We start from the raw sequence: 56,988 nt of genomic DNA, 5'->3' as shown, positions 1-56,988 counted from the left end.
TTCGGCGCGCTCGCCGCGACGGCGGCCTACCTCGTCATTTCGGGCGCAGGCATTGCAGCGCAGCGCAGCTTCACCATGCTTGCGGTGATGCTGCTTGCCGTCATGGTCGACCGCGCGGCGCTCACGATGCGCAACCTTGCCATATCGGCCGTCATCATCCTGCTGATCGCCCCGCATGAGGTGATGGGGCCGAGCTTCCACATGTCGTTTGCTGCAACCGCCGCGCTCGTGGCGGCCTACGCGGCCTGGGCCTCGTACCGCGAAAGGCGGACGCCGCGCCGACAGGCGTCAAAGTACGGTCCCGTGCGGCTGGCCTTCACAACGGGCATGAAATACGTCTCGGGACTGTCGCTGACGTCAGTCGTTGCCGGTCTCGCGACGGCGCTTTTCACAGCATGGCATTTCCAGCAGGTCTCGCCGCTCGGCCTCGTCGCCAACCTTGCGGCCATGCCATTCGTTTCCGCCATCGTCATGCCGGCAGCGGTTTTCGCATGCCTGTTGATGCCCTTCGGCCTGGAAGGGCCGGCGTTGTACGCGATGGGGATGGGCATATCCGCGATGAATTCGATAGCCCTGTGGCTCGCGGAGCGATCGGCATTCGATGCCACCGGGGCGATCCCGCTTTCGGCGGTGCTTGTACTGACAGCGGCATTGGCGATCATGACCATGGCCGGCAGCGCACTACGCTGGGCAGCACTTCCGATGCTCGTCGCCGGCGCGTTGCTGATCGCGACACGCCAGCTGCCTCACGTCTACGTCTCCGAGGACGCGCGGCTTGTTGCGGTCGATCTCGGTGACGGCAGACTCGCCGTAAACCGCCAACGACCAAGCACCTTCACCTTCCAGAACTGGCAGCGGGCTGCGAATGCGGGCGATGTTGCACGGCCTGTGGAAGGTGACGCCGGGCCGCCTCGGCCACCCCGGCCGATGATCAGGGTGCGTTGCCATTCCAGTGCCGGGAAGGGCTTTGCGTAGCGCGCCATGGCGGCGGCGGCATAGTCGTTCACGCCGACGGCGAACGAACGGCTTCGACTGCGTGTTCTTATGCGAGCCTCATCGTCATCGACGACGCAACGGCGAACAGTCCCTGTCGCGGCAGCAGCGTCACCGTCATCACCAAGCGCGATTTGGCCCGCCGCGGGAGCGCCGAGATCGTTTTCGAGAAAGACATCGCCGGCGAAACACGCGGAACCGAAGCAAGCAGTGGCACAGACGCCGGTGTCAGGAATCGCACTTCCGCGAGACCGGCTTTTTACCCAAACATTCGTTTCGCGATCCGCGAACCCTATCGGCCCTGGCACGCGCACCGGCAGTATTCGCGTGAGGCGAGGGGACTTCCACCCTGGCAGAAATCGCAAGGTGAGTAACAGCCAGCCGGCTGCCGCGATGCCTTTGCAGCGAAAGCACTGATCGGTGCGTCCTTCGAGGCTCGCGGAGCCTGTCCTCGGGCTCGCCGAAGGCAAGACCCGGGGGCTCGCACCCCCAGCATGAGGGAGGGTCTGCATCGCTCGGGAATCCTGCTGCCCGACGGGCTATTCCTTGACGTGCATCGAGCCCAATAGGTTGGATTCGATCAATCCACCCCTCATGCTCATGCTCATCCTCAGTCGAGCATGACCTTGTCTAATGGCCGATCAATAACGCCGGATGAGCCCGACGAGCCTACCTTGTACCTTCACGCGATCAGGGCCGAAGATGCGGGTTTCGTAGGCGGGGTTGGCAGCCTCCAGCGCGATCGAGGCGCCCTTGCGGCGGAACCGCTTGAGGGTTGCTTCCTCATCGTCGACGAGAGCCACCACGATGTCGCCGGGATTGGCGGTCTGGCCGTCGCGGATGATGACGGTGTCGCCGTCGAAGATGCCCGCCTCGATCATCGAGTCACCCTTGACCTCGAGCGCGTAGTGCTCGCCGCCCGAAAGCATTTCCGGCGGAACGCTGATCGAGTGCGTCTTGTGCTGGATCGCCTCGATCGGCACGCCGGCGGCAATCCGGCCCATCACCGGAATGGCAACGGCCGCACCGGCATCATCGTCATTGCTGGCAGACTGGATGCGCGAGGGTTCCGGCGCCCGGCCAAGGCTGCCTTGAATGACGCTGGGCGAGAACTTTTTGGCCGCATTGAGCCCCGGCGCGATCGAGTCTGGCAGCCGCAGCACTTCCAGCGCACGTGCCCTGTTGGGCAGGCGTCGAATGAAGCCGCGCTCCTCGAGCGCAGTAATCAGGCGGTGGATACCGGACTTGGAAGCGAGGTCGAGCGCCTCCTTCATCTCGTCGAAGGAAGGGGGAATGCCAGTTTCTTTCAGCCTTTCATGGATGAAGAGAAGCAGTTCGTGTTGCTTGCGCGTCAGCATTCTGTTGCCCCTTTTGGGAATCAGTCCATAAACAAAACCAGAACAAACACTATCTGTTCCAGTTGTGTTCCGCAACGGCTTAAATTATCGTGAATGCGTAGGAGGCTCCGAGACAGTGGCGCGGGAAAAAATGACTGTAGAGCTCGAGCGGCTGGTTTGAAGCCAGGCTGGGCGCGATCTACATCTGCGCCGCTCCGACAAGGAGCTTGCTGCTGCAATCGAGCGGTTGAAGGACATCCAGTCCAGAACCGACCGGATGGGTCACATTGCGGCGACCGGCCACGATCTTCGTCTCGTTGAACGCGACTAGAAAGCCGCTCGCTCAGCGCAGCATCAGCACGCGGCAGACATCTCCAGCCTCCGAAGCGGCCACGTTCGGTTCGCGGATGATGAGCGCGTTGGCGTGCGCCAGTGTCGTCAGCATCGAGGAATCCTGCACGGCGAACGGCCTTGCAACGAGGCGCCCGTCCTCATGCGTCGCTGCCGCGCGGACATAATCCTGCCGGTGATCATTGGCCTTCATGGCTTCGCCAAGGACGGCTTCCCTCATGTCGGCAACATGTGGGCGGCCGCCAAGGTTCGCGAGCAGCGGTTTCAGGAACAGATGCGCGCAGACAAGGCTTGAAACCGGATTTCCCGGCAAGCCAAGAACGCGGGTTTCTCCCAGCCTGCCGAACATCAGCGGCTTGCCGGGGCGCATGGCGATCTTCCAGAAGTCGAGCGCCATGCCTTCGCCAGTAAGCACCTCGCGGACGAGGTCGTGGTCGCCGACTGAGGCGCCCCCGAGCGTCACGATGACATCAGCACCGGCCGAGAGTGCGTCACGGACGCGCGCGGCAAGCATACCGCGATCGTCAGGTGCGATGCCCAGGTCGAGCACCCGAGCACGTGCGTCGCGCGCCAGCGCCGCGACCCCGTAGCCGTTCGATGCGATGATCTGGTCGGGCCCGGGTTCCGAACCGGGCGGCAGCAGCTCGCTGCCCGTCGCCAGGATCGCCACCAGCGGTGCGCGCACTACAGACAGGAGCGGGTGGTTGCCGGCTGCTGCGAGCGACAGCGCTGCCGCGTCGAGCACCCGGCCTTTGGCCAAAAGGACGTCGCCGGCCCGGAAATCGAGCCCGGCAGCCCTTACGTGACGGCCAGGGGTGACCGCTTCTCTGGCGCGGACGGTTCGCCCGTCTTCGTCCGGCTCGGCATCTTCCTGAAGCAGAACCGCATCCGCGCCTTCGGGGACAGGCGCGCCTGTGAAGATGCGTACGGCCTGGCCGGCGCCGACCGCGCCATCGAAGCGCTTGCCGGCTATCGATTGACCGATAACCTTCAAAGCAGTGGACGGGTCGGTGGTGTCCGCCGCGCGCACGGCATAACCATCCATCGCCGAAGCGGGGAAGGGAGGCTGCGTCCGCCGTGCCTCGACTGCAGCGGCCAGAACACGCCCCGCGGCCTCACCAATCGTGATATCTTCGTGAGGCAGGGCCGTCACATCGTCGAGCAGCCGGCGCAGCGCTTCGTCAACCGGCAGCAGGCCAGCCATGTCAGACGTCCTGCAGCCGGTAATCGCCGGACTTGCCGCCGGACTTTTCCACCACACGGATGTCGGAAATTATCATGGCACGGTCGGCTGCCTTGGCCATGTCGTAGATCGTCAGGCAGGCGACGGAAGCCGCCGTCAGCGCTTCCATTTCAACGCCGGTCTTGCCGGTAACGCGGGCGAGCGCCGTGACGCGCAGACCGGGCAGGTTCTCGTCGGGCTCGATCTCGACCGAAACCTTGGTGAGCAGGAGCGGGTGGCAGAGCGGAATCAGCTCGTGCGTCCGCTTGGCTGCCATGATGCCGGCAATGCGGGCCGTGCCGAGCACGTCCCCCTTCTTGGCATCGCCGGCGAGGATCGTGGCCAGCGTCGCGGGCTGCATCTTCACCGCGCCTTGCGCGATCGCAGTGCGCTGCGTCTCTTGCTTGCCGCCGACATCGACCATGTTGGCCTCGCCGGATGCACCGAGATGCGTAAGGCGGCTCACGGCGTCAGCCTGCGAGCCGTTGCGAGCTGAGCCCGAGCAGGGACCGCGTCGCGCCGGCAACATCGACCTGCCGCATCAGGCTTTCGCCGACGAGGAAGGTGGAGATGCCGGAGCGAGCCAGGCGCGCGCAGTCGGCATTGGTGAAGATGCCGCTCTCGCCGACGATGAGCTTGTCTTCGGGGATGCGCGCCGCCAGCCGCTCCGAGGTTTCGAGGCTTACCTCGAAGGTGCGCAGGTTGCGGTTGTTGATGCCAACCAGCGGCGAGGACAGGTGCCTGAGCGCGCGATCCAGTTCCGCCTCGTCATGCACCTCGACGAGCACGTCCATGCCGATTGCATGGGCCTCATCCTCGAGTGCTTTCGCTTCATCGTCGGACAGGCTCGCCATGATGACGAGGATCGCGTCGGCACCCCAGCTCCGCGCCTCGTGAACCTGATAGGTCTCGAACATGAAATCCTTGCGCAGCGCGGGCAGGGCGGTTGCGGCGCGCGCCTCGGTCAGGAATTCGGGCGCGCCCTGGAACGATGGCCGATCCGTCAGCACCGACAGACAGGCGGCACCTCCTTGCTCGTAGGCGTGCGCAAGCGCGGGCGGATCGAAGTCGGCACGGATGAGCCCCTTCGAGGGGCTCGCCTTCTTGATCTCGGCGATCAGCGCGAACTGCCCGGCTTTGTGCTTGGCCTCAAGCGCCTTGCGAAAGCCGCGCGGCGGGGTCTGGTCGGCCGCCCGCGCCTTGACCTCGGCAAGGGGAAGCGCGGCCTCGGCAGCAGCGATCTCCTCGCGCTTGTAGGCCTCGATCTTGCGCAGAATATCGGTCATGCCGCACCTGCCCGGTTGGAAACGTGCACCAGCAGCTCCAGCGCGGAGGCCGCCGACCCGTTATCGATTGAGCGGGTGGCAAGCTCCATGCCCTCGTCTAGCGTCCGGGCCTTGCCGGCCACGACAAGCGCGCCTGCCGCATTCAGGAGGGAGATGTCGCGATAAGCACCCTTGTCGCCGGCAAGCACGCCGCGAAGCGCCCTGGCGTTGTGAGCCGCATCGGCGCCCTTCAGGTCCTCGGGCTTGACGCGTGCCAGGCCGACCTCCTCGGGCTGGATCTCGAACGTACGGATCTTGCCGTTCTCCAGCGCCGCAACCATCGTCGTGCCTGCCGTCGTCATTTCGTCCAGCCCGTCGCCATGCACCACCCAGACAGCTTCCGAACCCTGTGCCTTGAGCACTTCGGCGATTGGCTCCACCCATTGCGGGGCAAACACACCGACGAGCTGGCGCTTGACGCCGGCAGGATTCGACAGAGGGCCGAGCAGGTTGAAGATCGTACGGGTGCCGAGTTCCACGCGCGAGGCGCCGACATGACGCATGGCCGAATGGTGGACCGGTGCGAACATGAAGCCGAGCCCGGCTTCCTCGATGCAGGCCGCGATGGTTTCGGCCCCGATCTCGATATTGACCCCAAGAGCGGCAAGCGCATCCGCCGCCCCCGACTTCGACGAGAGTGCGCGGTTGCCATGCTTGGCCACCGGCACCCCGGCGCCGGCAACGATGAAGGCGGCGCAGGTGGAGACGTTATAGGTGCCCGACGCATCGCCACCCGTGCCGACGATGTCGATGGCGTTGGCCGGCGCGCGGACGGGAAGCATCTTGGCCCGCATGGTGGCCACGGCGCCGGAAATCTCGTCCACCGTTTCACCGCGCGTACGAAGCGCCATCAGGAACCCGCCGATCTGGCTCGGCGTCGCTTCACCGGACATCATGATGCTGAACGCCTCGCGCGCCTCTTCGAAGGACAGCGGCGTGCCGTTCGCGACCTTGGCTATGTGAGACTTGAAGTCGTTCATCACGCCGCTCAGAAGCTCAGCGCCTGCTGCACGGCGCCGCGGTCGATCGTCACCGGATACTCGGTCTGAAGCCGTGCAACGAGCTGGTCCAGCAGGTCGTCGGAGATCGCAGATGCGAAACGATCGCGGGCTTCGGCGGGCAGGGCGTCGGGACCGGCACCGGCCGGCACCAGCACATCCGTCACGCGAAACACGACCTGGGCGTCACCATCCTGCGCCGGCGCAAGGCCAGTTTCGCCCCGCGCTACGGAGAAGACGGCGGCCACGCCTGCATCGCCGAGCTCGGCGTCGTTGGCGTCACGCTTCAGACCACGCCGGACCTGGACCTCGAGCTCCAGTTCCTCCGCGATCTCGGTCAGGGCCTTGCCGTCGGCAACCTGCTTCTCGATTTCCTCGGCGCGGGTGGCAAGCCTCGTTGCGACCTCGTTCTCCTTCCAGTCGGTAACGACCTGATCGCGAACTTCGTCAAGCGATCGGTCGCGGGCCTCCGTGACGTCGTCGACCTCGTAGAACAGATAACCCGACGATCCGGTGTTCAGCGGCGAATTCTCGACGCCGACTTCACTGTCGAATGCCTCCTGGAGCAGGGCGTTCGATTCGGGCAGGTCGGTCAGGATCGTGCCTTCGGGATTGCGGCCGCTGCGGTCGACCGCCTCGACCGTAACGACCTCGAGCCGGTTGCGGGCGGCGGCTTCCGCCATGGTTTCGCCACCGGCGCGCGCATCTTCATAGCCTTCGTAGACGTCGTCCAGAATGCGGGTTGCTTCGCCCAGCGCGATGTCGCTGCGAATCTGCTGTTCGACTTCGGCGAGCGGCTGCACCTTTGCCGGCTGGACTTCCGGAACTCTAACGAGCAGCGATCCGAATGCGCCGTCGACCACGTCGCTGACTTCGCCTTCGGCCAGCGCAAAAGCGGCCTCGGCGATTGCCGGGTCGGCCACGTCGGCCTTCGCGAAGGTGCCAAGCACGACGTCGCCCATCGTCTTGCCTTGCTCGGTCACGACCTCCTCAAACGTCGAGCCGCCACGAATCTTGTCCAGCGCAGCCTGCGCGGCTTCCGCATCGGCAAAGACGAGCTGTTCGATCTTGCGCTGCTCCGGCGACGTGAAGCGGGTGGCGTTGTCCTCGTAATAACGCTCGACCTCCTCCGCCTGGATAGCGGCCGGGTCGGCAATATCGGCAGGTTCCAGCTTGACGTAGGAGATGCGCCGGTATTCCGGCGCGGCGTAATTGGCCTTGTTCTCTTCGAAATACGCTTCGAGCACATCCTGCGCAGGCTCTTCGATGGGTTCGACCAGGGACCGCGACAGGACGATGTAGTCGACCGTGCGGTCTTCGCCCTGATAGAGCGACACGGCGCGCAGGAAAGCATCCGGCGCCGTCATGCCGTCCGACACCGCTTCGATGATCTGCTGACGCACCGCAGCCTGCTCGCGGTTCTTCAGGTAGTCTTCCGGCCGCATGCCGATCTGGCGCAGCACGAAATCGAACTGGTTGCGGTCGAACCGACCATCAGCCCCCTGGAAGGCGGGATCCTCGGCCGTCATCGCGGCCAGCCGGTCGCGCGAAAGCCCGAGCCGCATCTCGCGCGCCTGTTCGTCCAGCACGGCGCCGGCTGCAAGCTGCGAAAGCACGCGGTTGTCGACGCCGAACTGCTGCGCCTGTTCACGCGTCACCGGCACGCCGAATTGCTGCGACAGCAGCGAGAGCTGCCGATCGTAGGCGAGACGGTATTCGAGGATGGACACGCGTGTATCGCCGGCGGTCAGCACGTTGGAGCCGAGTCCACCGAAAATCTGTCCGGAAATGCCCCATACCGCGAAACTGAGCACCAGCATCACGAGAAGCAGCTTGGCGATCCAGGATCTGGCGGCGTTTCTGAGGGAATTGAGCATGTCTTCTTCCGGTTACCTGATGTGAGCCTCGGCAATACCGTCCTTCCCGGCCGGTGTCGATTGCTTTGTGCCCGGTTTTTGGTAGGAGAACCTAGCCTCGAGACCGAAGGAAGGGAACACGCGCGATGACACCAGGTATCCGCCCGCTGGTTGCCGGCAACTGGAAAATGAATGGCACGAGCGCATCGCTCAACGAGCTGGTCTCGATCGGCAACGGTTTCATGAAGGGGCTGGAAGCGGAAACCGACGCGCTCGTCTGCGTTCCCGCTACCCTGCTGTGGCGGGCGTCGGAAATTCTGCACCGCACGCCGGTAAAGTCTGGCGGACAGGATTGCCACGCAAAGGAGACGGGCGCGCATACCGGCGACATTTCGGCCGAAATGCTCAAGGACGCGGGCGCGTCGGCCGTCATCGTCGGCCACTCCGAGCGGCGCACCGACCATGGCGAAACCGACGCGGATGTGCGCGCGAAAGCGGAAGCGGCGTGGCGTGCGGGGATCGTCGCGATCATCTGCATCGGCGAGACGCAGGCCGAACGTGAAGCCGGACAGACCCTCGACGTACTGTCGCGCCAGATCGCCGGCTCCGTGCCGCATGGAGCGACCCACGCGACCGCCGTCATCGCCTACGAGCCGGTCTGGGCCATCGGAACGGGACTGACGCCTTCTGTGGACGACGTCGCGCAGGCGCATGCTCATATCAGGGCCGAACTGGCGAAGGTCGTCGGCGACGAGGCGGGCCGCATGCGCATTCTCTATGGCGGATCGGTCAAGCCCTCCAACGCCGGCGAGTTGCTGGCTGTGGCCAATGTCGACGGGGCACTGGTAGGCGGCGCCAGCCTCAAGGCTTCCGATTTCCTGGGCATCGCCGAGGCCTACCGGTCTTTCTAGCCCGCGCAATTTTGCCGATGCCGTCTTTTTTGCAGCGCCATTCCTTCCCATATGGGTTGGAATGCGCGGCAAAGGCGTGTAATGAGCCGCGTCCGCTGCGGCACAACTACAGTGCTGCGCGATAGAACAATCCGGATTGAATCATGCAGACAGTGCTCATCGTCATTCACCTGATGGTTGTCCTCGCCCTTGTCGGCGTGGTCCTCCTGCAGCGGTCCGAAGGTGGCGGGCTAGGCATCGGTGGCGGCTCCGGCTTCATGACGGCGCGCGGCGCGGCCAATACGCTGACCCGCGCGACGGCGATGTTGGCGACCGCGTTTTTCGCGACCTCGCTGGCCCTGTCGCTGCTGGCGCGCTACGGCGACCAGCCGACCGACATCTTCGACCGCATGCCTACGACCGAGCAAAGCGCGCCGTCGGGCGAGGGCGGCGTTCTCGACCAGCTTGGCGGCGAGGACACACCTCCAGCACAAGCCCCGGAACCCGCGCAGCCGCAGGTTCCAAGCGGGCAGTAAGCATCGCCACATAGGCGAAAAGAAAGGGCCGGCGGGTGCCGGCCCTTTTGTTTGGGCGAAGAAAAACCAATGCCCAGGCAAATTTTGACTGGTGGAATCACTCCTATCGGGTTAAGCGACGACTCCCATGGCGCGATACGTTTTCATCACCGGCGGCGTGGTTTCCTCACTCGGTAAAGGCATTGCCGCAGCAGCTCTCGGAGCCCTGCTTCAGGCGCGTGGCTACCGTGTGCGGATCCGCAAGCTAGATCCCTACCTCAACGTCGATCCGGGCACGATGTCGCCCTATCAGCACGGCGAGGTCTTCGTCACAGACGACGGCGCCGAGACCGATCTGGATCTCGGCCATTACGAGCGCTTCACCGGACGGTCCGCCAACCAGCAGGACAACATCACCACCGGGCGCATCTACAAGAACATCATCGAGCGCGAGCGGCGCGGCGACTATCTCGGCGCGACCGTGCAGGTGATCCCCCACGTCACCGACGAGATCAAGAATTTCGTCCTCGACGGCAACGACGACTACGACTTCGTCCTGTGCGAGATCGGCGGCACGGTCGGCGACATCGAGGCGATGCCGTTTCTCGAGGCGATCCGCCAGCTCGGCAACGATCTGCCGCGTGGGCAGGCGGTCTATATCCACCTGACGCTGATGCCGTGGATTCCGGCCGCTGGCGAACTCAAGACCAAGCCGACGCAGCATTCGGTGAAGGAACTGCGTTCCATCGGCATCGCGCCGGACATTCTGCTGGTGCGCGCCGACCGCGCAATCCCGAAGGAAGAGCGCCGTAAGCTGTCGCTGTTCTGCAACGTGCGCGAATCGGCTGTCATCCAGGCGCTCGACGTGGCGCATATCTATGACGTGCCGATGGCCTATCATCGCGAAGGGCTCGACAGCGAAGTGCTGGCCGCCTTCGGCATCGACCCGGCCCCCAAGCCGCGCATGGCGCCATGGGAAGGCGTGGCAGAGCGCATCCACAACCCGGAAGGCGAGGTCACGATCGCCATCGTCGGCAAATATACCGGTCTCAAGGACGCGTATAAATCGCTGATCGAGGCGCTCTCGCATGGCGGCATGGCCAACCGGGTGCGCGTGAAGCTCGACTGGATCGAGGCCGAGATCTTCGAGAAGGAAGACCCCGCACCATTCCTCGAGAAGGTACACGGCATCCTCGTGCCTGGCGGTTTCGGCGAGCGCGGGGCGGAAGGCAAGATTCTCGCGGCGAAGTTCGCCCGCGAACGCAAGGTTCCCTATTTCGGCATCTGCTTCGGCATGCAGATGGCCTGCATTGAGGCCGCCCGTTCGCTGGCCGGCATCGAAAAGGCCTCGTCGACCGAGTTCGGGGCGACGCCAGAGCCGGTCGTGGGCCTGATGACGGAATGGCTCAAGGGCAACATGCTCGAAAAGCGCGCGGCAAGCGGCGACCTTGGCGGCACCATGCGGCTGGGGGCCTACGCCGCGAAGCTGGGCGAGGGCACGAAGATCGCCGACATCTACGGCAATACGGATATTTCCGAGCGCCATCGCCACCGCTACGAGGTCAATGTCGACTATAAGGAGCGGCTGGAAGCGTGCGGGCTGGTCTTCGCCGGCATGTCGCCGGACGGCGTGCTGCCGGAAACGGTCGAATACCAGGATCATCCCTGGTTCATCGGCGTGCAGTATCACCCTGAGCTGAAGTCGCGTCCGCTGGAACCTCACCCGCTGTTTGCAAGCTTCATCGGCGCAGCCGTCGAGCAAAGCCGACTGGTCTGATCCGCCGATCTCGCGACCGCTGCGCATCTTGATGCCGGAAACGCGGCAGTAACTCGTTTTTGTTACAAACGATCTGGCGAAGCGCCTGCATGAGGCTATGCTGGATTTGCGGTGGCGCGTCGGACAGATGCCGCGGGGCGAATGGGGCTTGTTTGAGTATGCTTTTAGGCTTCTTTGCAAGCCATGGCCGGTTGATCCTGTCAGCGACCGTGGCGCTTGGCGCGGTGCTGGCGACGCTCTCCACAATGCCCGAAATCCTGCTTTTTAGGGAGCGGCTGGCGCTCAGCATCTTCGAGCTTGAGAGCGATGTGGAACTCCAGCCCGTCGACCTTGCGACCCATGACGGCCTCATGCTGCGCTCCTGGTATCATCCGCCTCGCGCAGGCAAGCCGGTCATCGTCTATTTTCCCGGTCGCGTTGGTGACGTGATCCGCAAACCACGCCACCTCTTCAGCCTCGCGGAGGAAGGCTACGGGCTGATGCTCGCCGGGTATCGCGGATACGGCGGCAATCCCGGACGGCCCAGCGAGCACAACCTTTACAAAGACGCCACTCGACTTCTGGAAAAGGTCGCCGACAACCGGCTGGCCCCGAACGGCATCATTCTTTACGGCTACTCGATGGGAACCGGTATCGCGAGCTACATTGCGGCGCACTCGAAGCCCGTGGGCGTGGTTCTGGAAGCGCCCTTCACATCGTTCCGCGACATCGTCGGCCACAATGCGCGCCAGATGCCCTTGTGGCTCGTCCGCTCGCGGTTCGACACGCGGTCGCGCTACTCGTCCATCGAGGCGCCGATCCTGCTGCTGGCCGGCGAACGCGATACCGTGACGCCAGCCTCCTTCGCGACCCTGCTCGCGGCAGCCAACGAGCACCTGTCGCAACTGCACATCTTTCCCGAAGCATCCCATGACGACATGTTCGACCATGGGGCGTGGGAGGCCGTATCGAGCTTTCTCGGCGGGCTTCAGGAACTGGCCGTCGTGCCCGCCGCGGCAATGGAAGGCTTCGAACCGCTTCTCGATTGACCGTCCAGCTGCTCGGCGAGGGCTCCCAATACGCATGTATCCGGGCGGTGGAGCGGCCGATGAGGCTGTGGTATCGTCACCGCGCGGAAACGGGTATCCGACGACGATGGCCACCCCTCTCGACCTGTTGTTCAAGACACCGGGCAACGCGCCGCTCGATGGCAACGTGCCGACCGGTGTCGTGGAGGAGATGCGCGCCTATTCGGCTTATCTCGACACCGTCGTGCCGCCGAAGCGCGACGTTGACCGCAATATCCTCATCGCCACCTGGAACATCGCGCATTTCCGCTCGCTGACACGCAAATGGTCGGTACCTGCCAGCTCGGACGACAGCCCCAAACGCGACTACCGCAGCCTGTGGGCAATCGCGGAGATCGTTTCGCGTTTCGATGTCGTCGCTGTTCAGGAGGTGGGCGCCGGCTTCGAGGCGTTGCGGACGCTGATGGACGTGCTCGGTCCGAAGTGGAGCTTCCTGATGACCGACCGCAACGAAGGGCAGGCCGGCAACAACGAGCACATGGCTTTCCTCTTCGATTCGTCGCGGGTCTCGCTTTCTGGACTGGCCGGCGAGCTGGTCATCCCCGACGATGCCTCCAAATACGGATTCACCGAAGGCAGCTTCAAAAGGCAGTTCGCCCGTAATCCCTATGCCGTTTCCTTCCGCACCCGCGACACGACCTTCATCCTGGTCACCGCCCATATCGACTACGGCAACGAGAACACGCAGCGCCTGCCGGAACTGCGCGCCATCGCCCGCTGGATGCAGGATTGGGCGGCACGCGAGAACCGCTGGCATCACAACCTGATCGCGCTCGGGGATTTCAATCTCGAGCGCATCGGCAACAAGCTCTACGAGGCCTTCGTCGAGACCGGGCTGGAAGTGCCGTTTGTGCTGCAAAGCCACCCGCGCACGATCTATGCCCGCGCGTCGGAGCCTGAAAAGGACAGCTACCATGACCAGATCGCGTGGTTCTCCAAGGGGAGGGCGAAGCTGATCGACCTGGAACTCGCGGATGGCGGGATCGTGGAGACCTGGGGCCGGCTTCTCGTGGACCTCGGGCTGACCAAGGCGAGTTTCGCGGTACGTATCTCCGATCACTTCCCGCTTTGGGTTGAATTCAGGCCGCCGCAGGATTCCTCAATATCCGCTTGAAAGCGATGGCGCCCTAAGGCACACCGCGACCATGACAGAAAACACCGCACGCGCGCTCGATCACCTCGTATTGCCGACCGCAAATCTCGGCTTGGCCCGCAAGCGGCTCGGAGCACTCGGCTTTATCGTGGCGCCGCAGGGTGTGCATCCTTTCGGCACCACCAACGCATGTGTCTATTTCGCCGACGGCACGTTTCTCGAACCGCTGGCGATCGGCGACCGAGATACCGTGAAATCCGCAGCGGTAACAGGCAACAGCTTCATCCTGCGCGACCGCCTCTTTCGCGAAACATATGGCGACGATGGGTTGTCAGCGGTGGTCTTTTCGACAGCGGATGCCGAGGCCGACCATGCCCTCTTCGCCGAGGCAGGCATGTCGGCTGGTTTGATGGTCGAGTTTTCCCGGCCGTCGCTCGATGCCGCGGGCAGGGCCGACGTGGCGTCTTTCCGCCTTGCCTTTGCCTCGGATGGCTCGCCCGGCGCGTTTCTGTTCACCTGCGAACGCCGCAAGGTTCCGGCAATCGACCGGTCGACACTCGAACGCCACGCCAACGGTGCGACGAGGATTACCCAGATCGATGCGGTTGCGCCCGACGCCGACGCCTTCGCGCGGTTTTTGGCAAAGGCCGCCAATGCCAGTGTAACGGCTGACCGCAAGATTGCCCTCTCAAACGGGATGCTCGACGTTTCCGAAGCCTCGCAGGCCGCCGATCCGCGGTTCACCGCCGTAACCTTCGGCATTCGCGATCTTGCTGCGGCCTCCGCCCTGTTCAACGCAAACGGGATCGACTACGAAACCCGCGAAAACGCCATCCGCGTGCCGGCGACGGCCGGGCAGGGCGTCGATTTCATCTTTGAGGAGACCCGATGACCGCTCCCGACAAGACCGTAAGCGCGGGCGAAGTCCGCTTTTCCAACACCACTCCTCTGGCGCTGATTGCCGGCCCCTGCCAGCTCGAATCACGCCAGCACGCCTTCGACATGGCCGGCGCACTCAAGGAGATGTGTGCCAATCTCGGCATCGGCCTCGTCTACAAGACCTCCTTCGACAAGGCCAACCGCACCTCGCTCTCCGGCAAGCGCGGAAGCGGCCTCGACGCGGCGCTGCCAATCTTCGCTGACCTGCGTCGCGATCTTGCCATGCCGGTGCTGACCGACGTGCATACCGAAGAGCAGTGCGCCGCGGTCGCCGAGGCCGTTGATATTCTGCAGATACCCGCGTTTCTCTCGAGGCAGACCGATCTGCTGATTGCGGCGGCCAGAACCGGCAAAGTCGTCAACGTCAAGAAGGGGCAGTTCCTGGCTCCATGGGACATGAAGAACGTGGTCGCCAAGGTCACGGGTTCGGGCAACACGCAGGTGCTGGTCACCGAGCGCGGCGCGTCATTCGGCTACAATACGCTGGTCTCGGACATGCGCGCGCTGCCGATCATGGCCGAAACCGGCGCTCCGGTGATCTTCGACGCCACCCATTCCGTGCAGCAGCCGGGCGGGCAGGGCGGTTCCAGTGGCGGCGACCGGCGCTTCGTGGAGACGCTGGCCCGTGCGGCGGTCGCGGTCGGTGTCGCGGGCGTTTTCATCGAGACCCACCAGGACCCCGACAACGCTCCGTCGGACGGCCCGAACATGGTGCCGCTGAAAGACATGCCGCGCTTGATCGAAACGCTGATGGAATTCGACCGCGTCTCGAAAGCCAGATAGCGCGTTCCGGAACTTCGCCGCTCTGTCCACATTGAATGGGTACAGGGTGGCGAACACAAAGGAGCAAGCAAAAATGGTCACCGCATCAGGACACACCGAAGCAATTCAGGCGTCCCGCGTCATTGGCACCGAGGTGTACAACACCGAAGGCGAGCATATCGGCACGATCGAGGACGTGATGCTCGAAAAGACGAACAACAGCATCATGTTCGCCGTCATCGGTTTCGGCGGCTTCCTCGGCATCGGCGAGAAATATCACGCTGTCCCATGGTCGGCGCTGGACTACGATCCCTCGCGAGGCGGCTACGTCGTTCCCTTCACCAAGGACCAGCTCAAGGCCGCGCCCGTGCATGACATCGCCGACCTGACGGGCGATGACGGTTACAAGGCGCGCGACGCCTCCTACACCTACTATCAGGTTCCCCCATACTGGGTCTGAGTGCACCAGGCGATTTACTGGCCCCGCGGTTCGCCGCGGGGCTTTTCGCATGAGGGGGAGGGCTGTACGCTCCGCTGCGAGTCTGTAACGCAGGAGCCCTTCATGTCCGCAAAAAGCTTTCCGGTCTTCGACCTTTCCCGTTTCGAGACCGCGACCGGTGCCGACAGGGAAGCGCTTGGCGCGGAGGTCGATCGCATCTGCCGGGAAACCGGCTTTCTGGCGATCTCCGGCCACGGCGTCCCGCAGGAGGTCATCGATCGGGCCTGGAATGCGGCGCACGATTTCTTCGACCTGCCGGCACAGGAAAAGCATGAGGCGCGGGCACCTTATCCGGGCTATCCCTACGGCTATCTCGGACCGGAGCTGGAGGCACTGGCGAAATCGCGCGGAGAAGATACGCCTCCGGACCTCAAGGAGAGCTTCAATGGCGGGCCGCTGTCGGTGCCGGAAGGGCTCGACGACGAGCAGGCCCTGGCCTTCTGTTATGCGGATACCATCTGGCCGGCTGAACCTGCCGACTTTCGTGGTGCCTGGACCGCCTATTACCGCGCCATGGAAGATCTGGCGGCCCGCATCATGCAGGTCTTTGCGGTGGCGCTGCACCTTCCGGAAGACGCCTTTGCCGCGACGATCGACAAGCCGATCAGTGCGCTGCGCGCGCTGAACTATCCCGAACAGGCAGTGCCACCGAAGCCCGGCCAGTTGCGTGCCGGCGCGCATACCGATTACGGCAGCCTGACAATCCTGTTGCCGCAGGCGGGCTCCGGCGGCCTGCAGATTCTCGATCCAGCCGGCGAATGGGTCGACGTTCCACCCGTGCCGGGCGCATTCGTCATCAACATCGGCGACCTGATGGCACGCTGGACGAACGATCGCTGGGTCTCGACGCTGCATCGCGTGGTCAACCCGCAGCTCGCTGCCGGCGCATCGTCGCGCCGCCAGTCCTTCGCCTTCTTCCACCAGCCCAACTGGCATCAGGAGATCGCCTGCCTGCCGACCTGTCTGGCACCGGGGGAAAAGCCGAAATATGAACCGGTCCTATCGGGGCCCTACCTGATGTCGAAATTCCAGGCGACGGTGAAACCCGCGGCCTGAAGCGCCCGCGCTGCCGATTGCCTCGCACCGGTCCTTTCGCTAAGAGGGCGACGACCCGCCATTCTCCAGCGAAGGGACCTCGCCATGACTGCAATCATCGACATCATCGGCCGCGAAATACTCGACAGCCGCGGCAATCCGACCGTTGAGGTCGATGTTGTGCTGGAGGACGGTTCGATGGGCCGCGCCGCCGTTCCTTCCGGCGCGTCGACCGGCGCTCACGAGGCGGTGGAACTCCGCGATGGCGGCTCGCGCTACCTCGGCAAGGGCGTGAAAAGTGCCGTTGATGCCGTCAATGGCGAGATATTCGAAGCGATCGGCGGGCTGGAAGCCGAAGACCAGATCCAGATCGACCGCACGATGATCGAACTGGACGGAACGCCCAACAAGGGCCGTCTGGGGGCCAACGCCATCCTCGGCGTGTCGCTCGCGGTCGCCAAGGCGGCGGCCGAAGCTTCCTCGCTGCCGCTTTACCGTTATGTCGGCGGCGCTGGCGCGCATGTCCTGCCGGTACCGATGATGAACATCATCAATGGGGGCGCCCATGCCGACAACCCGATCGATTTCCAGGAATTCATGATCATGCCGGTCGGCGCCGAGACCTTCCGTGAAGGCCTGCGCTGGGGCGCGGAAATCTTCCACACCCTCAAGAAGGGTCTGAAGGACGCAGGCCACAATACCAATGTCGGCGACGAAGGCGGTTTTGCGCCTAACATCAAGAACGCCCAGGCGGCGCTCGACTTCGTCCTCGCCTCCATCGAGAAGGCCGGCTACAAGCCCGGCGAGCAGGTTGCCATCGCGCTCGATTGCGCGGCCACCGAGTTCTTCAAGGACGGCGCTTACATCTACGAGGGCGAAAAGAAGACGCGCGATCCCAAGGCGCAGGCGAAATATCTCGCCAAGCTTGCCGCCGACTACCCGATCATCTCGATCGAGGACGGCATGGCCGAGGACGACTGGGATGGCTGGAAGATCCTGACCGACTTGTGCGGCAAGAACGTCCAGCTCGTCGGCGACGACCTGTTCGTCACCAACTCCGCCCGCCTCAAGGACGGCATCCGCATGGGCGTGGCCAATTCAATCCTCGTCAAGGTCAATCAGATCGGCTCGCTGACCGAGACGCTCGACGCAGTCGAGACAGCCCACAAGGCTGCCTACACCGCCGTCATGTCGCACCGCTCGGGCGAGACCGAGGATTCGACCATCGCCGATCTCGCGGTCGCGACCAATTGCGGGCAGATCAAGACCGGCTCGCTTGCCCGCTCCGACAGGCTCGCAAAATACAACCAGCTCCTTCGCATCGAGGAGGAGCTCGGCAAGAGCGCGCGATACGCGGGCAAGGGCATCCTCAAGGGCTGAAAATTCGAAGGGGCGGTTACGATGGTAACCGCCCCTTAAGCATAATGGTGTCCAATGAGGCGGTTGTTTTGAGTATCGCGTCATTGCCATGTGGACACGTCAGCATAAGAAAAGGAACACGGGTGCGTTGATCGTTCCGGCGATCGCGGCGGTGTTCCTGTCCTACTTCGGGTTCCACGCCTTCAATGGCGAATACGGCATCTACTCCAAATACCGGCTGGAAGAACGCGTGGCCTCGCTCGAGAGCAACCTCGAAGCCGTCAAGACGCAACGCATTCGTCTTGAACGTCGCGTCCAGCTCCTGCATGATGGAACCCTCGAAAAGGACATGCTCGACGAGCATGCGCGCCGGGCCCTGAACCTGGCTCTTCCGGACGAGGTCGTGATCATGAGGCCGCTTCCGGTGGATTAACCGAAAGTCGGTTAATCATGGGAATACCCTGCAAATAGAGATGTTTATGTGCATGTGAGCCATGCGTTTTTCCGCATGGCGGATCGCGATTTCGCGTGGTAGCCTTTCCTTAAATGAGGGAGGCTGGATGTCGCCCTCGGTCCGTGAAGAGACGAAACAGGGAGCGACCCATGGCGACAGCCGCCAGGAAGACGTCCGCAAAATCGAAAGCGGATGCCAAGACCCAGTCCGCGCGCAAAGCGCCGCCGCCAGCGAAATTCACCAAGGAAGACGAACTCAAGGCGTATCGCGACATGCTGCTGATACGGCGCTTTGAGGAAAAGGCCGGCCAGCTTTACGGAATGGGCTTCATCGGCGGTTTCTGCCACCTCTATATCGGGCAGGAAGCGGTCGTGACGGGCATGAAGATGGCCCTGATCGATGGCGACCAGATGATCACCGCCTATCGAGACCACGGCCACATGCTGGCGATGGAAATGTCGCCGCGTGGCGTGATGGCCGAGTTGACGGGCCGCCGGGGAGGCTACTCCAAGGGCAAGGGCGGCTCGATGCACATGTTCTCCAAGGAGAAGAACTTCTACGGCGGCCATGGCATCGTCGGCGCGCAGGTCTCGCTCGGCACCGGGCTCGCCTTCGCCAACAGGTATCGGGGCAACAACAACGTCTCGCTGACCTATTTCGGCGACGGCGCCGCCAACCAGGGCCAGGTCTACGAGAGCTTCAACATGGCCTCGCTGTGGAAGCTGCCCGTCATCTACATCATCGAGAACAACCGCTACGCAATGGGCACGTCGGTAAGCCGCTCATCGGCCGAAACGGACTTCTCCCATCGCGGCGCGTCGTTCCGGATCCCGGGCATGCAGGTCGACGGCATGGACGTGCGCGCGGTCAAGAGTGCCGGCGAGATGGCTGTCGAGCACTGCCGCTCGGGTAACGGGCCGATCATCCTCGAGATGCAGACCTACCGCTATCGCGGCCATTCAATGTCCGACCCGGCCAAATACCGCTCCAAGGACGAAGTGCAGAAGATGCGCTCGGAGCACGACCCGATCGAACAGGTCAAGGCGCGGCTGCTGGAGGCCAAGTGGGCCACGGAGGACGACCTTAAGAAGATCGACAAGGAGGTGCGGGACATCGTCGCTGACGCTGCCGATTTCGCACAGACCGATCCCGAGCCGGATCCGTCCGAGCTCTACACCGATATTCTGCTCTAGAGGGAGACGGACCATGCCGATTGAAATCCTCATGCCCGCTCTTTCTCCGACGATGGAAGAGGGCAATCTTTCGAAATGGGTCAAGAAGGAGGGCGACGCCGTTGCCCCCGGCGACGTCATCGCCGAGATCGAGACCGACAAGGCAACTATGGAAGTCGAGGCCGTTGACGAAGGCACGCTTGGCAAGATTCTGATCGCCGAAGGCACCGAGGGCGTGAAGGTCAACACGCCGATTGCCGTGCTGCTGGGCGAAGGCGAGAGCGCCGGCGACATCGGTTCAGGCAAGGGCGCTGCCCCCGAGAAGGCTCCGGCAGGGGCAAACGACGCCGATGGAAAGCCGCGCGAGGAGCCGGCCGAAGCGACGAAATCGGATGCAGCTCCGGTGCCGGCGGCGCCAAAGGCGGAAGTCGCTGCCGATCCAGACATCCCCGCTGGCACCGAGATGGTGCAGACCACCGTGCGCGAGGCATTGCGCGACGCGATGGCCGAAGAAATGCGCCGCGACGAGGATGTCTTCGTCATGGGCGAGGAGGTTGCCGAGTACCAAGGCGCCTACAAGATCACGCAGGGATTGCTGCAGGAATTCGGGGCCAGACGCGTCGTCGATACGCCGATCACCGAGCACGGCTTTGCGGGCGTCGGCGTGGGCGCGGCGATGGCCGGGCTCAAGCCCATCGTCGAATTCATGACCTTCAACTTCGCCATGCAGGCGATCGACCAGATCGTGAATTCGGCTGCCAAGACGCTCTACATGGCCGGCGGCCAGATGGGCGCTCCGATCGTCTTCCGCGGTCCCAACGGGGCGGCAGCCCGCGTGGCTGCCCAGCACTCGCAGTGCTATGCCGCCTGGTACGGGCACATTCCCGGCCTCAAGGTGGTGATGCCCTATACCGCGGCCGATGCGAAGGGGCTGCTCAAGGCGGCGATCCGCGATCCGAACCCGGTGATCTTCCTGGAAAACGAAATCCTCTACGGCCAGTCCTTCGACGTGCCGAAGATGGACGATTTCGTGCTGCCGATCGGCAAGGCGCGCATTCACAAGGAAGGCAAGGACGTGACCCTCGTCTCCTTCGGCATCGGCATGACCTATGCGGTTAAGGCGGAAGCCGAACTGCGTGGGATGGGCCTCGATGTCGAGATCATCGACCTGCGCACCATCCGGCCGCTGGACTTCGACACGGTGATCGCATCGGTCAAGAAGACAAACCGCCTCGTGGTTGTCGAGGAAGGCTTCCCGCAATCCTCCGTCGGCGACCACATCGCCAGCCAGGTGATGCAGCGCGCCTTCGACCATCTCGACGCGCCGGTTATCACGATCGCCGGCAAGGACGTTCCGATGCCGTATGCGGCCAATCTCGAGAAGCTGGCGCTGCCCAGCGTCGCCGAGGTCGTCGAGGCGGTGAAAGCCGTCACCTACCGGAGCTAAGGGAGGCCGAGCGATGCCCATTGAAATCACCATGCCGGCCCTTTCGCCCACCATGGAGGAGGGCAACCTCGCCAAGTGGCTGGTCAAGGAAGGCGACAAGGTCGCGCCCGGCGACGTCATCGCCGAGATCGAGACCGACAAGGCGACCATGGAAGTGGAAGCCGTCGACGAGGGGACCGTTGCCAAGCTGGTCGTTCCGGCCGGCACCGAAGGCGTCAAGGTCAACGCGCTGATCGCAGTGCTCGCCGAGGAAGGCGAGGATGCGGCGGAGGCAGCGAAGTCGGGCGGCGGCGGTGCGGCGAAGGCGGAAAAGCCAGCGCCTGCAGAAGAAAAAGCAGCTCCTGCGGAAGAAAAGGCAAGCCCGCCGAACACCGACGGGCCGGGCAGCGAGCCGGCGCCGAAGCCGACTGCAACGCCCGAGCCAAAGGCTGCGGCCGATGGCGCATCCGGCTCCCGCGTGTTCGCTTCACCACTGGCGCGCCGCATCGCCAAAGATGCCGGCATCGACGTGGCTGCCGTCTCCGGCTCCGGCCCGAAGGGCAGGGTGGTCAAGGCCGATGTCGAGGCAGCGATAGCAGGCGGAACCGCTACGGCCGCCAAGTCGCAGGCAGGTGCGCCCGCCTCCGCCCCGGCAGCACCCAAGCCGATGTCTGACGATGCCGTGCTCAAGCTGTTCGAGGAAGGCTCCTACGAGCTGGTCCCGCACGACAACATGCGCAAGACCATCGCGCGCCGTCTGGTCGAGGCCAAGAGCACGATCCCGCATTTCTACCTGACGCTGGATTGCGAAATCGACGCGCTGCTGGCGCTGCGCAAGCAGCTCAACGATGCCGCGCCGATGAAGAAGACCGAGAAGGGCGAGGCGCCTGCCTACAAGCTCTCGGTCAACGACATGGTCATCAAGGCCATGGCCGTCGCGCTGATGCAGGTGCCTGACGCCAACGCCTCGTGGACCGAAGGCGGCATGCTCAAGCACAAGCACGCCGATGTCGGTGTCGCCGTTTCGATCCCGGGCGGGCTCATCACCCCGATCGTGCGCAAGGCGGACGAGAAGACCCTTTCCGTCATCTCCAACGAGATGAAGGACATGGCCGTCCGCGCACGCTCTCGCAAGCTGAAGCCCGAGGAATATCAGGGCGGAACGACGGCGGTTTCCAATCTCGGCATGTTCGGCATCAAGGACTTCTCTGCCGTCATCAACCCGCCGCACGCGACGATCCTCGCAGTCGGCGCGGGCGAGGAACGCGCAGTCGTCAGGAACGGCGAGATCAAGATCGCCAACGTGATGACGGTGACGCTGTCGACCGACCATCGTGCAGTCGATGGAGCGCTCGGCGCCGAACTGCTGGCCGCCTTCAAGCGCACCATCGAGAACCCGCTCGGCATGCTCGTTTAGAACCCGGGCATGGTGCCCGGCTAAGGAGGGACTGTCATGGCCACCGCAACGCAGGAAGCAAAGCTCAGGACTTCGTGGATCTGGATGGCGGTGTTTGCCGTCATCTCCCTCATCGGCGGCGTACTGGCGCTGCTGAATCCATTCGCAGCCACGCTGGCCGCCACGCTGATGGCCGGCTGGGCCTTTGCCTTCCTGGGCGCGCTACAGATCATCCAGGCGTTTCAGGTGCAGGGCTGGGGCGGCTTCATCTTGGCACTGCTGTTCGGCATCCTGACGCTGGTGGTCGGCATATCGCTGATCTTCAACCCACTTGCCGGCATGGTCTCGCTGACGTTGCTGGTCGCGGTGCTATTCCTCGCATTGGGCGTGGTGAAACTCATGTACGCGTTTTCGCTGCGGCCGGTGGCCGGATGGGTCTGGGTGCTGCTTTCTGGCGTGCTGTCGCTCGGGCTCGGCATTCTGATCCTCGCCGACTTCCCGTGGGCGGCGGTGTCCGTGCTCGGCATCCTGCTGGGCGTCGAGCTGATCTCGAACGGGGTGCTGTTCCTGTTCGTGGCGCTCGGCCTGCGGTCGTTGAACCAGTAACCCGCAAACTCCAGCCGGAACCGTCCATGAAAACGATCCTCTGCTACGGCGATTCCATCACCTGGGGCAGCGACGCCGATACAGGCGGGCGGCATGCCTTCGAGGATCGTTGGCCAAACGTCCTGCAGAAAGCGCTAGGGCCGGCGGTCCACGTCGTGACGGACGGCCTGCGCGGACGCACGACAGCCTATGACGAGCATCTGGCTGCCTGCGACCGCAACGGGGTGCGCATCCTGCCTACCTCACTTTACGCGCACGCACCGCTCGATCTCGTCATCGTCATGCTCGGCTCCAACGACATGAAGCCGGCAATCGCGGGCACCGCGCTCGCCGCCTTGCAGGGCATGCGCAGGCTGGTCGAGATCGTTCGCCTGAACGCGACGCGCGACGGCACCACCGAGCCGCCGGCCGTGCTGATCGTCGCCCCGCCGCCGCTGTGCGAGACCGCCAACGCCGAATTCGCGGCGATGTTCGCGGGCGGCGTCGCGCAGTCGCGCATGCTCGCCAGCATCTATGCCGACCTGGCCGACGACACCGGCTGCGGCTTCTTCGATGCCGGTTCCGTCGCCGAGACCACCCCGGTGGACGGTGTGCATCTGGATGCCGCCAACACACGCGCCATCGGCAAGGGCATCGAGCCGATGGTTCGGATGATGCTTGGAATCTGATTGAGGAGAATGCCAGTGGCCCAGAGCTACGACGTCATCATCATCGGGGCCGGCCCCGGCGGTTACATCGCAGCGGTGCGGGCGGCCCAGCTCGGCCTGAAGACGGCGATCGTCGAGCGCGAGCATCTGGCGGGCATCTGCTCCAACTGGGGCTGTATCCCCACCAAGGCGCTGCTGCGTTCGGCGGAGGTCATGCATCTCGCCAGCCACGCCAAGGATTTCGGCCTTTCGGTCGAAGGGGTAAAGCCGGACCTCAAGGCGATCGTCGAGCGCTCCCGCGGTATTGCCGCCCGCATGAATGGCGGCGTCGGCATCCTGATGAAGAAAAACAAGGTCGACGTGATCTGGGGCGAGGCGAAGCTGACCAAGCCCAACGAGATCGTCGTTTCCAAGACCAGCAAGAAACCCATGGAACCGCAGGTGCCTGCGCCGAAGAATACGTTGGGCGAGGGCACTTACACGGCAAAGCACATCATCGTCGCCACCGGCGCACGGCCGCGCGCGCTGCCCGGCATCGAACCGGACGGCAAGCTCATCTGGACCTATTTCGAAGCGATGGTTCCGGACAAGATGCCGAAATCGCTGCTGGTCATGGGCTCCGGCGCCATCGGCATCGAGTTCGCATCCTTCTATCGCACCATGGGCGTCGATGTGACGGTTGTCGAACTGATGCCGCAGATCATGCCGGTCGAGGACGCGGAGATCTCCAAATTCGCGCAGAAGCGGCTGGAGAAGCAGGGGATGAAGTTCATTCTCGAAGCCAAGGTCACGAAGGTCGACAAGGGCAGCGATCAAATCACGGCGCATGTCGAAAAGAAGGACGGCTCCGTGGAGAAGATCACCGCCGACCGGATGATCTCGGCCGTCGGCGTGCAGTGCAACACCGAAGGGCTCGGCCTTGAGGACGTCGGCGTGAAGCTGGATCGCGGCGCGATCGCCATCGACGGCTATTGCCGCACCAGCGTGCCGGGCGTCTACGCCATCGGCGACGTTGCCGGCCCGCCGATGCTGGCCCACAAGGCCGAGCACGAGGCCGTCATCTGTGTCGAGAAGATCGCAGGTCTCAACGTTCATCCGATGGACAAGTCGCTGGTGCCGGGCTGCACCTATTGCCATCCGCAGGTGGCGTCGGTTGGCCTCACGGAAGCGAAGGCAAAGGACGCCGGCCACGACGTCCGCGTCGGCCGCTTTCCGTTCGTCGCAAACGGCAAGGCCGTCGCGCTGGGCGACGACCAGGGGCTCGTCAAGACGGTCTTCGACAAGAAGACCGGCCAGCTCCTCGGCGCGCACATGGTTGGCGCGGAAGTGACCGAGCTCATCCAGGGCTTCGTCGTCGCGATGAACCTCGAAACGACCGAGGAAGAACTGATGCACACGATCTTCCCGCACCCCACGCTTTCGGAAACGATGAAGGAAAGCGTACTCGACGCTTATGGCCGCGCATTGAACATCTAGGCTGGGCGGGGTGGTTTCATTCCGCCCCGCCAAGGCCTATATCAGCCGGACGACAAGGACTTTTCTCGTATGGTCAACGTTCTCGATCTCGTGGAAAAACCGCGCCCGCGCCACCCGGAGAAGGCTCACAGGCCCGATCAGGAAGTGCTGCGCAAGCCGGAGTGGATTCGCGTCAAGGCGCCTGTCTCGAAGGGTTATCTCGAAACACGCGAAATCGTGAAGTCCAACCGCCTCGTCACCGTATGCGAGGAGGCGGGCTGTCCCAACATCGGCGAATGCTGGGACAAGAAACACGCCACGTTCATGATCATGGGCGAGATTTGCACCCGGGCCTGCGCGTTCTGCAATGTGGCGACGGGCATCCCGACGCCGCTCGATCTTGAAGAGCCGGCCAATGTCGCAAAGGCCGTGCGCCAGATGGCGCTCTCGCATGTCGTTATCACTTCAGTCGACCGCGACGACCTCGCCGACGGCGGCGCGCGGCATTTCGCCGACGTGATCCACGCGATCCGCGATGCGTCGCCGGACACGACAATCGAGATCCTCACGCCGGATTTCCTGCGCAAGGACGCCTCCGGCGCGCTGGAGACCGTGGTGGCGGCCAAGCCCGACGTCTTCAACCACAACCTCGAGACCGTCCCGTCGAACTATCTGACGGTGCGGCCCGGCGCGCGCTACTTCCACTCGATCCGGCTGCTGCAGCGGGTCAAGGAGCTGGACCCGACGATCTTCACCAAGTCCGGCATCATGGTCGGGCTCGGCGAGGAGCGAAACGAAGTGCTCCAGCTTATGGACGACCTGCGGATCGCCGATGTCGATTTCATCACGATCGGCCAGTACCTCGCGCCGTCGCGCAAGCATCATCCGGTGAAGAAGTTCGTGACGCCGGACGAGTTCAAGTCCTACGAGACCGTCGCCTACACAAAAGGCTTCCTGATGGTCTCGTCGAGCCCGCTGACGCGCTCGTCCCACCATGCCGGCGATGATTTCGCACGGCTCCGCGCCGCCCGCGAAAAGAAGCTGGCTCTGGCCCGGGCGTGAATCTCGTCGACTGGCACGACGCCCCTCTGAGCGATGCAAAGCGGGTGCTGGTGATCGGCTGTTCGGGCGCTGGCAAGTCGACATTTTCCGCTGCCCTGGCGCAGGCGCTTGGCCTGCCGCACATACCGATGGACCGGGATTTTTTCTGGCTACCGGGCTGGAAGCTGCGCGACAGGGCCGCGATCAGACGCATGATGGCCGAGGCGGCGGTCGGCGATCGCTGGATCATGGACGGCAACAGCGCCGGCACACTGGATATAAGGCTGCCTCGCACAGACCTCGTCGTCTGGTTTCGCCTGTCGCGATGGCTGTGCCTCTCCCGCGTGGTTCGCCGCTGGTGGCGTCATGCCGGCATGGTTCGGCCTGGAATGGCAGCCGGCTGCCCCGAAAAGATCGATCTGGAGTTCCTGCGCTACATCTGGAATTTCGAGAAAAACGAGACGCCGGAGATCACAGGGCAGATAGAAACGCACCGGCCAGACGTGCCGGTTGTGGTTCTGCGGCATCACGCCGACGCCGATGCCCTGCTTGCCCGGCTGAAAACACCGGTGTAGCCGTTTCTCATGCCTAGCTACGAAACAAAGAGAGTCGTTGCCCATACGCCGGAGCAGATGTTCGCGCTGGTAGCCGACGTCGAACGCTACCCCGAGTTCCTGCCGATGTGCGAGGCGCTAAGCGTGCGGTCGCGGCGGGAGCGCGACGGGGTGACGTTGCTCGTTGCCGACATGACAGTGGGCTACAAGGCGATCCGCGAGACCTTCACGAGCCAGGTCGTGCTGAAACCCGCAGAGAACCGCATCGACGTAAAATATATCGACGGACCGTTCAAATACCTCAACAATCGTTGGCTGTTCGAGGAAGCGGCCGGTGGCGGCACCGAAATAGGCTTTTTCATCGACTACGAGTTCAAGAGCCGGATACTGGGCGCCCTGATGGGCGCAATGTTCGACCGCGCCTTCCGCATGTTCGCCGAGGCCTTCGAGAAGCGCGCAGACGAAGTCTACGGAACGGATCGCCAGGCCAAAGCTGGAAGCTAGTCTTTCGACAGGGCCGCAACCCCAAGTTCAAGCGCTGTGCGCACGGTTTCGCTGCGGATGAAGTCGCGGCCCCGATTGTCGAAGATGCGCTTTTCGGCAGAAGGCTCACGACCACTGACCGCGACCCCGAACCAGACGAGCCCGACCGGCTTTTCCGCGCTGCCCCCGTCCGGGCCGGCGATGCCTGTTACCGAAAGCGCGATACCCGCGCGGCTGCGGGCAAGCGCGCCCGAAGCCATCTCCAGCGCCGTTTCGCGCGAAACGGCGCCGTGGGCAGCGAGCGTTTCCTCTGCAACGCCGATCATCGCCATCTTCGCTTCGTTGGAATAGGTGACGAACCCGCAATCGACCATCGCCGACGAACCTGGAATATCGGTGAGATGCGCGATGATGAGCCCGCCCGTGCAGGATTCTGCCGTCGCAGCAAGAATGCCAGCGTCCTTGCAGCTCTCGAGGAAGCGGCGGGCGAGGGGCGTCAGATCGCTCATTCCGGCAATCCTCCAGGGTAGACGACCGTGGCCGTGGCGATGGCCGCAATGCCTTCCTCGCGGCCGACAAAGCCGAGCCGCTCGTTTGTCGTAGCCTTTACTGAAACACGGTCGGCCGAAATGCGCAGCATCGAGGAGAGAGCCTCCGTCATAGCCGCGCGATGCGGGCCGATCTTGGGCGCCTCGGCGATCACGGTGATGTCGGCGTTTGCTATCCGCCCGCCACGCTCGCGCACGATGCGCACGGCCTCTTCCACGAAAATGCGCGAGGCCGCCCCCTTCCACCGCATGTCGGACGGCGGGAAATGCGTGCCGATGTCACCGGCACCGCAGGTTGCCAGCAGCGCATCGGTCAGCGCGTGCAGGCCGACATCGGCATCGGAGTGCCCGGAGAGTTTGCGGTGGTGGGTAATGTCGACACCGCACAGCGTCACGTGGTCGCCTTCGCCGAAACTGTGCACATCATAGCCGTTGCCGGTGCGCACGTCGGGAAAGGCGCCCGGCGACGAAAGACGCGCATCTGCCATCTCGATATCCCTTGCCCATGTGAGTTTCACATTGTCCGGCGAGCCCTGAACGATGCACACCGGGATGCCGGCCCATTCCGCAATCGCGGCGTCGTCCGTAAAGTCGTCGCGATCGGCCCCAAAAGCGCGTTCATGAGCCGCAAGGATCGCCTCGAACGGGAAGCCTTGCGGCGTCTGCGCGGCATGCAGCCCCTCGCGCGGCACCGTCCGCTCGACAAGGCTGTCGGCGCCGGCCTGCTTGAGCGTGTCTGAAACGGGCAGGGCGGGCAGGCTGCCTCCGCCTCGTTCGAGGCCCGCAGCCACACGATCGATCAGGGCAGCATCGACAAAGGGCCGCACCGCATCGTGGATCAGGACCGCCGCGGGCCGGCGCTCCTTGAGCGCCAGAAGGGCAAGGCGTGTCGATCCTTGGCGCGTCTTGCCGCCGTGAACGACGATGACGTCCCCGGCAGCATCGCCCACGGCTTCGGCAAACAGCGCATCGTCATCGGCATGGATGGCCACCGCGACGGCACCGATGGCGGGATGTGCAAGAAAGGCGTCGAGCGTGCGGCGGATCACCGGAACGCCGCCGATCCGCCGATATTGCTTGGGACCGTCAGCGGACTGGCCAGCGCGTTCGCCGCGTCCCGCCGCTACGATCACCACACCGATCCCGCCTGTTGTCATGATTTGCCCGGGTTTCCATTGAAGTCAGGGCAAGGCTTAGTTACCTGTGCGCGGATTCGCCAGCCAAATTCGCCCGCACGCGCCATCCCGCACGTTTTCGCAGTTGCACAACGCGCCAATTCTGGTTAGGCGTTGTGCAGAAAATAGGATTGCTTGGTTTTTGTGCATGAACCCTTCCACCAACGTCGCGGAGCCCCTTCAAATCGGAGGCCTCACGGTTGGAAACCGCGTTTTCCTTGCGCCGATGTCTGGGATTACCGATGAGCCTTTTCGCAAGCGTGCGACCATGCACGGGGCAGGGCTGGTCGTGTCCGAAATGGTGGCCAGCGGCGAGCTCGCCAAGGGCCGGCGCAACTCCGCGCTACGCATCCGCCGTCCCGACGTTCCGATCCATGTCGTGCAGCTCGCGGGCAGGGATGCCGAATGGATGGCCGAGGGAGCACGGATCGCGGCCGGTGAAGGCGCCGACATCATCGACATCAATATGGGTTGCCCGGCAAAGAAGGTTACCGGCGGCTATTGCGGCTCGGCGCTGATGCGCGACCCCGACCATGCCTTGTCGCTGATCGAGGCCATCATCGGCGCGGTCGAGGTTCCGGTGACGGTCAAGATGCGGCTTGGCTGGGACGAGGATGCAATGAATGCTCCCTCCATCGCCCGCCGGGCGGAGGAGGCGGGCGTCGCCATGGTGACCGTTCATGGCCGCACGCGCTGCCAGTTTTACAAGGGCAGGGCTGACTGGCGCGCCATCGCAAGGGTCAAGCAGGCCGTGAGCATCCCGGTCGTGGCCAATGGCGACGTGCAGACTCTCGCAGATGCGACGGAGATGCTCGCCCAGTCGGGCGCCGACGCGGTGATGATTGGTCGTGGACACTATGGCGCGCCCTGGCTTGCCGGCGCGATCGCAGGCGAGGCTGGTGATGGTGGCGGCGACGGCATTCCGCATTCATCTAACGAACTTTGCGATTACATTACAGGCCATTATGAGGACATGCTCACTTTGTACGGAACCGAATCTGGCCTCCGTCAGGCCCGAAAGCATCTCGGCTGGTATCTCGACCGCCATTCTCCCGCCGTCTCGGATGAGCTTCGCCGCCTCGTCATGACGTCGACCGAGCCGGCAATGGTGATCGGTGGTCTGCGTCGCGTGTTTTCGACTGCAGCCGAGGCCGACCTTAGGAGTGCTGCATGACGTCGGGGCTTCCTGTAGGCATCGACCCGGCAGCGATCGTGCTCAACACGATCCGCCATCCTGTCATCATGGTCGCGCCGGATGGGCGCATCCCGTTCGCCAACGCCGATGCCGAGGACTTCTTCCGCTCCAGCGCCGCGATGCTGGCGCGCGACGGGCTCGAGCGTTTCGTGCCTTTCGGCAGCCCGCTGCTGACGCTTGTCGAGCAGGTGCGCGAGCGCCGAGCGCCGTTCAACGAATATCGCGTCGACATTTCCTCACCGCGGCTGGGCACTGAGCGTATCGTCGACCTCTACGTCGCGCCGGTCCCGGAACTGCCGGGCCACGTCGTCGTGATGTTCCAGGAACGGTCGATGGCCGACAAGATCGACCGGCAGATGACCCACCGGGGCGCTGCGCGGTCCGTCACCGGGCTGGCCGCCATGCTGGCGCACGAGATCAAGAACCCGCTGTCGGGTATCCGGGGCGCAGCCCAGCTCCTGGAAACTGTTGTCTCGGACGAGGACCGCGCGCTCACCCGCCTCATCACCGACGAGACCGACCGCATCGTCTCGCTCGTCGACCGCATGGAGGTCTTTTCCGACGAGCGGCCGATAGACCGCTGGCCGGTCAACATTCATGTCGTGCTAGACCACGTGAAGGCGCTGGCGCGGAACGGTTTTGGCAAGCGCGTGCGCATCGTGGAGGATTATGATCCTTCGTTGCCGCCCGTCTATGCCAATCGCGACCAGCTCATCCAGGTCTTCATCAACCTTGTGAAGAATGCTGCTGAAGCCATTGGTGGCGATCCCGAGGGTGAAATCACGCTCTCGACCGCGTTCCGGCCCGGAATACGGCTTTCCGTGCCCGGCACGCGGGATCGCGTTTCGTTGCCGCTGGAATTCTGCGTTCACGACAACGGGCCGGGCGTGCCCGACGACATCCTGCCGATCCTCTTCGATCCGTTCATCACCACCAAGACCAACGGTTCCGGCCTCGGGCTGGCGCTCGTTGCCAAGATCGTGGGCGAGCATGGCGGGGTGATCGAATGCGACTCGTCCGCGCGCGGCACCACATTCCGCGTTCTCATGCCGGCCTGGAGGGAGCCGCGTGCCATGGACGACACAGCCGAAGAAGGAAGCCCTGCATGACAACGCGCGGAAACATCCTCGTCGCCGACGACGACGCCGCGATCCGGACCGTTCTGAACCAGGCGCTGTCGCGCGTGGGCCACGAGGTGCGCGTGACCTCCAATGCCTCCACGCTCTGGCGCTGGGTCGCAGCGGGCGAGGGCGATCTGGTGATCACCGATGTGGTGATGCCGGACGAAAATGCCTTCGACATGATCCCGCGCATCAAGAAGGCACGGCCGGACCTTCCCGTCATCGTCATGAGCGCGCAGAACACCTTCATGACGGCGATCCGCGCTTCGGAAACGGGTGCCTACGAGTACCTGCCGAAGCCATTCGATCTCACCGAGCTTCTGACAATCGTTAATCGCGCGCTGTCCGAGCCGCGCCGCCACGTGCCCGACATGCGCGGCGAAGAGCAGCCGGACCCGATGCCGCTCGTCGGTCGCTCGGCGGCAATGCAGGACATCTACCGCATGCTGGCGCGGATGATGCAGACCGACCTCACGGTGATGATCACCGGCGAGTCCGGAACCGGCAAGGAATTGGTCGCACGAGCGCTGCACGAATACGGCCGCCGCCGCAGCGGGCCGTTTGTCGCCATCAACATGGCTGCCATCCCGCGCGACCTGATCGAGTCGGAACTTTTCGGCCACGAGAAGGGTGCCTTCACCGGCGCGCAGAACCGCTCGACCGGCCGCTTCGAGCAGGCCGAGGGTGGCACGCTGTTCCTGGATGAAATCGGCGACATGCCGATGGAGGCACAGACAAGGCTGCTACGCGTCCTCCAGCAGGGCGAATACACGACAGTCGGCGGGCGCACGCCGATCCGCACCGACGTTCGCATCGTGGCCGCCACCAACAAGGACCTGCGCACGCTCATCAATCAGGGGCTCTTCCGCGAGGATCTGTTCTATCGTCTCAACGTGGTCCCGCTGCGCCTGCCGGCACTGCGTGAGCGCGCGGAGGATGTGCCGGACCTCGTGCGCCATTTCTTCAAGCTCGGCGAGAAGGAAGGGCTGCAGCCCAAGCGCATCTCGACGACAGGCGTCGAACTGATGAAACGTTACCCGTGGCCGGGCAACGTGCGCGAACTCGAAAATCTCGTCCGGCGGCTCGCCGCGCTCTATCCGCAGGACGAAATCACCGCCGAGATCATCGAGACCGAACTGCGCACAGTCGAGGCGTCGCCGGCCATGCCCGCCGCCGCGATGCTGCCCGACGACATCACGATCAGTCAGGCGGTGGAGCTTCACCTTCAGCGCTATTTTGCCGGTTTCGGCACTGAGCTTCCGCCCCCCGGTCTCTACCAGCGCGTCCTCGCCGAAGTGGAATATCCGCTGGTGCTCGCGTCGATGACCGCGACACGTGGCAACCAGATCAAGGCAGCGGAATTGCTTGGCCTGAACCGCAACACGCTACGCAAGAAAATCCGTGAGCTGGGCGTCAACGTCTATCGCGCCTCGAAATAGCCGATTACCCTCTTTGCACCTCCCGGACGCGATGTGTTTGTTGCACAATCGCCACAATGCGTTGCATAGATGCAACGCGTGATGGACGGCTAACCAGAGCTGATGGCGCTACAGACACCCGCAATGACACCACCGGCAATACCGGAAGCCGCCGCCGTCGAAAGCCGGCGCTTGCTGGCTTTGCCGGGAATCGTCGCCATTGTGGGCGCCCTTGTTTCGGCCGGCCTGTCGTTCACGGTGCTGCTAGGCCTTACACCCATCACGCCTGACGAATCGACGCCTGTGTGGCTGTCGGCGATCAACGGCGCCTTCGTGATTCTCCTGATCGCGCTGATCGCGCGCGAAGGCTACCGCATCGTCATGGCTCGCAGGCGCGGCAAGGCCGCATCACGCCTGCACGTACGTATCGTCGCAATGTTCTCGCTGGTCGCGGCCATTCCCGCGATCCTCGTCGCGATTGTCGCCTCGGTGACGCTCGACATCGGTCTCGACCGCTGGTTCGAGATCCGCACCAAGGTCATCATCAGTTCGTCGATGTCGATTGCCGAAGCTTATGTGCTGGAAAACGCACGAAATCTACAGGACGCGACGCTTTCGACCGCCTATGTGCTGGACGCCAGCCGCACGCTCTACGGCCTCGACCGCACCGGGTTCCGTTCGCTGCTGTCGCAGCAGGCGCGCGGGCGGGGCCTGGATCACGCCGCACTCATCCGGGCCGACGGCTCGGTCATTATGCAGGCGGAGACGGATGCAGACTTCCAGATGCCCGCGCCGCCGATAGAGACGGTGCGCACGGCCGCTGATGGCCTGCCCGTGCTGATCGAGCCGCGGGTTCGCAACATCATCGGCGCGATCGTGAAACTGCGGGAGATCGATGACGCCTATCTCTATACGATCCGCACCCTCGACGAGCAGGTTATCCGCGCGCGCCAGATCGTGCGCGCCAACACCGACGAATACCGGCAGCTTGAGAACAACCGGCTGCCGACGCAGCTTGCCTTCGCGCTCGCCTATCTCGGCCTGACGCTGATCATCGTCCTGTCGGCAATCTGGACCGGCATAGCGGTCGCGGACCGCATCGTGCGACCAATCCGCCAGCTTATCGGCGCGGCCGACGAGGTTTCGACCGGCAATCTCGATGTCGCGGTGCCGGTGCGCCGCTCGGACGGCGACGTCGCGTCGCTCGCCGAGACCTTCAACGAGATGATCCGCCAGCTCAAATCGCAGCGCAACGAACTGTTGTCCGCAAAAGACGTGATCGACGAACGACGACGCTTCACCGAGGCGGTGCTGTCAGGCGTTAGCGCCGGTATCATCGGCGTCGGCCAGGACGGCGCCATCTCCATGGTCAACCGCTCCGCCGAGGAAATGCTCACCATCCGCTCCGGCAACGTGCTGGGCCGCAGCCTCACCGAGGTGCTGCCGCATGTCGGTCGCGTTTTCGACATTGGCCGCACGCTCGGGCGCTCGGTTCATCGCGAGCAGGTGACGTTCTATCGCGGTGGTGCCGAGCGGACTTTCAACGTGCAGGTCACGACCGAGGAGGGTGGAGAGGAGCGTAGCGCCACATCCTACGTCGTGACCGTGGACGACATCACCGATCTCGTGTCGGCGCAGCGCTCGTCTGCCTGGGCGGACGTTGCGAGACGCATCGCCCACGAGATCAAGAACCCGCTGACGCCGATCCAGCTTTCTGCCGAACGCATCCGCCGACGCTTCGGAAAATCCATCACCGAGGATCGCGAGATCTTCGACCAATGCACCGAAACGATCATCCGCCAGGTTGGCGACATCGGCCGCATGGTCGACGAGTTCTCGGCCTTCGCGCGCATGCCCAAGCCGGACATGCAGGTGCTGGACCTGCGCGAGCCGCTGCGTGAGGCCTCGTTCCTGGTTGAAGTCAGCCGAAGCGACATCACCTTCATGCGGGAATTCGGCAACGAGCCACTGATGGGTACGTTCGACAGCCGTCTCCTCAGCCAGGCTTTCGGCAACCTCATCAAGAACGCGGCCGAAGCCATCGAGGCCGTGGAACGTGAAGGCGGCGAGCCGGGTGTGATACTGGTCCGCGCGCAACGGTCCGGCAAGCACATCACGGTGGACGTGGTGGACAACGGCAAGGGCTTGCCGCGCGAAAACCGTCAGCGGCTGCTGGAGCCCTATATGACCACCCGTGAAAAAGGGACCGGCCTCGGCCTCGCGATCGTCAAGAAGATCGTGGAAGACCATGGTGGACGACTCGAACTGCACGACGCCCCCGATTCCTTCCACGGCGGCCGGGGGGCCATGATCCGTATCGTACTGCCTGCGGCAGGGGCGGCGGACGACAAGACGAACGAAAAGGTAGAAAATGGCGTCTGACATTCTGATCGTTGACGATGAGGAGGACATTCGCGAACTGGTCGCCGGCATCCTCGATGACGAGGGGCACGAGACGCGCACGGCTCACGACGCCGACAGCGCTCTGGCTGCCATCGCCGACCGGGTGCCGCGCCTCGTCTTCCTCGACATCTGGTTGCAGGGATCGCGGCTGGACGGGCTGGCACTTCTGGACGAGATCAAGAAGCTGCATCCCAACCTGCCCGTCGTGATGATCTCCGGCCACGGAACCATCGAGACGGCGGTCTCGGCCATCCGGCGTGGTGCCTACGATTTCATCGAAAAGCCGTTCAAGGCGGACAGGCTGATCCTGATCGCCGAGCGCGCGCTGGAAACGTCCAAGCTCCGCCGGGAGCTTTCGGATCTGAAGAAGCGCAGCGGCGAAACCTTCGATCTCATCGGCATGTCGGCAGCCATGAGCCAGCTTCGCCAGACGATCGAACGCGTGGCGCCGACCAACAGCCGCGTGATGGTGATCGGCCCATCGGGTTCGGGCAAGGAACTTGCGGCGCGTGCCATCCATTCCCTGTCCGCCCGCAAAAGCGGTCCGTTCGTCACCGTAAGCGCTGCCTCGATCACGCCGGAGCGCATGGAGATGGAGCTCTTCGGCACCGAAGCCAATGGCGGCGAGCGCAAGGTCGGCGCGTTGGAGGAGGCGCATCGAGGCATCCTCTATATCGACGAGGTCGCCGACATGCCGCGCGAGACGCAGGGCAAGATCCTGCGCGTGCTGGTTGACCAGCAGTTCGAGCGGGTGGGGGGCTCGAAGCGCGTCAAGGTCGACGTGCGCATCATCTCGTCGACCGCGCAGGACATCGAGGGGATGATCCGTCAGGGCCGGTTCCGCGAGGATCTCTACCATCGGCTGGCGGTCGTGCCGGTGCTTGTGCCGGCGCTCTCCGAACGGCGCGAGGACATACCCTTCCTGGTCGACAATTTCATGCGCCAGATCGCCAGCCAGGCCGGCATCCGGCCGCGACGCATCGGCGACGACGCGCTCGCCGTGCTTCAGGCGCACAACTGGCCGGGCAACGTCCGCCAGCTCAAGAACAACATCGAGCGCCTTATGATCCTGGCACGCGGCGACGACGTCGACGCGCCGATCACAGCCGACCTGCTGCCGCAGGAGATCGGCGACGTGATGCCGCGCGCGCCGAACCAGTCGGATCAGCACATCATGGCGCTGCCGCTGCGCGAGGCCCGCGAACTCTTCGAGAAGGAATATCTGCTGGCGCAGATCAACCGCTTCGGCGGCAACATCTCGCGCACAGCGGAATTCATCGGGATGGAGCGCTCGGCGCTGCATCGCAAGTTGAAATCCCTGGGGGTGTAATACGACATGCGTGTCGTCATTTGTGGAGCGGGGCAGGTCGGTTACGGCATTGCCGAGAAACTGGCCGCCGAGAAGAACGACGTATCGGTTATCGACCTTTCACCGGAGCTGATCCGAAACGTGCGCGATGCGCTGGACGTGCGCGGCTTCGTGGGTCATGGCGCACATCCGGATGTGCTGGAAGCGGCCGGCGCCAAGGACGCCGACATGATCATCGCCGTGACGTTTCACGACGAGGTCAACATGATTGCGTGCCAGGTCGCACACTCACTGTTCGAGGTGCCGACCAAGATCGCGCGTATCCGTGCGCAGGCCTATCTCCAGCCGCACGCCATGGGCATGTTCTCACGCGACAACATGCCGATCGACGTCATCATCTCGCCGGAGCTGGAAGTCGGCGAGATGGTTCTGCGACGCATCGCCTTGCCGGGTGCGGCGGATGCGGTGGGCTTTGCGGACGACCGCATCATCATGGTGGCGCTGGAGTGCCTCGAGGATTGCCCGGTCGTCGACACGCCGCTCTCGCAGCTCAGCGAGCTGTTCCCAGACCTTTTGGCGACCGTGGTCGGCATTTCGCGCGGTGGGCGTCTGTTCGTGGCAAGCTCACTGGACCAGCTTGCCGTCGGCGACATCGCCTACGTCGTCGCCTCGAAGCAGCAGGTCCGCCGCACCATGGGCCTTTTCGGCCACGACGAGGAAAAGGCCGCCCGGATCGTCATCGCCGGCGCGGGCAATATCGGGCTGCATGTGGCGCGTGCGATCGAAAACGGCGATACACCTGCCAAGGTGAAGATCATCGAGGCTGGACGCGAACGCGCCGTCGCGGCCGCCGACAGCCTCCGCCGCACCATCGTGCTGCACGGCAGTGCGCTCGATCAGAAGCTTCTGATGGAAGCCGACATCGCGGAAGCGGATTTGCTTGTCGCGCTCACCAATGACGATCAAGTCAACATCCTTTCAGGCGTGATGGCCAAGCGGCTCGGCTGCCGAGCCAACCTGGTGCTCATCAACAATCCGACCTATCACGACTTCGCCGGCATGCTGGGCGTCGACGCCTACATCAACCCGCGCATGGCGACGATTTCCCGTATCCTGCAGCAGGTCCGGCGCGGCCGCATCCGGGCCGTTCACAGCGTTCAGCACGGCGCTGCCGAGATCATCGAGGCGGAGGCGCTCGAAACGTCGCCCCTGGTGGGCCGCCCGCTGCGCGAACTCGATCTACCGGAAGGCATCCGGCTCGGCGCAATCCTGCGGGACAATGCCGTCATCCGGCCGAACGGATCCCTGCGCATCAAGCCGAAGGACCGCGTGGTGATCTTCGCCATGGCGTCGGCAGTGCGCCAGGTCGAGCAGATGTTCAGGGTCAGCCTTGAATTCTTCTGACGAACCTGTTCATTGACTGGCAGTTTCGAGACTGCCGCATCATTTCCTGGAGAGGGTCCATGCCACGCATTGCCTATGTCAACGGGCGCTACACGCCGCACGCCGATGCTTCGGTGCATGTCGAGGATCGCGGCTACCAGTTTGCCGACGGCGTCTATGAGGTCTGTGAGGTCGCTCGCGGCAACATCATGGACATGACACGGCATCTGGACCGGCTGGACCGCTCGTTGCGGGAGCTACGCATCGAATGGCCGATCGCGCGGCGCGCGCTCGAATTCGTGATGCGCGAGGTCGTGCGCCGAAATCATGTCGAGAATGGTCTGGTCTATCTGCAGGTGACCCGCGGGGTCGCCCCGCGCGATCACTATTTCCCCGCGGCCGGTACCCAGCCCGCGCTCGTCGTCACCGCCAAGCGATCGAGCCCGGCAGTCGCCGCGCGACGGGCGGCGGAGGGCGTCAAGGTCATCACCGTGCCGGAGAATCGCTGGGAGCGCGTCGACATCAAGACCGTCGGCCTCCTGCCCAATGTGCTCGCACGCCAGAAAGCCCGCGAAGCCGGCGCCGTGGAAGCCTGGTTCATCGACACTGATGGGACCGTCAAGGAAGGCGCTTCCACCAATGCGTGGATCGTCACTGCGGACGGCACGCTGGTCACGCGCCCGGCCGAATTCGGCATCCTGCGCGGCATCACGCGTGCAACTGTCATGGATGTCGCAAAGAAGCTCGGCCTCAAGGTCGAGGAGCGCAGCTTTTCGGTCGATGAGGCAAAAGGTGCCAAGGAAGCCTTCATCACCGCGGCCACCACGGTGGTGATGCCGGTCGTCGACATCGACGGCGCGAGTGTCGCCAACGGGCACCCCGGATCGGTGACGCTTTCTCTGCGCGAGGCCTTTTTTGACATTGCGGAAAAGACACCGGCCTGATAACCGCGACATCGAAAGGGGCCGAATGAATCGTTCGCTCGCCGTTCCGGCGGGCCGACTTTGTTGTTGCGCGCTTGACAGGGCGCACCCAAATGGGCGCTATTAGTGGCATTCCGTTGGGGGATCGGCGAAAGACAAGAAAAATGGCGGAACGGACCCAAAACTTGCAGGACGTGTTCCTGAATTCAGTTCGCAAGAGCAAGAATCCACTCACAATCTTCCTTATCAATGGCGTCAAGCTGACAGGCGTCGTGACGTCGTTCGACAATTTCTGCGTCCTCCTGCGACGCGATGGCCATTCGCAGCTCGTGTACAAGCATGCAATCTCGACCATCATGCCCAGCCAGCCGGTGCAGATGTTCGACGGCGACGAAAACGGCCGGGAAGCCTGATTGACCCAGACCGAACGGGCAGGGGGCTCTCGGCGCCGCTCGACAGGAGCGGCAAAGGACCAGATGCCCCAGGAAAAGACTGCCCGCGCAATCATTATCGTGCCGGTTTTGACCCGGCTGCCGAAGGCATCGGGAGACGAGGCTGCAAGGGCACGCCCTCGCCAGCCACGGTCCGCACAGGCGCGCCTTGAAGAAGCCATAGGTCTTGCCGCGGCGATCGATCTGGACACCGTCCATTCCGAGATCGTCACGGTCAACGATCCACGTCCGGCAACCCTGCTCGGAACCGGCAAGCTGGATGAATTCGCCACCATCGTGAAGGACAATGAGGCGGAGCTGGTCTTTGTCGACCACCCTTTGACACCGGTTCAGCAGCGAAACCTCGAAAAGGCGCTGAACGCCAAGGTGCTGGATCGCACCGGCATCATCCTCGAGATCTTCGGCCGGCGCGCCCGCACGCGCGAAGGTACGCTGCAGGTGGACCTCGCTCACCTCAACTACCAGAAGGGCCGTCTGGTCCGAAGCTGGACGCACCTTGAGCGCCAGCGCGGCGGCGCGGGCTTCCTTGGCGGCCCCGGCGAAACCCAGATCGAAGCCGACCGTCGCATGCTGCAGGAAAAGATCATGCGGCTGAAGCGCGAGCTGGAGACGGTGCGGCGCACCCGCGACCTGCATCGCTCCAAGCGCCGCAAGGTGCCTTATCCGATCGTCGCCATCGTCGGCTACACCAACGCTGGCAAGTCGACGCTGTTCAATCGCATGACCGGGGCGGGGGTACTGGCCGAGGACATGCTGTTTGCGACGCTCGATCCGACCCTGCGCCGGGTACGGCTGCCGTATGGAACGCTCGTCATCCTGTCGGACACCGTCGGCTTCATCTCCGACCTGCCCACCCATCTCGTCGCTGCTTTCCGCGCCACGCTGGAGGAGGTGGTGGAGGCGGACCTGATCATCCACCTTCGCGACATCTCGGACCCCGATACGGCCGCACAGGCCGAGGACGTCGCCCGCATTCTGGGCGATCTCGGCGTCGACGCGTCCGATGAGCGGCGTGTGCTGGAAGTCTGGAACAAGGTCGATCTTCTGGACGAAACCGACCGGGAAAGGCTGTTGCAGGCTGATGGCGGAACCGCGAAGCCCGTTGCGATCTCCGCGATTTCCGGTGAAGGCGTCGATCGCCTGAGCGCGCTGGTGGAAGAACGCATTGCGGGTGCCACGGCCGCCGTCCGGGTGAAGCTGACGACCGCGCGCGCCGGCGAGATCGACTGGGTCTACCGCAATGGCGACGTGATCGGGCGCGAGAACCACGAAGACGGCAGCGTCGATCTCGTCGTCAACGCGACCGCCGCCATTCGCAAGGAAATCGAGGAACGCTTCGGACGCGCGGCGGAATAGCCGGCTGCGCTCAGTTCAGATGCCTCAGCTTCTCCGGATTGCGCACGATGTAGATCGCGGTGACGCGACCATCCTCGATGTCGAGCGTCGTCGTCTGTATCTGTCCATCCGCCTCCATTGATATGAAGCCCGGCAACCCGTTGATGAGGCCGGCCCGCACCAGTGTGGAGCCGCCTTCCTTGAAGACCGCGACGAGGCTCTCGTGCACCTTCATGACCGCCTCGAAGCCGATGATAGGCTCCAGCGCGGCCGGGCGCCTGCCGCCACCGTCCGAATGAACACTCACACCGGCGGCCAGCATCGCGCCAAGCGCCGTCATGTCGCCGCTGCGGGAAGCGGCAAAGAACGCCTCGGCGATTTCCTTGCCCGTCTGCCTGTCGATCTCGAAGCGCGGCCGCGCTTCGCGCACGTGGGCGCGCGCCCTGACTGCAAGCTGACGGCAGGCGGCCTCATCCCGCTGTATTGTCTGCGCAACCTCGTCGAAGGCGAGGCCAAAGACGTCGTGCAACAGGAACGCTGCGCGCTCGAGCGGTGACAGCCGTTCCAGTGCGAGCATAAGAGGCAGCGTGACATCCTCCTGAACGTCTTCCTCCATGACCGGCTCCGGCAACCATGGGCCGATATAGGTCTCCCGCCTGTGACGCGCCGACTTGAGCTGGTCGAGACAAAGCCTGGTGACAGTGCGCCGCAGAAATGCGCCGGGTTCTCTGACCGCGCTCCGGTCGGTCGCGTGCCAGCGGATGAATGCCTCCTGCACCACATCCTCGGCGTCGGCGACCGAGCCCAGCATGCGGTAGGCAACTCGCATCAGCATGGGACGCTGCGAGGAAAAGCTCCCCGCAGCGTCGTCGCTTGGGCGCGCCTGCGTCATCAGGCGGCAGCCTGTACGGCGGTCTTGGCCTCGGCCGGATCGAGCCAGAGGCCGAAGCCGACAGCAAGCCGGTTCCAGCCGTTGATGACGTTGATCATCAGCGTCAGCTTCACCTGCTCCTCCTCGCTGAAATGGGCCTGCAGCGTCTCGCGTGCGGCATGGTGTTCACGTCCCTCGCAAAGACGGGTCAGTGCGTCCGTCCAGGCCAGAGCGGCGCGCTCGCGGTCGGTGTAGCACGGTGCCTCACGCCACGCCGACAGTAGATAGATGCGCTGCTCGGTCTCGCCTTTCGAGCGGGCCTCGGTGGTGTGCATGTTGAGGCAGTTAGCGCAGCCGTTGATCTGCGAGGCGCGGATCTTCACCAGTTCGATGAGGCTCGGCTCCAGGCTGGAGGCGACGGCCATCGACGTGCCGGTCCAGGATTTCATCAGCGTCGGCGCGGCGGCAAAGAGATCGATTTGTGCAGTCATGGTTCGCTTCCTTCTGTTGGGTTCGAAACCATGACGAGATTGAAATCGCTGCAGTGACATCGCGGCGAAATTTTCTCGATTTCAGTCGGTTATTCCGCTGCCTTGGCCTGCTGCCAGAGCGCTTCCATGTCGTCGAGCGAGGCATCGTCGAGCGTGCGACCCTGCGCCTCAAGCGCCGCCTCGACATAGTGGAAGCGGTTGCGGAACTTGTCGTTGGTGCGCCGCAGCGCGTCTTCGGCGTCGAGTTTCAGATGACGGCCGAAATTGACGATCGCGAAGAGCACGTCGCCGAACTCACCGGCGACTTCATCTTCCGCGCCCTTTTCCATTGCCTCGCGCAATTCGCCGATCTCCTCCTCGATCTTGTCTAGGATCGGCTTCGCCTCTTTCCAGTCGAAGCCGACGCGTGCGGCTTTTTCCTGCAGTTTCAAGGCGCGCGTCAGGGCAGGGTGGACCAGCGGTATGCCGTCCAGAAAGCCCTTGCCGTGATCTTCCGGGTCGAGCCCACGCGCAAGGCGGGCAGCGCGCTTCTCCGCCTTTTCCTCGGCCTTGATGCGTTCCCACATGCCCTTTGCCATGCCGGCGCCGCGCGCCGCTTCGTCCCCGAAGACGTGCGGATGGCGACGGATCATCTTCTTCGTCACGGCATGAACCACATCGCCGAAGTCGAAGGCGCCTTCCTCCTCGGCCATGCGAGCATGGTAGACGACCTGCAGCAGCAGATCGCCCAGCTCGTCACGCAGGTCGTCGCGGTCATCACGCTGGATAGCGTCTGCGACCTCGTAGGCCTCCTCGATCGTGTAGGGAGCGATCGACGCGAAATCCTGCTCGATGTCCCAGGGGCAGCCGGATGCGGGGTCGCGCAGCGCCGCCATGATCTCGATCAGGCGGGCAATGTCTTTGGAAGGGGTCATGACGTCGGCTCACGGAGTTGAGACGTTGCAGCCCCCGAGAGGTAGAACGCGGCAGCGGCCTTGTCCACGACCGGCGCGGCCAATTCACCGATCAGGCTCCGGTCCTGCATGTTGACATAAAGATGTCTTTATGTGACGACAGACTGTGTCGTCCAAGGAATAAGTAGTGTCGCAAATGCCTTCATCTTTAGATGCCCTTTTCGGACCCGAAGCCCCGAAGCCGGATGGGTCGGAGATTTTCGCGGCGATTGCGGCAGCCGCACGCGAGCGCATCCTCGTCCTCGATGGTGCGATGGGCACACAGATTCAGGAGCTGGGCTTTCACGAGGATCATTTCCGCGGCGACCGCTTCACCGGCTGTGCCTGCCACCAGCAGGGCAATAACGACCTGCTGATCCTCACCCAGCCGAAGGCGATCGAGGAGATTCACTACCGCTACGCAAAGGCGGGCGCCGACATTGTCGAGACCAACACTTTTTCCTCCACGACCATCGCGCAGGCGGATTACGGCATGGAGGAGATGGTCTATGAGCTGAACCGCGACGGCGCCCGGCTTGCCAAGCGCGCCGTTTTGCGCGCCCAGCAGGAGGACGGCCGCCGCCGCTTCGTCGCCGGTGCACTGGGCCCAACGAACCGCACCGCCTCGATCTCGCCCGACGTCAACAATCCCGGCTATCGCGCGGTTTCCTTCGACGAGCTGCGCATCGCCTATGCCGAACAGCTACGCGGCCTGATCGACGGCGGCTCCGACATCATCCTGATCGAGACCATTTTCGACACGCTCAACGCGAAGGCCGCGATATTCGCGGCGGAGGAAGTGTTCGACGAAAAGGGCGTTCGCCTGCCGGTCATGATCTCCGGCACGATCACCGACCTTTCCGGCCGCACGCTTTCCGGCCAGACGCCGACCGCCTTCTGGCATTCCGTGCGACACGCAAAGCCGTTCTCCATCGGCCTGAATTGCGCGCTCGGTGCGGCTGCGATGCGGCCGCATCTGGCAGAGATTTCCAGCGTCGCCGACACCTTCACCTGCGCCTATCCAAACGCGGGCCTGCCCAACGCATTTGGCAAATATGACGAGAGCCCCGAATTCATGGCCGACCAGGTCGAGGAATTCGCCCGCGAAGGGCTCGTCAACATCGTCGGCGGCTGCTGCGGCTCGACGCCGGAGCACATCGCGGCAATCGCCGAGGCCGTCTCCCGCCATGCGCCGCGCAGCGTGCCGACGGTGAAACCGCTGATGCAGCTTTCCGGCCTCGAGCCGTTCACGCTCACCGACGACATTCCCTTCGTCAATGTCGGCGAGCGCACAAACGTGACCGGCTCGGCGAAATTCCGCAAGCTGATTACCGCGGGAGACTACGCCACTGCGCTCGACGTCGCGCGCGACCAGGTGGAAAACGGCGCGCAGATCATCGACGTCAACATGGACGAGGGGCTGATCGATTCGAAGAAGGCGATGCAGGAATACCTGAACCTGATCGCCGCCGAACCGGACATCGCCCGCGTGCCGGTGATGATCGACAGTTCCAAATGGGAAGTGATCGAGGCCGGCCTGAAATGCGTGCAGGGCAAACCGGTCGTCAATTCGATCTCCATGAAGGAGGGCGAGGAGGCCTTTCTCCAACAGGCGAAGCTGTGCCGCATGTATGGCGCCGCCGTCGTCGTCATGGCCTTCGACGAAGCCGGACAAGCCGACACGAAGGAACGCAAGGTCGAGATATGCACGCGCGCCTACAAGCTGCTGACCGAGAAGGCCGGTTTCGCGCCGCAGGACATCATCTTCGATCCCAACATCTTCGCCGTTGCGACGGGCATCGAGGAACATGACAATTACGGTGTCGACTTCATCGAGGCGACCCGTGAGATCATTCAGACCCTGCCGCACGTTCACGTGTCGGGCGGCGTGTCGAACCTGTCATTCTCCTTCCGCGGCAACGAGCCGGTGCGCGAGGCGATGCATGCCGTGTTCCTCTACCATGCCATCCAGGCCGGCATGGACATGGGCATCGTCAATGCGGGGCAGCTCGCCGTTTACGAATCGATTGATCCGGAGCTGCGCGAGGCCTGCGAGGACGTCGTCGTCAATCGCCGGCCGAAGGCAGGCAACACCGCGACCGAGCAGATGCTCGAGATTGCCGAGCGGTTCAAGGGCGCGGGCGGCAAGGAGGCGAGGGAAAAGGACCTTAGATGGCGCGAATGGCCGGTGGAGAAGCGGCTTGAACATGCGCTCGTCAACGGCATCACCGAATACATCGAGGCCGACACCGAGGAAGCACGGCAGAACGCCGAGCGTCCACTTCATGTCATTGAAGGGCCGTTGATGGCCGGCATGAATGTCGTCGGCGACCTCTTCGGCGCAGGCAAGATGTTCCTGCCGCAGGTCGTGAAATCGGCGCGCGTGATGAAGCAGGCCGTCGCCGTGCTGCTGCCCTACATGGAGGCGGAAAAGCTTGCCACCGGCGGCGGACAGCGCCAGAGCGCCGGCAAGGTTCTGATGGCGACCGTGAAGGGCGACGTTCACGACATCGGCAAGAATATCGTCGGCGTCGTTCTGGCGTGCAACAATTACGAGATCATAGACCTTGGCGTGATGGTGCCTGCGACCAAGATTCTCGAGACCGCGCGAACGGAGGAGGTCGACATCATCGGCCTTTCCGGGTTGATCACGCCGTCGCTCGACGAGATGGCCCACGTCGCTGCCGAGATGGAGCGCGAAGGCTTCGATATTCCACTGCTCATCGGCGGCGCCACGACCAGCCGCGTGCACACGGCGGTGAAGATCCATCCACGCTACGAGCGCGGGCAGGCGGTCTATGTCACCGATGCCAGCCGCGCCGTCGGCGTCGTCTCCAGCCTGCTGTCTTCGGACCAGAAACCCGGCTATGTGGAGACCCTTCGCGCGGAGTATCGCAAGGTCGCCGACGCCCACCATCGTTCCGAGGCCGAGAAGCAGCGCCTGCCGCTGGCCCGCGCGCGCGCCAACGCCCACCGTATCGACTGGTCCGGCTATGAGCCGACGAAGCCGTCCTTCCTCGGCACCCGAACCTTCGAGACCTGGGATCTGGCCGAGCTGGCGCGCTATATCGACTGGACGCCCTTCTTCCAGACCTGGGAGATGAAAGGGCGCTATCCGAAGATCCTTGAAGACGAGAAGCAGGGTGCGGCCGCGCGCCAGCTCTTCGCCGATGCGCAGGCGATGCTGGAGAAGATCATCGCGGAGAAGTGGTTCACCCCCCGCGCCGTCATCGGCTTCTGGCCCGCGGCGTCGGCTGGCGACGACATAAGGCTGTTCACGGATGAGGGTAGGGCCCAGGAGCTCGCCACCTTCTTCACCCTGCGCCAGCAGCTCGCCAAGCGCGACGGTAAGGCCAATGTGGCGCTTTCCGATTTCGTCGCGCCTGTCGACAGCGGCAAGCCCGATTATCTCGGTGGCTTCGTGGTGACGGCCGGCATCGAGGAAGTCGCGATCGCCGAACGCTTCGAGCGCGCCAACGACGACTACAATTCGATCCTGGTCAAGGCGCTGGCCGACCGCTTCGCGGAGGCCTTTGCCGAGCGTATGCACGAAAAGGTGCGCAAGGAGTTCTGGGGTTACGCCGCCGACGAGGCTTACGCGCCCGACGACCTGGTCGGCGAACCCTATGCTGGCATCCGCCCCGCACCCGGTTATCCCGCGCAGCCGGATCACACCGAGAAGGCAACGCTGTTCCGCCTGCTTGACGCCGAGCAGCAGGCCGGCGTCAGCCTCACGGAAAGCTACGCCATGTGGCCGGGTTCGTCGGTCTCGGGGCTCTATCTCGCCCATCCCGACAGCTACTATTTCGGCGTCGCCAAGGTCGAGCGCGACCAGGTCGAGGATTACGCGCGGCGCAAGAACATGGACATCGCCGAGGTCGAGCGCTGGCTGGGGCCGATCCTCAACTACACACCCGGCGCCTTCAAGGAAGCGGCGGAGTAGAGTGCTTGCGCGGACCGCGATCGTGATCGATGGCGGTCCGCATCGCTGTGCTCAGCGGCCGAGCGGGTGGGGCATGTAGCCGACGAAACCGGTGATCTTCCACTGCCCGTCGAGCTTTGAGCAGAAATAGAGCGTCTGCCAGTTGAGCCGGTCTTCGGTGCCGTCGGCCTTGCGCACATTGCCGTTGAACTTCTTGTGCAGCACCGCGCGATCGCCGTCGATATCCATGTCGCGCATATTGGTCACCCGGAAAAGCGCGGCGCGCAGCGGTTCGGCGAACTCGGTCGCCGCGGTCTCCTTCGCTTGGCGCAGCCATTCGTCGCGATAGGTCGCGACATCGGGAAACTGCAGCCGCCAGGAATCGGCGTCATTCAGGAAATGCGCATGCATGCCGAAGAACCGGTCCTCGGCGAAATCGTCGGCCACCATCGACCAGTCCTGCGCGAGAAAGGCGTCGATGTCGCGATGCACCAGCATCTCCCACAATGCGTGACGGTCGGCATCACCCTGCGGGAAGGGGTTCTTGTCGTAGATCATGGGTCTGTCCGTTGGTTGGCGCAAAAATCAGGCGAGCTTGCCGCGTGCCGCGACCGGCACGGTTTCCAGCACGGTCTCGCCGTCGGTAAGGTTGACCACGTCGAAGAGGTTCGAGACGACGCAGACATGATTGGGAATGACGCGCACCTTCTCGCCGATCTCCGGTTTGCGAGTGCAGCCAGACAGGTCGACGATGCCATGTTCCTCGTTGAGCGTGGTTATGACCGCATCGGGATATTCGACGATGTGCCCGTGGCCCGGCACCGGCGCCGTGTCGGCGGCGAGCGCCTTGGAGCCGGTGTCGAGGATGGCGCGGTCGGGTGTCGGCCGGCTAACCACCGTGGCAAGCACGGTTAGCGCGCAATCCTCCAGCGTGCCGTGACCGAGCGCCACCTGCATGCGGTCGGAATAGATGTAGGTGCCCGGTCGGTGCTCGGTCGCGCTCTTGACAGTTGCTGCCGAGTAGAAGTCCGGGGAGCCGCCGTTCGAGACCGTGTTGACCGCCATGCCGTTCTTCTCCAGCAGGGCCACCGCATCCTCGAACCACCGTTCCACGGCTTCCAGCGCGCCGCGCGGCGGATAGGTCATCAGCCCTTCGAAGCGAAGGCCCGGTGCGGCCTCGATCTGGCGGGCAAGCACCAGCGCCTCGTCGGCCGACTGGACGCCGCATCGCCCGGCGCCGATGTCGCATTCGATCAGGACGGGCAGGGGGCGTGCGGGGTCGGTGAAGTGGTCCGCGTAGCCCGCGACCGTAACAGTGTTGTCGGCACTCACCGACATGGTCACGCGTTGATGCAGGGCCTTCAGTCGCTCCAGCTTGCCATCGCCCAGAATGTTGTAGGGGATGAAGATGTCGGTGATGCCGCCGTCGGCCATCACCTCGGCTTCGCCCACCTTCTGGCAGGTAATGCCACTGGCACCAAGCTCGCATTGCAGCCTGGCGAACATCGGCAGCTTGTGCGTCTTGATGTGCGGGCGCAGCTTCAGCCCGTTGGCATCGGCATAGGCCTGCGCGCGCGCGAGATTGGCACCCACCTTCGTCCGGTCGATGACCACGGCGGGCGTTTCGAGGTCCATGATACGCAAAGTGTCAGTCTCCGATAGGCAGGTCAGGGTTGCGGATGTTCTGGCTGGCGAGGCTGTGGCGTACGCGCCGCAGCGATTCGAGCACTTTCGGCCCGATCGTCTGCGCCGTGGCCATGGCGAGGATGTCGACCGCCTCCAGAAGCGCATAGCGGGTGGAGGACGGCTTGTAGAGGTTGCCGTCTTCCTTGAACGTCAGCGGCAACAACGCATCACCTGCCTTGGCAAGCGGCGTGTTGGGAGTCGTCACGACAATCGCCTTCGCGCCGTATTGCCTTGCGATCGTCACCGCATCGCGAACCGATGCCGCCTGGCCGGAGACCGAAAAGCCGATGACGACGGCCTTCGGCTCGAGCACGGAAGCACTCATCCGCTGGAGCTGCGGGTCGGTATGCGCGGTCACGTGAAGACCGAGGCGGAACAGCCGGTTCTGCAATTCGACGGCCGCGAATGACGACCCGCCGCCGGTGCCGTAGACGAGAATCTGGCTGGCGCGGCAGATTTGCCGCGCCATGCCTTCGATGTCGACATCGGCAAGCCCCATGGACATGAGGTCGAGCGCAGCGTGTGCACCGGACGCCACCTTGGCGATCACCTGCGCGGACAGCGGCAATTCCTCGGCCGGCACGCTCGGCTCGCGCAGGTAGGCGCCGCCTATGGCCAGCGCCTGCGCCAGATGAAAACGCATCTCGCGCGTGCCTGGAAAGCCCAGCCCCCGCGCCAGCCGGGTGATCGTCGGTTCGCTGACGCCCGCCCGTTCCGCAATCTGCGCAATCGGCGCGTGGGCGGCAAACTGCGGGTCGGCAAGGATGCTTTCCACGAGCCTGATTTCGGCGCCGCGCCCGCGCTCGAGCCGGTCCTGCAAACGGGCGATGATGTCGACCGTGCGTTCGGGGGCTGCGGGCGCGCGCGTATCCATCAGTGGAAATCTCCTCCGAACCGCTCTCCGGCGTCTGTGTCGAAAAGGTGCACGTGCTCGACAGGCACCGAAAGCCGCAATTCCTCGCCCGGTTTCGGCAGTTCGCGGTCGCGCAGCACAACCCGTACGTCTTCGCCTGCAATAGTCCCGAACACATGGATTTCCGGCCCAGTAGGCTCCACCACGCTGACAGACAGGGCCAAAGGCCCTTCGGGGTCACGGCGATAGGATTCAGGCCGTATGCCGACCGTTACCGGACGCTCGCCATGGCCGCGCGCGATCGGCAGTCTGGTGCCGTCGCCGAGAGTCGCAACCGGCGTACCGTTCTGCGAGGCCGTCCTGCCTTGCAGGAAACTCATTGCAGGCGAGCCGATGAAACCCGCGACAAACGTATTCGCGGGGTTGTCGTAAAGCTCCAGAGGCGTGCCGACCTGCTCGATACGGCCACCGTTCATGACCACAATGCGATCGGCCATGGTCATGGCTTCTATCTGGTCGTGGGTCACGTAGACGATCGTGGTGCCGAGCTTCTGGTGAAGCGCCTTGATCTCCGTGCGCATCTGGATGCGCAGCTTGGCGTCGAGATTGGAAAGCGGTTCGTCGAACAGAAACACTTTGGGATCGCGCACGATTGCGCGCCCCATCGCCACGCGCTGTCGCTGGCCGCCGGAAAGTTGCCCCGGCCGTCGGTCGAGATAGTCGCCGAGGTTGAGGATTTCGGCGGCCCGGCGGATGCGTGTTTCCGTCTCGGCCCTGGGCTCGCCGCGCACGCGTGGGCCGAAACTGATGTTTTCCCGCACCGTCATATGCGGAAACAGCGCGTAGGACTGGAATACCATCGACGTGTCGCGCTTCTGCGGCGGGATGTCGTTCGCTCGCACGCCGCCGATCACCAGATCGCCGCCGGTGATGGGCTCCAGCCCCGCGATCATGCGCAGCAGGGTGGACTTGCCGCAGCCGGACGGCCCCACGAGAACGACGAACTCGCCATCGTCGATCGAGAGCGAGAGCTTCTCGATGACCGACATCGATCCATAGCGCTTGGAAATGTCTGTCAGTTTCAGATCGGCCATTGATCGTGCTCCTCAGACGGCGATTTGTTCCAGGAAGGGCAGGTTGCCCGCCGATATACCTGCATCGACCGGCAGCACCGTTCCCGTGATGCCGCTCGCCAGCGGGGAAACCAGGAAGGCCGCGGCACGCGCCACTTCCGCAGGCTCCACCATGCGACCCAGCGGATAGAGCTGTTTGATTTTTCCCACAATTGCCGGATCGCGCTCGATGCGATGATCCCAGGCCATCGTGCGCACGGAGCCCGGCGCAATCGCGTTCGCACGGATGCCGTTGCGGCCTTCCTCCGCCGCGATCGCCCGCATCCAGGCGAGCAGGCCGGCCTTTGCCGCCGCATAGGCGGGGTTGCCGTAGTGGGAAAGCGCGTTGACCGAGGAGATGAACACGAAGGCGCCACCATCCTGCTCGCGCATGGCTGGCAGAAATGCCTGGGACAAACGCGCCGCGCTGCGCAGGTTGAGGTTCAGCTCATGCGAAAGCGCATCGGCGCTGACATCAGCGAAGGTTTCGGCGCGCGTCCAGCCGGCATTGGAGATGACGGCGTCGGGGGCACCGCCGGCGCAGATCTCTGCTGCCGCAGCCTCGATCGCCGCATCGTCCATCAGATCGAAAGGATGCGCCTCGGCCACGCCCGGCAGTCCAAGGTCGGCCCCGTCGATGTCGCAGGCGACCACCGCAGCACCAAACCCCGCCAGCACCTCCACCATCGCGCTGCCGATGCCGCCGGCAGCACCGGTAACGACAATTCTCTGCCCTGCAAGATCGATCATCACACTCCCATTCGCCCCTGATCGCGACGCGCACTTCCCTTGAACATCGGTTGCGCCCGCCAAGGCCGTTCACGGCCGTTTTCATGAGGTTTGCCGAAAACTCGTAATTTAGCAACATGAATGTGCGAATCTCCTTGCGTTTTCCAAATTTCTGTAAAAAAATTACATCAGAGGTTGTCGCTGGCGCCGCAGACGACCGTCGAAACAGCATGCCGGCGCACAGGAACACGAGAGAGGAACAGGGAGATAGCAATGAACAAAACCGCGCTCAGATCCGCAGTCGCGGGCGCAGCACTTCTGGCATTCACCGGATGGGCCGCCGCCGAGACGGTGCGCGTCACAGTCGCTGAGTACAGTTCCAAGACCGGCCCCTATTTCGATGAAGCCGCCAAGGCGTTCGAGGAGGCCAATCCCGGCTCCGACATCCAGGTCGAGGTCGTGCCGTGGGACGTTCTGCTGCAGAAGCTTACGACCGACATCTCCGGCAACGCCAATGCCGATCTGTCGATCATCGGCACGCGCTGGCTCATCGACTTCGTCGAGCAGGGCATTGCCGCGCCGCTCGACGAGTACATGACCGACGAATTCAAGGAGAGGTTCTTCCCGGTCTTCCTGGAGCCGTCGGTGATGGAAGGCCAGACCTACGGCCTGCCAGTCGCCGCGTCCGCGCGTGCCATGTATTACAACAAGGCGCTCTTCGAGCAGGCGGGCATCACCGAGGTGCCGGATACCTGGGATGAGCTCGCCGAGGCCGCCAAGAAGATCAGCGAACTGGGTGACGACATCGCCGGCTTCGGCATGCAGGGCAAGGAGATCGAGACCGACGTCTATTTCTACTATGCCTTCTGGGCCTATGGCGGCGACCTCGTCGAAGAAGACGGTACATCCGGGCTGGATACGGACGCCGGCTACAAGGCGGCCGAGATGTACAAGTCGCTGATCGACTCGGGCGCAACACAGCCGGGCGTCACCTCGTACAATCGCGAGGACGTGCAGAACCTGTTTAAGCAGGGCAAGGTCGGCATGATGATCACCGCGCCGTTCCTGTCCAACCAGATCAAGGAAGAGGCGCCGGACCTGCAGTATGGCGTGGCCGCCATTCCGGCCGGACCTGAGGGCGACCGTGGCACCTACGGCGTGACCGACTCGATCATCATGTTCGAGAATTCGCAAAACAAGGAAACGGCCTGGAAGTTCCTCGACATGCTGTTCACCACCGAATGGCGCTCGAAGTTCACCTCGGGCGAGGGCTTCCTGCCGGTAAATCCGGAAGTGGCCGCGCAGCCGGCCTTTGCCGACAATGCCGACCTGAAGGAGTTCACTGCGCTGCTGCCGGACGCACGTTTCGCGCCGGTCATCGCTGGCTGGGAGGAAATCGCTGCAGCCACCTCCGACGCGGTGCAGACCATCTATCTCGGCGATGGCGAGCCCAAGGCTGCTCTTGATGCCGCTGCCGAGAAGATCAACGGCATTCTCGGCAACTGATAGCCGGTCCACCTGACAGGCGGCAGGCGCGGAATCCCGCGCCTGCCGACCAAGCAATCCCGCCGTTTCCGCCGGCTAATCATGACGAGACACCGATGCGCTCGCCTTTGACCAACCCCTACGTGCTGATACTGCCGGGATTCCTGCTCGCCGCATTCATCATCCTGTGGCCGCTGTTCCAACTCGGCACGATCTCGGTCAACGACGTCAACCGCTTCGGCCAACTGCGCGGCTTCAACGACTTCGCAAACTATACGGCCGTGTTCAGGGACCCCGATTTCCTCGGCGCCCTGTGGCGTACTTTCATCTGGACAGGCGGCATCGTCGTCGGGGCGCTTATTATCTCGGTGCCCGTGGCCATGATCCTGAACGAGGATTTCTACGGCCGCTCGGTGGCGCGCGTCATCATCATGCTGCCATGGGCGGTGTCGCTCACAATGACGGCCATCGTCTGGCGCTGGGCGCTCAGCGGCGAGAGCGGCATGCTCAATTCAGGTCTCAGGAACTTGGGCCTGATCGACCAGAACATTCAGTGGCTGGCGCGCGCCTCGACCGCCTTTCCGGTGCAGATCATGATCGGCATCCTGGTGACGATCCCGTTTACGGTGACGATCTTTCTGGGCGGACTGTCGTCGATCTCCGACGACCTTTACGAGGCAGCCAAGCTGGAGGGCGCTTCGCGCTGGCAGACCTTCCGCGAGATCACGCTGCCGCTGATGCGCCCCTTCCTGAACATCGCGATCGTTCTCAACATGATCAACGTGTTCAATTCCTTTCCCATCATCTGGGCGACGACACAGGGCGGTCCGGCAAATTCGACTGATATTCTGGTGACCTACCTCTACAAGCTCGGCTTTCGCTTTGGGAAACTCGGCGAGGCATCGGCTCTCTCCCTGATGATGTTTGCACTGCTGCTCGCCTTTACCGTCGTCTACGTCTCACTGGCCATGCGGAAGGAACGCGCATGAGTGAGAAGCTGAAGAAGTCGCTGCTTTTCTGGCTGCTGCTCTCGCCGCTGGTGGTGCTGATCCTGTTCCCGTTCGCGGTCATGTTCATCACCGCGATCAAGCCGGCAAACGAGGTTCTTTCGCCCACATGGTGGCCGCGCGAAGAAGCCTGGCGCAACTTCATCGACATGTGGGCCGCCACCAATTTCGGCAACGCCCTTTGGAACTCGGTCTACGTGGCGGTGCTGTCGACCGTTCTGGCGCTGCTGGTCTCGATCCCGGCGGCCTATGCCATGAGCCGGTTCAGGTTCGCAGGGCAGGGTGCCTTCCGGCAGTTCCTGCTCGTGTCGCAGATGCTGTCGCCGATCGTGCTCGTCATCGGCCTGTTCCGCCTCGTCGTCTGGCTTGGACTGCTCGACAACGTCAATTCGATCGTCTTCGTCTATGGCGCCTTCAACGTCGCCTTCACGGTCTGGATGCTGCAGAGCTACTTCTCCACCATCCCGAAGGATCTGGAGGAGGCGGCCTGGATCGAGGGCGCCAGCCCCGCGCGGGCGCTCGCCATGGTCTTCCTGCCGCTGGCTCTTCCGGCGATCACGGTCACGGCGATCTTCTCTTTCATCAACGCCTGGAACGAGTTCGTCATCGCGCTCACCATGCTCAGGCGGCAGGAAAGCTACACGCTGCCGATCCAGATTTTCTCGCTGGTGGCGGGTCGTTACACGGTCGAATGGCATCACGTCATGGCCGCGACCTTCGTTGCCACCATCCCCGTCGCCATCGTCTTTGCCTGGCTGCAGCGCTATCTGGTGCGCGGGCTGGCGATCGGCGCGGTCAAATAGGCCGGTTCAGGCCGACAAAGGAGCAGACATATGACCAAGCAGTGCTTCGGCACCTCCCACGTGCCGCTTTCTCCCGCCGTGCGCGCCGGCGATTTCGTATTCGTGTCGGGCCAGGTACCCGTCGGGGCCGATGGCATCGTCGTCAAGGGCGGCATCACCGAGCAGACAGAACAGGTGTTGACCAATGTGAAGGCCGCGCTGGCGCTCGCCGGCTGCGGGATGGAAGACGTGGTCAAGACGACAGTGTGGATCGAGGACGCGCGCGATTTCGGCGCATTCAACGCGGTGTACGCCAAACACTTTCCGAAAGACCCACCGGCCCGCACCACTGTCGAATCGCGCTTGATGATCGACATCAAGATCGAGGTCGAGGCCGTCGCCTACAAGCCTCTCTAGGGGCGGCGCCAAACTACCGGAACATCATCGCATGCGTGTCTTCACCGCGTCTCTCGCCACAGAGACCAACACCTTTTCGCCGATCCCGACCGACAGGCATGCGTTCGAGATGGCCTTCTACGCAGGCCCGGGCGCGCATCCCGAAACGCCGACGCTGTGCTCGGCGCCGATCCCGGTCCTGCGCCGCAGGGCGAGAGTGGAGGGGTTCACCCTGATCGAGGGCACCGCCACCTGGGCGGAACCGGGCGGCTATGTGCGGCTCGACGTCTACGAGGCCCTGCGTGACGAGATTCTGGACCAGTTGCGGGCAGCAATGCCTGTGGATTGCGTGGTGCTCGGTCTGCACGGCGCCATGGTCGCGCGCGGACTGGACGATTGTGAAGGTGATCTGCTGGCGCGTGTCCGCGAGATAGTCGGGCCGGACGTCATCGTGGCAGCCGAGCTCGACCCGCACAGCCACCTGACGCCGAAGCGCGTGGCCGCCGCCGATATCCTAGCAGCCTTCCTCGAATTCCCGCATACGGACTTCGTCGAGCGCGCCGAGCACGTGGTGGACCTTGCCCTGCGCGCCACGCGCGGCGAAATCCGGCCCGTCATTTCCACCTTCGACTGCCGGATGATCGACGTGTTCCCGACCAGCCGCGAGCCGACGCGCTCCTTCGTAGACCGCATCAAGGCCTTGCAGGGCAGGGACGGGGTCCTCTCGGTGTCCCTGATCCACGGCTTCATGGCCGGCGACGTGCCGGAACTCGGCACGCGCATGCTGGTGGTGACCGACAACGCGCCTGAAACCGGGGCAGCTCTTGCCGAAAAACTCGGTCTCGAAGTTCGCGCCATGCGCGGCAGGACGATCATGAACAGCCTGACGGTCGACCAGACGATCGAGCGCGCCAAACGGGCGGGCGAAAGCGGCAAGCCGCTGGTCATCGCCGACATGTGGGACAATCCCGGCGGCGGCACCGCCGGCGACAACACGGCGCTGCTGCACGCGCTTGCCGCCAGCGGCATCGACCGCATCGGTATCGCCACGATCTGGGATCCACAGGCGGTCATCTTCGCGCACGGCGCGGGCGAGGGCACGTTGCTGGAGATGCGTATTGGCGGAAAGGCCAACGCCGCCAGCGGCCAGCCCTTCGACGGTCTGTTCGAAATCCGCAAGCTGGCGAAGGAAGGATGGCAGACCTTCGGCACCAGCCGGGTCACGCTCGGGCCGGCCGCGCTCGTACGGCTCGCCGGCACCGAGATCGACATCATCCTCAACACCAACCGCACGCAGACCTTCGAGCCCGACATCTTCAGCAATCTCGGCGTCGATCCGCTCGAAAAGCAGGTGTTGCTGATAAAGTCGACGAACCACTTCCATGCCGGCTTCGCGCCGATCGCCGAGGAAATCGTCCATGCGGCGGTCGAGGGTTGCTATCCCAGCAATCCAAAGACGGCGGGCTACCGAAACCTGTCGCGACCGATCTGGCCGATCAGCTACGAGGCGTTTGACTAGCGAAAGTCACGCAAAGGAGCAGGGCGCTGCATCAGCATTTTCTTACATAGCATCGCCGTGTCGGCGGATCCAAAAGCGGTCATGATGGACCGTTGCCACGCCTCGTTGTAGTTGTGGCCTCCGTTTGATGCTGGAGACGATACGCATGGAAGAATTTACCGGCGGCTGTCTGTGCGGCAAGGTCCGGCTGGTTGCCAAAGGGCGCCCGTACCGGGTCGGCATCTGCCATTGCCTCGATTGCCGCAAGCATCACGGCGCGCTTTTCCACGCATCCGCGATCTTTCCCGCAGATGCGGTGACGGTCGACGGCAAAACACGCGACTATGCCGGGCGGTATTTCTGCCCGGAATGTGGTTCGTCCGTTTTCGGGCGTAGCGGCGACGAAATCGAGGTGAACCTGGGCTCACTCGATGCACCTGACCAACTGGTCCCGACCTACGAGTTGTGGAGCGATCGTCGCGAGGCATGGTTGCCGCCGTTTCCCGTCGCCAGACGATACGAACGTGATCGCGACGCTACGGGGCGCCGCGAGGAGTAGGTGGCCTAGCGGAGAAACAATCAGCGCCAGACGGCATCCATCCGGCGGCCAAACCCTGTGAGTTTTCGCTGAAGTGCGACTTGCGAGCGCAAGCAATGTAGTCGCTTCATCGATCTGCGGCCATCAGCTTCTGACGGAACACTTCATCAGG

Annotated in this window: 53 protein-coding genes (1 of these 53 only partly in view); 37 read left to right on the top strand and 16 right to left on the bottom strand. The window is 63.8% G+C overall.

Going from position 1 to position 56,988, the window contains the following annotated elements:
* Positions 1-975: the final stretch of a ComEC/Rec2 family competence protein gene (locus ACVJNE_RS11065; RefSeq protein ID WP_499565558.1), read on the top strand. Its footprint begins 1,065 nt before the window's first position; the window shows 975 of its 2,040 coding nt (coding positions 1,066-2,040); its start codon lies off the left edge, out of view; its stop codon occupies positions 973-975.
* Between the two features lie 659 nt (positions 976-1,634).
* Here the strand turns inward: ACVJNE_RS11065 and lexA are convergent.
* From lexA to ACVJNE_RS11035, 6 genes are all read right to left on the bottom strand, one after another.
* On the bottom strand, positions 1,635-2,351 hold the full coding sequence (lexA, locus tag ACVJNE_RS11060) for a transcriptional repressor LexA (RefSeq protein WP_499565556.1): 717 nt from the start codon (positions 2,349-2,351) through the stop codon (positions 1,635-1,637).
* A gap of 322 nt (positions 2,352-2,673) precedes the next feature.
* Complete coding sequence (locus ACVJNE_RS11055) at positions 2,674-3,885, bottom strand: molybdopterin molybdotransferase MoeA (protein WP_499565554.1); 1,212 nt, start codon at positions 3,883-3,885, stop codon at positions 2,674-2,676.
* Position 3,886: 1 nt separating this feature from the next.
* Positions 3,887-4,369, bottom strand: coding sequence for a cyclic pyranopterin monophosphate synthase MoaC (gene moaC / locus ACVJNE_RS11050; protein ID WP_312860619.1), 483 nt, complete (start codon positions 4,367-4,369; stop codon positions 3,887-3,889).
* Positions 4,370-4,373: 4 nt separating this feature from the next.
* Entirely contained in the window at positions 4,374-5,189 is an 816-nt protein-coding gene (gene trpC, locus ACVJNE_RS11045) for an indole-3-glycerol phosphate synthase TrpC (protein ID WP_499565552.1), read from the bottom strand.
* Positions 5,186-6,208 (bottom strand): anthranilate phosphoribosyltransferase, encoded by a 1,023-nt coding sequence (trpD, locus tag ACVJNE_RS11040; RefSeq protein ID WP_499565550.1) that lies wholly within the window; start codon positions 6,206-6,208, stop codon positions 5,186-5,188. The genes trpC and trpD overlap by 4 nt, the downstream gene beginning before the upstream one ends.
* Before the next feature lie 8 nt (positions 6,209-6,216).
* Positions 6,217-8,103 (bottom strand): peptidylprolyl isomerase, encoded by a 1,887-nt coding sequence (locus tag ACVJNE_RS11035; protein ID WP_499565548.1) that lies wholly within the window; start codon positions 8,101-8,103, stop codon positions 6,217-6,219.
* Positions 8,104-8,228: 125 nt separating this feature from the next.
* Between ACVJNE_RS11035 and tpiA the strand changes: the two genes are divergently transcribed.
* The 20 genes from tpiA (at position 8,229) to ACVJNE_RS10935 (ending at position 27,273) form a co-directional block, all read left to right on the top strand.
* Positions 8,229-8,993 (top strand): triose-phosphate isomerase, encoded by a 765-nt coding sequence (tpiA, locus tag ACVJNE_RS11030; RefSeq protein WP_499565546.1) that lies wholly within the window; start codon positions 8,229-8,231, stop codon positions 8,991-8,993.
* A gap of 143 nt (positions 8,994-9,136) precedes the next feature.
* On the top strand, positions 9,137-9,508 hold the full coding sequence (gene secG, locus ACVJNE_RS11025) for a preprotein translocase subunit SecG (protein WP_173191463.1): 372 nt from the start codon (positions 9,137-9,139) through the stop codon (positions 9,506-9,508).
* A 127-nt stretch (positions 9,509-9,635) separates the two neighbouring features.
* Entirely contained in the window at positions 9,636-11,264 is a 1,629-nt protein-coding gene (gene pyrG / locus ACVJNE_RS11020; protein WP_499565544.1) for a CTP synthase, read from the top strand.
* A 158-nt stretch (positions 11,265-11,422) separates the two neighbouring features.
* A complete protein-coding gene (locus ACVJNE_RS11015; RefSeq protein WP_499565944.1) occupies positions 11,423-12,292 on the top strand; it encodes an alpha/beta hydrolase in 870 nt (289 codons plus the stop codon).
* A gap of 106 nt (positions 12,293-12,398) precedes the next feature.
* A complete protein-coding gene (locus tag ACVJNE_RS11010; RefSeq protein ID WP_499565542.1) occupies positions 12,399-13,445 on the top strand; it encodes an endonuclease/exonuclease/phosphatase family protein in 1,047 nt (348 codons plus the stop codon).
* A 31-nt stretch (positions 13,446-13,476) separates the two neighbouring features.
* Positions 13,477-14,316: a VOC family protein gene (locus ACVJNE_RS11005; RefSeq protein WP_499565540.1), complete on the top strand. Its 840-nt coding sequence runs from the start codon at positions 13,477-13,479 to the stop codon at positions 14,314-14,316.
* Entirely contained in the window at positions 14,313-15,146 is an 834-nt protein-coding gene (kdsA, locus tag ACVJNE_RS11000) for a 3-deoxy-8-phosphooctulonate synthase (protein WP_499565538.1), read from the top strand. The genes ACVJNE_RS11005 and kdsA overlap by 4 nt, the downstream gene beginning before the upstream one ends.
* 73 nt (positions 15,147-15,219) lie before the next feature.
* Entirely contained in the window at positions 15,220-15,585 is a 366-nt protein-coding gene (locus tag ACVJNE_RS10995; RefSeq protein WP_499565536.1) for a PRC-barrel domain-containing protein, read from the top strand.
* 102 nt (positions 15,586-15,687) lie between these two features.
* The gene (locus ACVJNE_RS10990) at positions 15,688-16,680 is read left to right on the top strand and encodes an isopenicillin N synthase family dioxygenase (RefSeq protein WP_499565535.1); all 993 of its coding nucleotides are present in this window, start codon (positions 15,688-15,690) and stop codon (positions 16,678-16,680) included.
* Between the two features lie 84 nt (positions 16,681-16,764).
* Complete coding sequence (gene eno, locus ACVJNE_RS10985) at positions 16,765-18,039, top strand: phosphopyruvate hydratase (protein WP_499565533.1); 1,275 nt, start codon at positions 16,765-16,767, stop codon at positions 18,037-18,039.
* 88 nt (positions 18,040-18,127) lie between these two features.
* Entirely contained in the window at positions 18,128-18,451 is a 324-nt protein-coding gene (locus tag ACVJNE_RS10980) for an FtsB family cell division protein (protein ID WP_173191479.1), read from the top strand.
* A gap of 170 nt (positions 18,452-18,621) precedes the next feature.
* Positions 18,622-19,665: a pyruvate dehydrogenase (acetyl-transferring) E1 component subunit alpha gene (gene pdhA, locus ACVJNE_RS10975; protein ID WP_173191481.1), complete on the top strand. Its 1,044-nt coding sequence runs from the start codon at positions 18,622-18,624 to the stop codon at positions 19,663-19,665.
* A gap of 13 nt (positions 19,666-19,678) precedes the next feature.
* On the top strand, positions 19,679-21,091 hold the full coding sequence (locus ACVJNE_RS10970) for a pyruvate dehydrogenase complex E1 component subunit beta (protein WP_499565530.1): 1,413 nt from the start codon (positions 19,679-19,681) through the stop codon (positions 21,089-21,091).
* Between the two features lie 13 nt (positions 21,092-21,104).
* Entirely contained in the window at positions 21,105-22,487 is a 1,383-nt protein-coding gene (locus ACVJNE_RS10965) for a pyruvate dehydrogenase complex dihydrolipoamide acetyltransferase (RefSeq protein WP_499565528.1), read from the top strand.
* A 36-nt stretch (positions 22,488-22,523) separates the two neighbouring features.
* Positions 22,524-23,072 (top strand): HdeD family acid-resistance protein, encoded by a 549-nt coding sequence (locus ACVJNE_RS10960; RefSeq protein WP_499565526.1) that lies wholly within the window; start codon positions 22,524-22,526, stop codon positions 23,070-23,072.
* A gap of 26 nt (positions 23,073-23,098) precedes the next feature.
* On the top strand, positions 23,099-23,740 hold the full coding sequence (locus ACVJNE_RS10955; protein WP_499565524.1) for an SGNH/GDSL hydrolase family protein: 642 nt from the start codon (positions 23,099-23,101) through the stop codon (positions 23,738-23,740).
* Positions 23,741-23,755: 15 nt separating this feature from the next.
* Positions 23,756-25,195, top strand: coding sequence for a dihydrolipoyl dehydrogenase (gene lpdA, locus ACVJNE_RS10950; protein ID WP_499565522.1), 1,440 nt, complete (start codon positions 23,756-23,758; stop codon positions 25,193-25,195).
* 69 nt (positions 25,196-25,264) lie between these two features.
* A complete protein-coding gene (lipA, locus tag ACVJNE_RS10945; RefSeq protein WP_499565520.1) occupies positions 25,265-26,236 on the top strand; it encodes a lipoyl synthase in 972 nt (323 codons plus the stop codon).
* Positions 26,233-26,790: a P-loop NTPase family protein gene (locus tag ACVJNE_RS10940; RefSeq protein ID WP_499565518.1), complete on the top strand. Its 558-nt coding sequence runs from the start codon at positions 26,233-26,235 to the stop codon at positions 26,788-26,790. Before lipA ends, ACVJNE_RS10940 begins: the two co-directional genes overlap by 4 nt.
* 9 nt (positions 26,791-26,799) lie before the next feature.
* Positions 26,800-27,273, top strand: a complete 474-nt coding sequence (locus tag ACVJNE_RS10935; RefSeq protein WP_173191491.1) for a type II toxin-antitoxin system RatA family toxin — start codon at positions 26,800-26,802, stop codon at positions 27,271-27,273.
* Here ACVJNE_RS10935 and ACVJNE_RS10930 read toward each other — a convergent pair.
* A complete protein-coding gene (locus ACVJNE_RS10930; protein ID WP_499565516.1) occupies positions 27,270-27,761 on the bottom strand; it encodes a CinA family protein in 492 nt (163 codons plus the stop codon). The two genes, ACVJNE_RS10935 and ACVJNE_RS10930, sit on opposite strands and share 4 nt — an antisense overlap.
* Positions 27,758-28,957 (bottom strand): bifunctional 2-C-methyl-D-erythritol 4-phosphate cytidylyltransferase/2-C-methyl-D-erythritol 2,4-cyclodiphosphate synthase, encoded by a 1,200-nt coding sequence (locus tag ACVJNE_RS10925; RefSeq protein ID WP_499565514.1) that lies wholly within the window; start codon positions 28,955-28,957, stop codon positions 27,758-27,760. The genes ACVJNE_RS10930 and ACVJNE_RS10925 overlap by 4 nt, the downstream gene beginning before the upstream one ends.
* A gap of 166 nt (positions 28,958-29,123) precedes the next feature.
* On the opposite strand from ACVJNE_RS10925, the gene dusB reads away from it, so the two are divergent.
* The 9 genes from dusB (at position 29,124) to hflX (ending at position 40,535) form a co-directional block, all read left to right on the top strand.
* Positions 29,124-30,149: a tRNA dihydrouridine synthase DusB gene (gene dusB / locus ACVJNE_RS10920; RefSeq protein ID WP_499565512.1), complete on the top strand. Its 1,026-nt coding sequence runs from the start codon at positions 29,124-29,126 to the stop codon at positions 30,147-30,149.
* Positions 30,146-31,279 carry a two-component system sensor histidine kinase NtrB gene (locus ACVJNE_RS10915; RefSeq protein WP_499565510.1) on the top strand — a complete coding sequence of 378 codons (1,134 nt, stop codon included), beginning with the start codon at positions 30,146-30,148 and terminating at the stop codon, positions 31,277-31,279. Before dusB ends, ACVJNE_RS10915 begins: the two co-directional genes overlap by 4 nt.
* On the top strand, positions 31,276-32,730 hold the full coding sequence (gene ntrC, locus ACVJNE_RS10910; RefSeq protein ID WP_499565508.1) for a nitrogen regulation protein NR(I): 1,455 nt from the start codon (positions 31,276-31,278) through the stop codon (positions 32,728-32,730). Before ACVJNE_RS10915 ends, ntrC begins: the two co-directional genes overlap by 4 nt.
* Positions 32,731-32,832: 102 nt before the next feature.
* The gene (locus tag ACVJNE_RS10905) at positions 32,833-35,091 is read left to right on the top strand and encodes a sensor histidine kinase NtrY-like (RefSeq protein WP_499565506.1); all 2,259 of its coding nucleotides are present in this window, start codon (positions 32,833-32,835) and stop codon (positions 35,089-35,091) included.
* Positions 35,081-36,442 (top strand): nitrogen assimilation response regulator NtrX, encoded by a 1,362-nt coding sequence (gene ntrX, locus ACVJNE_RS10900; protein WP_499565504.1) that lies wholly within the window; start codon positions 35,081-35,083, stop codon positions 36,440-36,442. The genes ACVJNE_RS10905 and ntrX overlap by 11 nt, the downstream gene beginning before the upstream one ends.
* Before the next feature lie 6 nt (positions 36,443-36,448).
* Positions 36,449-37,825, top strand: a complete 1,377-nt coding sequence (trkA, locus tag ACVJNE_RS10895; RefSeq protein WP_499565502.1) for a Trk system potassium transporter TrkA — start codon at positions 36,449-36,451, stop codon at positions 37,823-37,825.
* Between the two features lie 59 nt (positions 37,826-37,884).
* Complete coding sequence (locus ACVJNE_RS10890; protein WP_368803096.1) at positions 37,885-38,748, top strand: D-amino-acid transaminase; 864 nt, start codon at positions 37,885-37,887, stop codon at positions 38,746-38,748.
* A gap of 143 nt (positions 38,749-38,891) precedes the next feature.
* Positions 38,892-39,140 carry an RNA chaperone Hfq gene (gene hfq / locus ACVJNE_RS10885; RefSeq protein WP_173193545.1) on the top strand — a complete coding sequence of 83 codons (249 nt, stop codon included), beginning with the start codon at positions 38,892-38,894 and terminating at the stop codon, positions 39,138-39,140.
* A gap of 63 nt (positions 39,141-39,203) precedes the next feature.
* Positions 39,204-40,535: a GTPase HflX gene (gene hflX, locus ACVJNE_RS10880; protein ID WP_499565942.1), complete on the top strand. Its 1,332-nt coding sequence runs from the start codon at positions 39,204-39,206 to the stop codon at positions 40,533-40,535.
* A gap of 10 nt (positions 40,536-40,545) precedes the next feature.
* Here the strand turns inward: hflX and ACVJNE_RS10875 are convergent, their stop codons facing one another.
* The 3 genes from ACVJNE_RS10875 to mazG form a co-directional block, all read right to left on the bottom strand.
* The gene (locus tag ACVJNE_RS10875) at positions 40,546-41,406 is read right to left on the bottom strand and encodes a sigma-70 family RNA polymerase sigma factor (protein WP_499565499.1); all 861 of its coding nucleotides are present in this window, start codon (positions 41,404-41,406) and stop codon (positions 40,546-40,548) included.
* Positions 41,406-41,876, bottom strand: coding sequence for a carboxymuconolactone decarboxylase family protein (locus ACVJNE_RS10870; protein ID WP_499565497.1), 471 nt, complete (start codon positions 41,874-41,876; stop codon positions 41,406-41,408). The genes ACVJNE_RS10875 and ACVJNE_RS10870 overlap by 1 nt, the downstream gene beginning before the upstream one ends.
* Before the next feature lie 89 nt (positions 41,877-41,965).
* Positions 41,966-42,790, bottom strand: coding sequence for a nucleoside triphosphate pyrophosphohydrolase (gene mazG, locus ACVJNE_RS10865; RefSeq protein ID WP_499565496.1), 825 nt, complete (start codon positions 42,788-42,790; stop codon positions 41,966-41,968).
* Between the two features lie 175 nt (positions 42,791-42,965).
* Here mazG and metH point away from each other — a divergent pair, with 175 nt between their 5' ends.
* The gene (metH, locus tag ACVJNE_RS10860; protein WP_499565494.1) at positions 42,966-46,751 is read left to right on the top strand and encodes a methionine synthase; all 3,786 of its coding nucleotides are present in this window, start codon (positions 42,966-42,968) and stop codon (positions 46,749-46,751) included.
* A gap of 51 nt (positions 46,752-46,802) precedes the next feature.
* Here the strand turns inward: metH and ACVJNE_RS10855 are convergent, their stop codons facing one another.
* Genes ACVJNE_RS10855 through ACVJNE_RS10835 form a run of 5 tightly spaced genes read right to left on the bottom strand, consistent with a single transcriptional unit; the run spans position 46,803 to position 51,131 of the window.
* The gene (locus ACVJNE_RS10855; protein ID WP_499565492.1) at positions 46,803-47,288 is read right to left on the bottom strand and encodes a hypothetical protein; all 486 of its coding nucleotides are present in this window, start codon (positions 47,286-47,288) and stop codon (positions 46,803-46,805) included.
* Between the two features lie 27 nt (positions 47,289-47,315).
* A complete protein-coding gene (locus tag ACVJNE_RS10850; protein ID WP_499565940.1) occupies positions 47,316-48,365 on the bottom strand; it encodes a D-TA family PLP-dependent enzyme in 1,050 nt (349 codons plus the stop codon).
* Between the two features lie 13 nt (positions 48,366-48,378).
* The gene (locus ACVJNE_RS10845) at positions 48,379-49,290 is read right to left on the bottom strand and encodes a MurR/RpiR family transcriptional regulator (protein WP_499565490.1); all 912 of its coding nucleotides are present in this window, start codon (positions 49,288-49,290) and stop codon (positions 48,379-48,381) included.
* On the bottom strand, positions 49,290-50,363 hold the full coding sequence (locus ACVJNE_RS10840) for an ABC transporter ATP-binding protein (protein WP_499565488.1): 1,074 nt from the start codon (positions 50,361-50,363) through the stop codon (positions 49,290-49,292). Before ACVJNE_RS10840 ends, ACVJNE_RS10845 begins: the two co-directional genes overlap by 1 nt.
* 12 nt (positions 50,364-50,375) lie before the next feature.
* Positions 50,376-51,131, bottom strand: a complete 756-nt coding sequence (locus ACVJNE_RS10835; protein WP_499565486.1) for an SDR family NAD(P)-dependent oxidoreductase — start codon at positions 51,129-51,131, stop codon at positions 50,376-50,378.
* A gap of 252 nt (positions 51,132-51,383) precedes the next feature.
* Between ACVJNE_RS10835 and ACVJNE_RS10830 the strand changes: the two genes are divergently transcribed.
* The 6 genes from ACVJNE_RS10830 (at position 51,384) to ACVJNE_RS10805 (ending at position 56,837) form a co-directional block, all read left to right on the top strand.
* Positions 51,384-52,616, top strand: coding sequence for an ABC transporter substrate-binding protein (locus ACVJNE_RS10830; protein WP_499565484.1), 1,233 nt, complete (start codon positions 51,384-51,386; stop codon positions 52,614-52,616).
* Between the two features lie 95 nt (positions 52,617-52,711).
* On the top strand, positions 52,712-53,584 hold the full coding sequence (locus ACVJNE_RS10825; protein ID WP_499565482.1) for a carbohydrate ABC transporter permease: 873 nt from the start codon (positions 52,712-52,714) through the stop codon (positions 53,582-53,584).
* A complete protein-coding gene (locus tag ACVJNE_RS10820) occupies positions 53,581-54,405 on the top strand; it encodes a carbohydrate ABC transporter permease (protein ID WP_421925265.1) in 825 nt (274 codons plus the stop codon). Before ACVJNE_RS10825 ends, ACVJNE_RS10820 begins: the two co-directional genes overlap by 4 nt.
* A gap of 30 nt (positions 54,406-54,435) precedes the next feature.
* The gene (locus tag ACVJNE_RS10815; RefSeq protein WP_368803108.1) at positions 54,436-54,801 is read left to right on the top strand and encodes a RidA family protein; all 366 of its coding nucleotides are present in this window, start codon (positions 54,436-54,438) and stop codon (positions 54,799-54,801) included.
* A gap of 31 nt (positions 54,802-54,832) precedes the next feature.
* Positions 54,833-56,299, top strand: coding sequence for a M81 family metallopeptidase (locus ACVJNE_RS10810; protein WP_499565480.1), 1,467 nt, complete (start codon positions 54,833-54,835; stop codon positions 56,297-56,299).
* A 145-nt stretch (positions 56,300-56,444) separates the two neighbouring features.
* Positions 56,445-56,837 carry a GFA family protein gene (locus ACVJNE_RS10805; protein WP_499565478.1) on the top strand — a complete coding sequence of 131 codons (393 nt, stop codon included), beginning with the start codon at positions 56,445-56,447 and terminating at the stop codon, positions 56,835-56,837.
* The last annotated feature ends 151 nt before the right edge of the window (positions 56,838-56,988 follow it).

The organism is Mesorhizobium sp. DxT (genome assembly GCF_058448885.1).
The sequence above is the reverse complement of the archived record's forward strand: the minus strand, read 5'-3'. Positions and strand labels throughout refer to the sequence as shown.

What these genes read in the sequence shown, in the direction of transcription:
- pyrG (WP_499565544.1), top strand. Translation starts at nt 9,636, where the DNA reads ATGGCGCGATACGTTTTCATCACCGGCGGCGTGGTTTCCTCACTCGGT.
- ACVJNE_RS10970 (WP_499565530.1), top strand. Translation starts at nt 19,679, where the DNA reads ATGCCGATTGAAATCCTCATGCCCGCTCTTTCTCCGACGATGGAAGAG.
- lipA (WP_499565520.1), top strand. Translation starts at nt 25,265, where the DNA reads ATGGTCAACGTTCTCGATCTCGTGGAAAAACCGCGCCCGCGCCACCCG.
- metH (WP_499565494.1), top strand. Translation starts at nt 42,966, where the DNA reads ATGCCTTCATCTTTAGATGCCCTTTTCGGACCCGAAGCCCCGAAGCCG.
- ACVJNE_RS10855 (WP_499565492.1), bottom strand. Translation starts at nt 47,288, where the DNA reads ATGATCTACGACAAGAACCCCTTCCCGCAGGGTGATGCCGACCGTCAC.
- trpC (WP_499565552.1), bottom strand. Translation starts at nt 5,189, where the DNA reads ATGACCGATATTCTGCGCAAGATCGAGGCCTACAAGCGCGAGGAGATC.
- ACVJNE_RS10840 (WP_499565488.1), bottom strand. Translation starts at nt 50,363, where the DNA reads ATGGCCGATCTGAAACTGACAGACATTTCCAAGCGCTATGGATCGATG.
- ACVJNE_RS10810 (WP_499565480.1), top strand. Translation starts at nt 54,833, where the DNA reads ATGCGTGTCTTCACCGCGTCTCTCGCCACAGAGACCAACACCTTTTCG.
- ntrC (WP_499565508.1), top strand. Translation starts at nt 31,276, where the DNA reads ATGACAACGCGCGGAAACATCCTCGTCGCCGACGACGACGCCGCGATC.
- kdsA (WP_499565538.1), top strand. Translation starts at nt 14,313, where the DNA reads ATGACCGCTCCCGACAAGACCGTAAGCGCGGGCGAAGTCCGCTTTTCC.
- ACVJNE_RS10995 (WP_499565536.1), top strand. Translation starts at nt 15,220, where the DNA reads ATGGTCACCGCATCAGGACACACCGAAGCAATTCAGGCGTCCCGCGTC.
- mazG (WP_499565496.1), bottom strand. Translation starts at nt 42,790, where the DNA reads ATGACCCCTTCCAAAGACATTGCCCGCCTGATCGAGATCATGGCGGCG.
- ntrX (WP_499565504.1), top strand. Translation starts at nt 35,081, where the DNA reads ATGGCGTCTGACATTCTGATCGTTGACGATGAGGAGGACATTCGCGAA.
- ACVJNE_RS10925 (WP_499565514.1), bottom strand. Translation starts at nt 28,957, where the DNA reads ATGACAACAGGCGGGATCGGTGTGGTGATCGTAGCGGCGGGACGCGGC.
- dusB (WP_499565512.1), top strand. Translation starts at nt 29,124, where the DNA reads ATGAACCCTTCCACCAACGTCGCGGAGCCCCTTCAAATCGGAGGCCTC.
- ACVJNE_RS10870 (WP_499565497.1), bottom strand. Translation starts at nt 41,876, where the DNA reads ATGACTGCACAAATCGATCTCTTTGCCGCCGCGCCGACGCTGATGAAA.
- ACVJNE_RS10990 (WP_499565535.1), top strand. Translation starts at nt 15,688, where the DNA reads ATGTCCGCAAAAAGCTTTCCGGTCTTCGACCTTTCCCGTTTCGAGACC.
- ACVJNE_RS11015 (WP_499565944.1), top strand. Translation starts at nt 11,423, where the DNA reads ATGCTTTTAGGCTTCTTTGCAAGCCATGGCCGGTTGATCCTGTCAGCG.
- ACVJNE_RS10820 (WP_421925265.1), top strand. Translation starts at nt 53,581, where the DNA reads ATGAGTGAGAAGCTGAAGAAGTCGCTGCTTTTCTGGCTGCTGCTCTCG.
- lexA (WP_499565556.1), bottom strand. Translation starts at nt 2,351, where the DNA reads ATGCTGACGCGCAAGCAACACGAACTGCTTCTCTTCATCCATGAAAGG.
- ACVJNE_RS10965 (WP_499565528.1), top strand. Translation starts at nt 21,105, where the DNA reads ATGCCCATTGAAATCACCATGCCGGCCCTTTCGCCCACCATGGAGGAG.
- ACVJNE_RS10845 (WP_499565490.1), bottom strand. Translation starts at nt 49,290, where the DNA reads ATGGATACGCGCGCGCCCGCAGCCCCCGAACGCACGGTCGACATCATC.
- ACVJNE_RS10825 (WP_499565482.1), top strand. Translation starts at nt 52,712, where the DNA reads ATGCGCTCGCCTTTGACCAACCCCTACGTGCTGATACTGCCGGGATTC.
- ACVJNE_RS10805 (WP_499565478.1), top strand. Translation starts at nt 56,445, where the DNA reads ATGGAAGAATTTACCGGCGGCTGTCTGTGCGGCAAGGTCCGGCTGGTT.
- ACVJNE_RS10850 (WP_499565940.1), bottom strand. Translation starts at nt 48,365, where the DNA reads ATGGACCTCGAAACGCCCGCCGTGGTCATCGACCGGACGAAGGTGGGT.
- eno (WP_499565533.1), top strand. Translation starts at nt 16,765, where the DNA reads ATGACTGCAATCATCGACATCATCGGCCGCGAAATACTCGACAGCCGC.
- ACVJNE_RS10960 (WP_499565526.1), top strand. Translation starts at nt 22,524, where the DNA reads ATGGCCACCGCAACGCAGGAAGCAAAGCTCAGGACTTCGTGGATCTGG.
- ACVJNE_RS10930 (WP_499565516.1), bottom strand. Translation starts at nt 27,761, where the DNA reads ATGAGCGATCTGACGCCCCTCGCCCGCCGCTTCCTCGAGAGCTGCAAG.
- ACVJNE_RS10830 (WP_499565484.1), top strand. Translation starts at nt 51,384, where the DNA reads ATGAACAAAACCGCGCTCAGATCCGCAGTCGCGGGCGCAGCACTTCTG.
- hfq (WP_173193545.1), top strand. Translation starts at nt 38,892, where the DNA reads ATGGCGGAACGGACCCAAAACTTGCAGGACGTGTTCCTGAATTCAGTT.
- ACVJNE_RS10935 (WP_173191491.1), top strand. Translation starts at nt 26,800, where the DNA reads ATGCCTAGCTACGAAACAAAGAGAGTCGTTGCCCATACGCCGGAGCAG.
- ACVJNE_RS11005 (WP_499565540.1), top strand. Translation starts at nt 13,477, where the DNA reads ATGACAGAAAACACCGCACGCGCGCTCGATCACCTCGTATTGCCGACC.
- tpiA (WP_499565546.1), top strand. Translation starts at nt 8,229, where the DNA reads ATGACACCAGGTATCCGCCCGCTGGTTGCCGGCAACTGGAAAATGAAT.
- pdhA (WP_173191481.1), top strand. Translation starts at nt 18,622, where the DNA reads ATGGCGACAGCCGCCAGGAAGACGTCCGCAAAATCGAAAGCGGATGCC.
- ACVJNE_RS10890 (WP_368803096.1), top strand. Translation starts at nt 37,885, where the DNA reads ATGCCACGCATTGCCTATGTCAACGGGCGCTACACGCCGCACGCCGAT.
- ACVJNE_RS10980 (WP_173191479.1), top strand. Translation starts at nt 18,128, where the DNA reads ATGTGGACACGTCAGCATAAGAAAAGGAACACGGGTGCGTTGATCGTT.
- secG (WP_173191463.1), top strand. Translation starts at nt 9,137, where the DNA reads ATGCAGACAGTGCTCATCGTCATTCACCTGATGGTTGTCCTCGCCCTT.
- ACVJNE_RS11035 (WP_499565548.1), bottom strand. Translation starts at nt 8,103, where the DNA reads ATGCTCAATTCCCTCAGAAACGCCGCCAGATCCTGGATCGCCAAGCTG.
- trpD (WP_499565550.1), bottom strand. Translation starts at nt 6,208, where the DNA reads ATGAACGACTTCAAGTCTCACATAGCCAAGGTCGCGAACGGCACGCCG.
- ACVJNE_RS10915 (WP_499565510.1), top strand. Translation starts at nt 30,146, where the DNA reads ATGACGTCGGGGCTTCCTGTAGGCATCGACCCGGCAGCGATCGTGCTC.
- ACVJNE_RS10905 (WP_499565506.1), top strand. Translation starts at nt 32,833, where the DNA reads ATGGCGCTACAGACACCCGCAATGACACCACCGGCAATACCGGAAGCC.
- hflX (WP_499565942.1), top strand. Translation starts at nt 39,204, where the DNA reads ATGCCCCAGGAAAAGACTGCCCGCGCAATCATTATCGTGCCGGTTTTG.
- ACVJNE_RS10955 (WP_499565524.1), top strand. Translation starts at nt 23,099, where the DNA reads ATGAAAACGATCCTCTGCTACGGCGATTCCATCACCTGGGGCAGCGAC.
- trkA (WP_499565502.1), top strand. Translation starts at nt 36,449, where the DNA reads ATGCGTGTCGTCATTTGTGGAGCGGGGCAGGTCGGTTACGGCATTGCC.
- ACVJNE_RS10835 (WP_499565486.1), bottom strand. Translation starts at nt 51,131, where the DNA reads ATGATCGATCTTGCAGGGCAGAGAATTGTCGTTACCGGTGCTGCCGGC.
- ACVJNE_RS10875 (WP_499565499.1), bottom strand. Translation starts at nt 41,406, where the DNA reads ATGACGCAGGCGCGCCCAAGCGACGACGCTGCGGGGAGCTTTTCCTCG.
- ACVJNE_RS11055 (WP_499565554.1), bottom strand. Translation starts at nt 3,885, where the DNA reads ATGGCTGGCCTGCTGCCGGTTGACGAAGCGCTGCGCCGGCTGCTCGAC.
- ACVJNE_RS11010 (WP_499565542.1), top strand. Translation starts at nt 12,399, where the DNA reads ATGGCCACCCCTCTCGACCTGTTGTTCAAGACACCGGGCAACGCGCCG.
- ACVJNE_RS10815 (WP_368803108.1), top strand. Translation starts at nt 54,436, where the DNA reads ATGACCAAGCAGTGCTTCGGCACCTCCCACGTGCCGCTTTCTCCCGCC.